This window comes from Burkholderia sp. AU30198 (assembly GCF_020419825.1).
Lineage (GTDB): Bacteria > Pseudomonadota > Gammaproteobacteria > Burkholderiales > Burkholderiaceae > Burkholderia.
Genome location: NZ_JAIZSA010000030.1, coordinates 1 through 56428, shown reverse-complemented (window position 1 = coordinate 56428; position 56428 = coordinate 1). Strand labels below are relative to the sequence as shown.

Here is a 56428-nt window from a genome sequence, read left to right as displayed (position 1 = left end):
GCACCGACGCGTCGGTCGGCGCGACGTTCGCGATCAGCTTGCGCACCTGCTCGATCGCGGGGCTGCGGCCGATGATGCGCGGCGCGACGACGTTCTGCCCGGCCAGCTCGCGCCGCAGCGCGTGGTTCTCGAGCACCAGCTCGCGGCGCTCGAGCGCGCGGCGCACCGTCTCGATCAGGCGCTCGGCCGCGAACGGTTTTTCGATGAAGTCGTAGGCGCCGTCGCGCATCGCCTGCACGGCCATCGAAATGTCGCCGTGCCCCGTGACGAGGATCACGGGCACGTCGGGCACGCGCTCGCGGCACTGCGCGAGCACGTCGAGCCCGCTCGCGCCGGGCAGCCGGATGTCGCTGACGATCGCGCCGGCGGTATCCGCGACGATCGCCTTCTCGGCCGCTTCGGCCGACTCGAAGCCGGCGACGTCGAACCCCGCCAGCTGAAGGCTCTGCACGCTTGCCCGGCGAACGAGCGCATCGTCTTCGATATAGATCACTTGCAGCCGGTTGGCCATCGTACTCACTTGCTCCTGACGGGCCGCGCGGCGGCAGCGCGCGCGGCGTCGTTGATACCGATCGTGCGCCGATCGGGCGGGCGGCGTGGCGCGCCTAGCGCGGCGAGCCCGCCGGCTCGGACACGGAGTCCGGATGATGCGTGCGCGCGCGCCGCAGCGTCAAGACGAACAGCGCGCCGCCCGACGGCGCGTTGCGCGCGGTCAGCGCCCCGCCTGCGTCGCTCGCGATCGACGACGAGATCGCCAGGCCGAGCCCGAGCCCGCGCCCCATTTCCTTGGTCGTGAAGAACGGCTCGAACAGGCGCGGCAGCAGGTCCGGCGCAATGCCGCAGCCGTTGTCGCGCACCTCGACCGCGAGCGTGGCCGACGACACCGCGATCGTCACCTCGATCGCGGGCGCCGCCACGCCGGCAACTGCATCGAGCGCGTTGCCGAGCAGGTTGATCAGCACCTGTTCGAGACGCAGATCCTCGCAACGGGCGACGAGCTCGGGATAGTCGCGCGCCAGGTCGAGCGGCGCATCGTGCGCGGGCGACACGGTCGCGTCCTGCAGCGTCAACGTGAGCGTGACGCCGCGCAGCCGCTCGTCGAGCAGCGACAGCACGCTGCGCAGCGCGCGCACGACGAGCGCCCGCTCGTTGCGCGGCTTCGCGCGGCCGACGAACAGCTTCAGCTGGTTCGTGATCTTGCCCATCCGCTCGGTGAGCGCGGCGATCGCCTCGAGGTTCTCGCGCGCGGCGCCCTGCTCGCCGCGATCGAGCAGCACGCGCGTGTTGTCCGAGAAGCTGCGCAGCGCCGCGAGCGGCTGGTTCAGTTCGTGCGTGATGCCGGCCGCCATCTGGCCGAGCGCGGCGAGCTTGCTCGCCTGGATCAGTTCGTCGTGCGCGGCGCGCAGCTCCTGCTCCGCGCGGATCCGGTCGCCGACTTCCTTCTGCAATTGCTCGTTCGCTTCCGACAGATCGGCCGTGCGCTCCTCGACGCGCCGGTTCAGCTCCGCATACGCCTGCTGCAGCAGCGCGCGGCCGCGGATCATTTCGCGCACGCGCGCGCGGCGCATCCGCCAGTAGAACGCGAGCAGCGCGACCGACACGAAGCCGAAGCCCGTGACGATCGTCGCGTTGCGCGCATCGGCGTCGACGGGCGCGACCGGCGCCAGCGTGACGAGCAGCCAGTCGGGCTCGCCGATCCGCCGCTTGCTCGCGAGGAAGCGCGGCGCACGCAGGCCGGCCCCAAGGCGCACGATCTCCGCATCGGGGCCGAGCACCTGCTCGATGCGCAGCGGCAGCGGCGTGACGGGCTGCTGCGCGTACTGGCGCGTCTCGTAGATCGACGCGGCGACGGGGCCCGTGAGCGGCCGCAGCGTGTGGTACTTCCACGCGGGCACCGACGACAGGAACACGACGCCGTGATCGTCCGCGACGACGAGCGGCTCGGACGCATCGGCGCCCTGGAACCATTCGAGATTGAGCTTCACGACCACGACGCCCGCGATCCTGCCGTCGCGCCACACGGGCTGCGAGATGTAGTAGCCGGGATCGCGCGAGATCGTGCCGATCCCGAAGAAGCGGCCGACCTGGCCGTTCATCGCGTCGAGGAAATACGGGCGGAAGCGGTATTCGATCCCGACGAAGCTTTCGGGTGCGCGCCAGTTGCTGGCGGCGACGCACAAGCCGTCCGCGCCGATCACGTAGGTGACGGTCGCGTGCGCGTGTTCGTTCAGGTCTTCGAGATAGCGGTTGACGCGCGCGGTGTAGTCGGCGCGCTTCGGCTCGGCGAGCAGGTCCTGCACGTACGGATGGCTGCCGAGCAGATAGGGCAGCGTTTCGTAGCGGTCGAGCGTGCTCTTGAGCGCGTTGGTGGTGCGGTCGACGCGCACCGCGGCGTTGCGCTGCAGCTCGGCGACGCCGCGCCGCCAGGTGATCGTCCACGTCAGCGTGCATGCCGCGGCGAGCGCGGCGGCAAGCACGACGAGAATGAGCAGACGGCGCGTCACGGTCGAGGCTTCCTGGCGATGCGGATCGCCTATTGTGTCATAGGCCTCCGCCTCCCCGCCTCGGCCGCCGCGGGCCGTGCGGCCGGCGGGCGGTGCCGCCGCCTGCTCCTTCATGACGTCAGACGCCGGCCGTCTCGGTCGTCGTGACCTCGCCGCCGCCCGTCAACGCCTGGCGCAGCTTGTTGCGGTCGAGCTCCTTCTCCCAGGCCGACACGACGACCGTCGCGACGCCGTTGCCGACGATGTTGGTCAGCGCGCGGCATTCGCTCATGAAGCGGTCGATACCGAGGATCAGCACCATGCCCGACAGCGGGATCGTCGGCACGACGGCCAGCGTCGCGGCGAGCGTGATGAAGCCTGCGCCCGTGACGCCGCTCGCGCCCTTCGACGTCAGCATCGCGACGGCCAGCAGCGTGAGCTGCTGCATCCACGTCAGTTCGATGTTGGTCGCCTGCGCGATGAACAGCACGGCCATCGTCATGTAGATGTTGGTGCCGTCGAGGTTGAACGAATAGCCGGTCGGCACGACGAGGCCGACGACCGAACGCGAGCAGCCGGCCTTCTCGAGCTTTTCCATCAGCTGCGGCAGCGCGGCTTCCGACGAGCTCGTGCCGAGCACGATCAGCAGCTCTTCCTTGATGTACGACACGAAGCGGATGATCGAGAAGCCGGTGAAGCGCGCGATCGTGCCGAGCACGACGAGCACGAACACGACCGACGTCAGGTAGAACGTGCCGATCAGCTTGAGCAGCGGCACCAGCGAGCCGACGCCGTACTTGCCGATCGTGAACGCCATCGCGCCGAACGCGCCGATCGGTGCCAGCTTCGTGACGATGTGCACGATGCCGAACAGCACGCGCGTGAGCCCGTCGATGAAGTCCGTCACGACCTTGCCGCGCTCGCCGAGGTGCGCGAGCACGCTGCCGAACAGCAGCGCGATCAGCAGGATCTGCAGGATCTCGCCCTGCGCGAACGCATCGACCATCGTGTTCGGGATGATGTGCATCAGGAAGTCGACCGTCGACTGCCCGTGTGCCTTCGCCGCGTACGACGCGACGGCCTTGCCGTCGAGCGTCGCCGGATCGATGTTGAAGCCGACGCCCGGACGCAGGATGTGCGTCGCCGCGAGGCCGAGCAGCAGCGCGAAGGTCGACACGATCTCGAAGTACAGCAGCGCCTTGCCGCCGACGCGGCCCACCTTCTTCATGTCCTCCATGCCGGCGATGCCGGTGACGACCGTACAGAAGATGATCGGGCCGATCACCATCTTGATCAGCTTGATGAACCCGTCGCCGAGCGGCTTCATGTCGGTGGCGAGCGCCGGGTAGTAGTGGCCGAGGATCACGCCGACGATGATGGCGAAGATCACCTGCACATAGAGCACTTTGTAGAAGGGTTTCTTCTTCACGATGGTTCCTGCTGAAGTAGATGAGCCGATGGAAACGGCGTCACGCGCGCGGACGAATGTCAGGGGAAGAACCATTCGCCCGCGCGGCTGCCGTGCCGCAACAAGCGATGCCTCAGGACGTCCGGAGGGGAAGGAAGGCAGTGGTCATCGATTGTCTCCTTGCTTGCTGTAGTAGTTCGGCCGGGGGGATGGCCGTGCGCTTTACATTGCAAGGTCGATGCCAGGTTCCCGGAACCCGTCAAACCGTTGTTTTTATTGTATTTCTCATAATGCGGCAGGCAAGGAAATCCGGGATTCCGGATTTCCGGAAAATATCCGTCCGGCGATCCGGACGGATATCCTCATTCATCAGATAAATCAGTGCTGTACGGCGCGGCCGGCGAGCACGCCCGTCTGCGCGTAGAACTCCTGCTGTGCGAACGCGGCACGCTCGCGCCGCGCACGCTCGCCGCGATCCGCGAGCGAGCCGACGACGATCCCGATGAACGCGAGCGGCACCGACACGAGCGCCGGGTTGTCGAGGAACACCGGTGCGTGCGCGTGGTGCAGCACGTCGACCCACACCGACTTCGACAGCACCGTGAGCGCCACCGCCGACACGAGGCCGAGGCCGCCGCCGAGCACCGCGCCGCGCGTCGTCATCCCGCGCCAGAAGATCGACATCGCGAGCACCGGGAAATTCGCGCTCGCGGCCACCGCCGCAACGAGCCCGACCATGAACGCGACGTTCACGTGCTCGAACAGGATCGACAGCCCGATCGCGACCGCCGACAGCACGATCGTCGCCGCGCGCGAGATGCGCATCTCGACGCGCTCGTCGGGTTTGCCGCGCGCCCACATCTGCGCATACAGGTCGTGCGAGATCGTCGTCGCGCCGGCCAGCGTCAGGCCCGCGACCACCGCGAGGATCGTCGCGAACGTGACGGCCGCGATGAAGCCGTAGAACCAGTTCCCGCCGACCGCCTGCGCAAGCTTCACCGCGACCATGTTCGAGCCGCCGAGCAGGTCGTGTGTGAGATTGAACGTGCCGTTCGCGCCGAGCTTGAAGAACTCCGGATGCTGCGCGAGCAGCACGATCGCCGAGAAGCCGATCACGAAGGTCAGCAAATAAAAATAGCCGATGAAGCCGGTCGCATAGAGCACCGACTTGCGTGCCTCCTTCGCGTTCGGCACCGTGAAGAAGCGCATCAGGATGTGCGGAAAGCCGGCCGTGCCGAACATCAGCGCGATGCCGAGCGACAGCGCGTTGGCCGGATCGCGGATCAGCTTGCCGGGGCCCATGATCGACAACGCGCCCGGATGCACGGCCACCGCGCGGCGGAACATCTCGTCGACGCTGAAGCCGAACTCGCCGAGCGCGAGCACGACCAGCACTGTCGCGCCGCACAACAGCAGCACGGCCTTGATCACCTGCACCCAGGTGGTCGCGGTCATCCCGCCGAAGAACACGTACACGACCATCAGGACGCCGACGATCAGCTCGGCCGTGCCGTACGACAGCCCGAACAACAGCTGGATCAGCTTGCCCGCGCCGACCATCTGCACGACGAGGTACAGCACGACGATGGTCAGCGAATTCGCGGACGTCAGCAGCCGGATCGGCCGCTGCGCGAAGCGGTACGCGACGACGTCGACGAACGTGAACTTGCCGAGGTTGCGCAGCGGTTCGGCGATCAGGAACATCACGAACGGCCAGCCGACCAGAAAGCCGATCGAGTAGATCAGCCCGTCGAAGCCGAACATGAACACCATGCCGGACAGCCCGAGGAACGACGCGGCCGACATGTAGTCGCCGGCGATCGCGAGCCCGTTCTGCAGCCCGGTGATGCCGCCGCCGGCCGTGTAGAAGTCGCGCGTCGAGCGCGTGCGGCGCGCGGCCCAGCGCGTGAGCGCGAGCGTCGCGAACACGAACGCGAAGAACATCCCGATCGCGACCGGGTTCAGTTCGACCTTGTCGGGCATCGGGCCCGCGACCGATACCGCGTGTGCGGTGGAGGAAAAGAGAACAAAGGGAATGGCAAGCGCGCCGGGGACGATCGAGGTCAGTCGCATGTCGGCCTCCGTCACGAACGCTGCAGGATCGCGTCGACGCGGCGGTCGAACGCACGGTTCGCGCGCAGCACGTAGCACGCGGTCAGGCTGATCGCGACCAGAATGATCGCAACGCCCGCGGCGATGCCGACCGTCATCGTCGCACCGCGGTACAGCGGCGCGGCGAGCACATGCGGCGCGAGCGCGACGAGCAGGATGAAGCCGTAGTAGGTGGCGATCATCAGCGCCGTCAGCGTGAAGCTGAAGCGGCGCCGCGCACGCACGAGCTGCTGGTAGTCACGGCGCGCCGTGACCGATTCGATGACGGAAAGCTCCATGTTGTCTCCTGTCGACCAGAGTTAGCGCTTTAGCGCTTACTCTGGTCCCATGCTTCGCGGTCGAATGGAGCTAGCGCTTCAGCGCTTGCTCCAGTCCCCGCAGGGCGAACTCCTCGTCGTCGCGAGGTGTGTCTTATGGATGGCCGGCGCGTCGACTGCTCCGCCCGCGCCGCGGCGGCAAAACTCGCGTTACACGATTCGTTCCGCACGCAGCCGCGCGACCTCATCGGCAGACATCCCGAGCCAGCCGCCGAGCACCGCGTCCGTATCCGCGCCGAGCACCGGCGGCGCACCGCGCACCGGCAGCCGCGCGCCGTCGAACCGATACGGCGGCGCAAGCACGTCGACGCCGCCCGCGACCGGGTGCGGCTGCCGCGTGACGAGCCCCGCGCGCGTCGCGCGTTCCGACTTCAGCGCTTCGTGCAGCCCGAGCACTTCGCCGCACGGAATGCCTGCATCGGCGAGCGCCGTGAGCAACGTCGCGCGCGACCGGCTCGCGAGTTCGCGACGAATCTCCGGCAGCAGATCCGCACGGTTCTCCGAACGGCCGAGGTTGGTCTTGTATCTCGCGTCGGCCGCGAGATCGGGCCGCTCGATCGCATCGCAGAAACGCGCGAACTGCGTGTTGTTGCCGACCGTGATCACGAGCGGGCCGTCGGCCGCATCGAACACGCCATACGGCACGATCGACGGATGCGCGTTGCCGTAGCGCGGCGGGTCCTCGCCCATCAGCAGCGCGTCGAGCCCGTAGTACGCGGTGATCATCAGCCCGCAATCGAACAGCGCCATCTCGATGCGCCGCCCGCGCCCCGTCGCATGACGTTCATACAGCGCGGCGAGGATCGCCTGCGCCGAATACATGCCGGTGAACAGGTCGACCGCCGCGACGCCGAACTTCAGCGGCGGCTGGCCGGCTTCACCATTCAGCGCCATCAGCCCGGCCTCGCCCTGCACGACGAGGTCGTAGCCGGGCCGCGCGGCCTCGGCGCCCGAACGGTCGTAGCCGGAGATCGCGCAGTGCACGAGGCGCGGATTCAGCTCGGCCAGCGCGTCGTAGCCGAGCCCCAGCTTTTCCGCGCCCCCGAACTTGAAGTTGTGCAGCACGACGTCGGCCTGCGCGGCCAGCTCGCGCGCGAGCCGCTGCCCTTCGTCGGTCTGCAGGTCGAGACAGATCGAGCGCTTGCTGCGGTTCACGCTGTTGAAGTAGGTCGTCTCGGTGTCACCGATCCTCAGGCCCCAGTCGCGCGTGTCGTCGCCGCGCGCCGGATGTTCGACCTTGATCACTTCCGCGCCGAAATCGGCGAGCACCATCGCGCACCACGGGCCCGCGAGCACACGCGAGAAATCGAGCACCTTCACGCCGGCCAGCGGCAATGCGCGCGATTCGTTCGTCATCCTTGTCTCCTCCATTCGCGTCGTGCGTTTTTACTGTTTCGACAGCGCGATATAGCGCGCGAGATGGTGATCCTCGTCGCCGAGCTGGTGATCGATCATCACGAGGCGCTTCGCGTAGTGCGACAGCGGCAGCTCCCACGTCATCCCGATCCCGCCGTGCAACTGGATGCTCTCCTCGGCGACGAGCGTGCCGATCCGGCCGATCGTGTACTTCGCTGCCGCGAGCGCGCGTTCGCGCACCGCGCGCGGTGCATCGAGCTGCGCGGCTGCGTTGATCACCGCCGAGCGCGCCTGCTCGACTTCGAGCAGCAGGTCGGCCATCCGGTGCTGCAGCGCCTGGAAGCTGCCGATCGGCAAACCGAACTGCTTGCGCGTGCGCAGGTAGTCGAGCGTGTACTCCTTCGCGACGTCCATCGCGCCGAGCGCTTCCGCCGACAGCGCGAGCAGCCCGTAGCCGAGCACGCGTTCGAGCAGCTCGGCGCCCGCTTCACCGTCATGCGCGCCGAGCGCCGCATCGGCCGGCAGCGCGACGCGTTCGAAGCGCACTTCGGCCGCGCGGCCGCCGTCGATCTTCCTGTAGTCGCGCAGCGATACGCCCGGCGCGTCGGCCGGCACGACGAACAGGCCGATGCCGGCCGCATCGTCGTCGTGACCCGACACGCGCGCGCTGACGACGAAGAACGCCGCCTGCGCGGCCTGGTCGACGACACCCTTCGCACCCGTCAGCACCCAGCCATCGCCCGAGCGCTCGGCGCGCGTGCGCACGGTCGTCAGTTCGTAGTGCGAGCCCGGCTCGTCATGCGCGAACGCGGCGCTCGCGCTGCCGTCGATCAGCGCGGCCAGCCGGTCGCGATGCGCGGCGCCGCCAGCGAGCGACAGCGCACGGCCCGCGAGCAGCGCACCGAGGAACGGCTCGACGACGAGCCCGCGCCCGAGGCATTCGAACACCACGGCGATGTCGAAGCCCGCGCCGCCGAACCCGCCATCGGCTTCGGGAAACAGCGCGCCGACCGTACCGAGTTCGGCAAAGCGCTGCCACATCGCGCGATCGAAACCGTCGGCCGACTGCGCGATGCGATCGCGCACCGGGAACGCGTACTGTTCGGCGATGAAGCGGTTCAACGTATCCGCCAGCATCCGGCGGTCTTCTGTGTGCTGGAAATCCATCGTCGCGTCCCTCGTTACAGCCCGAGCATCATCTTCGCGATGATGTTCTTCTGGATCTCGTTCGAGCCGCCGAAGATCGACAGCTTGCGGTTGTTGAAATACTGCTGCGCGGCGCTCGCGGCTTCGTCCGGGCCGACCGGCTCGCCGTCGTAATCGGCATCGAGCGCTTCCTCGACGAACGGCTGCGCATACGGCCCCATCGCGCGGCGCATCAGCGCGGTGATCTCCTGCCGGATCTGCGTGCCGCGGATCTTCAGCATCGAGCTTTCTGCGCCCGGCGCGCCACCGCCCGCGACCGCGGCCAGCACGCGCAGGTTGGTCGTGCGCATGTTCTCGAGTTCGATCTCGACCCGCGCGACGCGCGCCGCGAAGAACGGATCGTCCGCGAGCGGCCGGCCGTTCTTCGTGACCTTCGCTGCAACCGCGCGCAGCCGGTCGAGCGCGGCCGTCGAGAAGCCGATCCCGGCGATGTTGGTGCGCTCGTACGTGAGCAGGTACTTTGCGTAGGTCCAGCCGCGGTTCTCTTCGCCGACGAGGTTTGCCGCCGGCACGCGCACGTCGGTGAAGAACACCTCGTTCACTTCGTGCTCGCCGTCGAGCGTGATGATCGGACGAACCTCGACGCCCGGCGTGTTCATGTCGATCAGCAGGAAGCTGATGCCTTCCTGCTTGCGCACGTCGGTCGCGGTGCGCACGAGGCAGAAGATCATGTTCGCGTAGTGGCCGAGCGTGGTCCACGTCTTCTGGCCGTTCACGAGGTAGTGCTCGCCCTGCGCGTCGATGCCGCGCACCGCGCTCGTCTTCACCGCCGCGAGATCGGATCCGGCGCCCGGCTCCGAGTAGCCCTGGCACCACCAGTCGGTGCCGTCGAGGATGCGCGGCAGCCAGTGGCGCTGCTGTGCCTCGTTGCCGTACTTGATCAGCACGGGCCCGAGCATGTTCACGCCGAACGGCACGATGCGCGGCGCACCCGCGAGCGCGCATTCGTTGTCGAACAGGAACTTCTGCGCAACGCTCCAGCCGGGGCCGCCGTATTCGCGCGGCCAGTGGCTCGCGAGCCAGCCGCGCGCGTTCAGGATCGCGTGCCATTCGCGCATGTCGTCGCGCGTGAGATGCAGGCCGCCCTTCACCTTGCGCGCGATGCGCTCGGGAAGTTCGGCTTGCAGGAAGCGCTGCACTTCCGTGCGGAAGGCTTCCTCTTCGGGAGTGAAATTGAGGTCCATCTTCGGTCCGTGGCGAATGCGGTGGGCGTTCAGTCGATGCGGTTCAGGCTCGCGAAATCCGCGCCGCGCGCGACGAGATCGACGAGCAGCGGCGACGGCTTCCAGAACAGCGGATCTTCCTTCGCGAACGCGCGGATATCGGCGAGCACGTTCGCGAGACCGACCGTGTCCGCGTAATGCATCGGGCCGCCGCGATAACGCGGGAAGCCGTAGCCGTACAGGAACACCGCATCGACATCGAGCGGGCGCAGCGCGATCTTCTCGTGCACGACGTTCGCGCCTTCGTTGATCATCGCGGCCAGGTAACGACGCATGATTTCGTCGTCGGTGAACGTGCGCGGCGTGATGCCCTTCTTCGCGCGCTCTTCCGCGACGATCGCGTCGACTTCCGGGTCCGGCGTGCCGACCCGCGCGCCGTCCGGATACAGGTAGTAGCCGCGCGCCGTCTTCTGGCCGAACCAGCCGCGCTCGCACAGCCGGTCGGAAATCTCGACGTAACGCGCCCGCGGGTCGCGCGTCGCCGCGCGGCGCTTGCGGGTTGCCCAGCCGATGTCGCCGCCCGCGAGGTCGACGACCTGGAACGGCCCCATCGGGAAGCCGAATTCGCGCACCGCGCGATCGATCTGGTACGGCGACGCGCCGTCTTCCATCAGGTAGTCGGCCGCCGTGCGATAGACCGCGAGAATCCGGTTGCCGATGAAGCCGTCGCACACACCGGCGCGCACCGGCGTCTTCTTCAGCTGCTTCGCGAGCGCGAACGCGGTCGCGACGACGTCCGCGCTCACGCGTGCCGGCACGACGATCTCGAGCAGCTTCATCACGTTGGCCGGCGAGAAGAAATGCAGGCCGATCACGTCGGCCGGCCGGTCGATGCTCGCGGCCAGTGCGTCGATGTCGAGATACGACGTGTTGGTCGCGAGCACCGCGCCCGGCTTGCACACGCGCGCGAGTTCTGCGAACACGGCCTGCTTCACGGCCATGTCCTCGAACACGGCCTCGATCACGACGTCGGCCTGCGCGAGCGCGTCGTACGTTGTGCTGCCCTTGAAGCGCGCGAGCCGCGCCGCGTGCGCGGCCGGCGTCATCCGCCCTTTCGCGACGAGGCCGTCGTACACCTTCTCGACGTGCGCACGGCCACGCGCGAGCGATGCTTCGTCGCGTTCGATCATCGTCACCGGCAGCCCGGCGTCGAGCGCCGCGACCGCGATGCCCGCACCCATCGTGCCGCCGCCGACCACGCCGATCCGCTCGACCGGCCGCGCGTTCGCGCGCCGTGCCTCGGGCGCCTTCGCCGCTTCGCGCTCCGCGAAGAACGCGTGCACGAGGCCCGCGCGCTGCGGGCTGTCGATGCACTGCAGGAACAGGCTGCGCTCGAGCTTCATCCCCGCATCGAACGACTGCGTGAGCGCAGCCTCGACCGCGTCGACGATCTTCGCGGGCGAGAACAGGCCGCGCGACTTCTTCGGCAGCTCCGCGCGCGCCGCATCGATCGCGGCCTGCGCGGCCGCGCGGTCGGTGAGCCCCTGCGCATCGCGCGTGCGGCGCACCGGCGCGCCGAGCGATACGAGTTCCTGCGCGTACGCGAGGCCTTCGGCGAGCGTGTCGTCGCTGTGCGCGACGCGGTCGACGAGGCCGAGCGCGAGCGCTTCGTCCGCGCTCACGTGACGGCCCGTCAGCATCAGGTCGAGCGCGGCCTTCGCACCGGTCAGGCGCGGCGCGCGCTGCGTGCCGCCCGCGCCGGGCAGCAGGCCGAGCGTGACTTCGGGCAGCCCGAGCTTCGTGCCGGGCACCGCGAGCCGGTAATGCGCGGCGAGCGCGACTTCGAGACCGCCGCCGAGCGTCGCGCCGTGCAGCGCGACCACGACCGGCTTCGTGCCCGATTCGATCCGCTCGCACACGTCGGGCAACGACGGCGGCACCGGCGGCTTGCCGAATTCGCGGATGTCGGCACCCGCGATGAAGTTGCGGCCGGCGCCGACGATCAGCACCGCGCGGATCGCGTCGTCGGCCTGCGCGGCGTCGAGCGCGTCGGCGAGGCCGCGCCGCACGTCGGCGGACAGCGCGTTGACGGGCGGATGGTCGATCGTGACGACGAGCACCTTGTCGCGCCGCTCGCGCGTGACGGTGCCGGCCGGGCTGGTGGGGGAAGCGGGTGAGTTCATCGTGTCTCCTTGACGCGGCGGCAGGTGCGTCGACGCCGGTTCATGGCTCGCGGCATCGCGAGCGGCGCCGGGGCACCTGCCCCGGTCCCGCACGAAGCGGGACAAGATCCGGCCGTACGCCGGGCATGACCCGATTCTCGATTGATCGAGATTCATTGACAATTCCCTCTCGCTTTTACAAGCTGTCAAGTCTGACTTGACACTGAATGCTTCCAACCGTTAAGCGGGATGGAACAGGAGACGCGACGCATGGACCTGAACGCGCTGACGCTGCTCGTCGAGATCCTCGACGCCGGCAATCTCAGCAAGGCCGCGCAGCGGCTCAAGATGAGCCGCGCGAACGTCAGCTACCGGCTGAACCAGCTCGAGCGCTCGATCGGCCAGCAGCTCGTGCGGCGCACGACACGGCGCATCGAGCCGACCGAAATCGGGCTGAAGCTGTACGAGCACGGCCGGCGCATCCGCAACGAACTGCTGGCCGCGCAGGAATCGGTGACGACGCTCGGCCAGGACCTGCAGGGCCGCGTGCGGCTGTCGGTGCCGAGCGGCTACGGGCAGATGGTGATGTCCGACTGGCTGCTCGCGTTCAAGCGGCTACATCCGGGCATCGTGCTCGACGTCGTGTTCGAGAACCGCGTGGAAGACCTGATGCGCGACGAGATCGACATCGCGGTGCGCGTGATGCCGGAGCCGCCGCAGAACCTCGTCGCACGCGACATGGGCGCGGTGCGCTACGTCGCGTGTGCATCGGCCGCATTCGCGGCCGAGCACGGAATGCCCGCGAGCCTCGGCGCGTTGTCGGCCTCCCCCGTCGTCACCGCGACGGTGATGGGCCGGCAGCTCAGGATCGCCGCATATCTCGGCGACGAGCGCCACGAGGTGCTGCTCGAGCCCACGCTGATTTCGGAGAACTTCCTGTTCCTGCGGCAGGCGATCCTCGGCGGGATCGGCGTCGGCATCGTGCCCGACTACGTGGTGCACGACGACATCCGGCGCGGCACGGTCGTCACGTCGCTCGACGCGTACCGGCTCAGCATCTTCGGCACGCACATGTACATGCTCTACATGCCGAACCGGCACCACACGCGCGCGACGTCGACGTTCATAGAGTTCATCCTCGAACAGGCCGGAAAGACCGGCCGGGGCGGGCCCGGCGCGATGGGTCAGGGTTTCCTGTCGGGTGACAAGCCGCCGGCCGCGCGGCGACAATAGCGCGCCCGGGGCGGGCAGCCACGCTGCGCCGGCACCGTCGCCTCCTTCGAATTCACTGCTGCCGAGGGTTCAATGTTCGACCGGATTCGTCCGCATTCGCGCTCCTGGACGCTGCTCGCCGCCGTCGCGCTCGTCGCGTTCAACGCCGGCTGCACGTCCCCGTCCACGCCGCCGTCGGGCGCGGTGGTGCCCGTCGCCGCCGCATCGGGCGCCGCCGTGCCGCTGCCCGGCCTCCACGCGCCCGAGCTGTCGTCCGGCTGGACCGACAAGCCGGGCTGGACCTCGCAGCACGTGATGATCGCGGCCGCGAACCCGCTCGCGACGCAGGCCGGCTACGACATGCTGAAGGCGGGCGGCACCGCGATCGACGCGGCGATCGCCACGCAGATGGTGCTCGCGCTCGTCGAGCCGCAATCGTCGGGGATCGGCGGCGGCGCGTTCATGCTGTATTTCGACGGCAAGGCAACTCAGGCGTACGACGGACGCGAAACCGCGCCGGCCGCCGCGACCGACCGCCTGTTCTACGGGCCGACCGGCCAGCCGATGAGCTTCTACGAAGGTGTCGTCGGCGGGCGCTCGGTCGGCACGCCGGGCGTGCTGCGCATGCTCGACGCCGCGCACCGCGCGCACGGCAAGCTGCCGTGGCGCCGGCTGTTCCAGCCGGCGATCCGGCTCGCCGAGCACGGCTTCACGATCAGCCCACGGCTCGCGATGCTGATCGCGAACGACAAGTACCTGAAGAACGACCCGGCCGCGCGCGCGTACTTCTACAACCAGGACGGCACGCCGAAGGCGGCCGGCACGGTGCTGAAGAACCCGGCGCTCGCGACCGTGCTGCGCCAGGTCGCCGACCGCGGCGCGAACGCGTTCTACAGCGGCGCGATCGCGCGCGACATCGTCACGAAGGTGCGCAAGCACCCGACCAACCCGGGCCTGCTGTCGCTGCAGGATCTCGCGCGCTACAAGGCGAAGGTGCGCGCGCCGCTGTGCGCCGATTACCGGCGCTCGGTCGTGTGCGGGATGCCGCCGCCGTCGTCGGGCGGCCTCGCGATCGCGCAGATGCTCGGTATCCTCGAAGCGATGCCCGACTGGCAGCAGATCGGCGCGCAGAAGCCGGTGCGCAACGACGTCGGCTACGAGCCGACACCGTTCGCCGCGCATCTGTTCAGCGAAGCCGGGCGCCTCGCGTATGCGGACCGCGCACGCTATGTCGCCGATCCCGATTTCGTGCCGCTGCCGGGCGGCAACTGGGCGAGCCTCACCGACAAGACCTATCTTGCGCAGCGCGCGCACCTGATCGGCGACAGCAGCATGGGCGTCGCGCAGGCCGGCACGCCGCAAGGCGCGACGCTCGCGATGGCCGACGACCGCAGCCCCGAGCTGCCGTCGACGTCCGACATCGCGATCGTCGACCGCTACGGCCAGGCGCTGTCGATGACGACCAGCATCGAGGACGCATTCGGCTCGCGGCTGATGGTGCGCGGCTTCATGCTGAACAACCAGCTCACCGATTTCTCGTTCGTGTCGAACGACAATGGCCGGCCGGTCGCGAACCGCGTGCAGCCGGGCAAGCGGCCGCGCTCGGCGATGTCGCCGGAACTCGTGTTCGACAAGAAGACGAAGCAGGTGACGATGATCGTCGGCTCGGCCGGCGGCCCCGCGATCATCAATCACGTCGCGAAGACGCTGGTCGGCGTGCTCGACTGGGGGATGACGATGCAGCAGGCGATCGCGCTGCCGAACTTCGGGTCGATGAACGGGCCGACGCAGCTCGAACGCGGCCGCGTGTCGGAAGCACTCGCCGACGGGCTGAAGGGCCGCGGGCACGACGTGCAGGTCGTCGAGATGAACTCGGGGCTGCAGGGGATCCAGCGGCTGAACGTGCAGGGGCAGACGGTGTGGTTCGGCGGCGCGGATCCGCGGCGGGAAGGGATCGCGATGGGGGATTGACGGCGATGAGCGGCGCCCCCCGCGCGCCGCTCGACTCGCGGGTGCGATCCGGCAGCGCGATCCGCCTGGCGAACGGGCGCGGAGTGAACCCATGCCGCGCATCCGGCCAGGTTTAAACTGACGGCTTCCGCTACCCGTTCAGAAGCCGCGACATGAACTCGACGACACTCCTGCTGTACGTCATCACGGTATCCGCCGTGACGGTCACGCCAGGCCCCACGATGCTGCTGGCACTGAACAACGGCGCCACGCGCGGCCTGCGCATCGCGGCTTACGGAATCGCCGGCGCCGCGCTGTCGGACCTGATCCTGATCGGTGCGGTCGGATGCGGCCTCGGCGCGATCATGCAAGCGTCGGAGCACCTGTTCGTGATGCTGAAGTGGGCGGGCGCCGTGTATCTGCTGTACCTCGCATGGGCACTCTGGCACGCCCCCGCGACGCTGCCGTCGGCCGATGTCGTGCCAGCCGACGGTGCTCGGAACGGCCGGTCGGCATTCAAGCGTTCGCTGCTGGTCGCGTTGTCCAATCCGAAAGGGCTGCTGTTTTTCTCGGCCTTCCTGCCTCAGTTCATCCAGCCCGAAGCGAACGTCGCAGCCCAGTACGCTACGCTGGCCATCCTCACTGCGACGATCGACGTCCTGTTGATGGCGATCTACGCAGCGAGCGGCTATCACGTGATGAAAGCGATGTCCGGACGCGCGCTGAAATGGCTCAATCGCGGCTGCGCCGGCATGCTGGCCGGACTGGCGGTGGCACTGAGCCTCTATCGTCGCGGCACGACGGCATGACGGCTTGACCCGGTCGCGCCCGTGACGGCCCCGCTGCGCGCCGCACCGCAATGACCGTGCGCAACGGGTCGAACCGGATTCCCTCCCCGGTCGCCCGTCCTGTCCATCGCCACGACGCCCGGGCAATACCCGCGCTTATCCCCGCCCCTTCCACGGCACGATCCGCCGCTCGACCCAGCGCATCGCGAGATCGAACAGCCACGCGATCGCGCCGATGATCAGGATGCCCATCACGACGATATCGGTGCGCAGGAAGCTCGATGCGTTGAGCACCATCTGCCCGAGCCCGGCCGTCGCGGCGACCATCTCGGCCGCGACGAGCGTCGTCCAGCCGAAGCCGATCGCGATCCGCAGCCCGGTGAGGATTTCCGGCAACGCGGCCGGCAGCACGACGTGGCGCACGATCTGCGCGAAACTGCCGCCGAGCGAATACGCGGCGTTGATCTGCTCGACCGTCGCGGCGCGCACGCCGGCGCGCGCGGCCATCGCGATCGGCGCGAAGCACGCGAGGAAGATCACGACGAGCTTCGCCGTTTCATCGATGCCGAACCAGATCACGACGAGCGGCAGGTACGCGAGCGGCGGCAGCGGCCGATAGAACTCCAGCAGCGGATCGAGCACGCCGCGCGCGACGCGGCTCACGCCCATCAGGATGCCAGCCGGCACGCCGATCGCGGTCGCGAGCAGGAATGCGCCGAATACGCGCGCCGCGCTCCACAGCAAGTGCTCGGACAACGGCAGGCCGCCCTGGATGCGGCCATGCCATGCGTCGACGAAGGCCGCCCACACGGCTTCCGGCGCGGGCAGGAACAGCGGCGGCAGCCACTGGCGATGCGTGGCGACCCACCACAGCACGGCCAGCGCGGCGACCGTCGCCGTGCTCAAGGTCGCCGTCTTCCCCTCCCCCGGCAACCGGTAGCGGCGCGACGACGGCGCACGACGCTCGGCCGCCCGAGTGCGCGTGCGATCGCCCTGCTCGACTCCTGCGGCCGTCCCGCCGGCCGTCCACGAATCCTGCGTGCTCATGCTGTCCTGCCTGTGCAAAGTGCTGATCCGACCGCGTCCGACCGACGCGCCCTGTCGCGCGAGTTCGTGCATCACGCGGCCACCTCGGCTGCCTCGGCTGCCTCGTCGCGATGCAGATACGCGATCAGCCGCTCGCGCCACGCGATGAAATCCGGTGACGACTTCACGGCACGCGCATCGCGCGATTCGACGTAGCGGCGCGCGAACGGCAGGTCGAAGGTTTCCGCGATCCGGCCGGGGCCGGGCGTCATCACGACGAGACGCGTCGCGAGGAACAATGCCTCCTCGACATCGTGCGTGATGAAGAACACCGTCTTGCCGGTGCGCGCCCACACGTCGAGCACGAGCGCCTGCATCGTGCCGCGCGTCATCGCATCGAGCGCGCCCATCGGCTCGTCCATCAGCAGCACGCGCGGGTCGCTCGCGAGCGCACGCGCAATGCCGACACGCTGCTGCATCCCGCCCGACAGCTCGTACACGCGTGCATGCGCATGACCGTCGAGCCCGACGAGTGCGAGCATCTCCCGCGCCCGCGCTTCGCGTTCGGCCTTCGACACGCGTGCGAAGCGCAGCCCGAGCGCGACGTTGTCGAGCACGTCGAGCCACGGCAGCAGCGCGTACTTCTGGAACACGACGCCCCGATCGGCGCCGGGGCCCGTGACCGGTACGCCATCGACGCGCACGTCGCCGGTCGTCGGCGCGACGAAGCCGGCCATGCAGTTCAAGAGCGTCGTCTTTCCGCACCCGGACGCGCCGAGCGCGACGACGAATTCACCGGCATCGATGCGCAGGTCGACGCGCGCGAGCGCCTGCGTCGTCGGCCTGCCGCGCTCGCCCGGATAGGCAACCGATACCTGACGGACTTCCAGCGTGCTCATGCTCAGGACTCCGCGATGATCGCCGCGCTCAGCGCGCGGCCTTCTGCACGAACTGCGGATCGACGCCGGCCGAATAATCGGCGAGCACCGTCTGGATCGTGCCTTGCGATTTGAGGAACGTGGCCGTCGCCGCGAGCGACTTCGCGGCACCCGATTGCGCACCGCCGCCGAGCCACGTCGGCGACGCCTGCTCGGCCGGCGTCGGGAATGCGTAGAGCTCGAGGCTGGCCGGCACATCCTGCGCGTTCGCGCCCGATACCTTCGCCACCGCCGCGACCTGCGGCGAGCCGACCTTCCACGCAGCGGCATGCGCGCGGTAGTCGGCGTCCGCAGCCGCGAGCACCTTCACGAAGCGCGTGACGAACTCGGGGTTCTCGCGCGCGAACTTGCGGCTCACGACGAAGCCGTCGAAAGTCGCCTTGCCACTTTCTTTCGCAACCTGGCCCGACGTCGTCAGCACGGTGCCCGACTGCTTGACCTTCGCGAGCACCGGATCCCAGATGTAGGTCGCGTCGATGTCGCCGCGCGCCCACGCGGCCGCGACTTCGGGCGGACGCAGGTTGACGATCTTCACGTCGTTCGGATTGACGCCCGCGGCCTGCAGCGCGACGAGCGTGTGGAAATGCGACGTCGACACGAACGGCACGCCGATCTTCTTGCCCTTCAGCGATGCGACGTTCGTGACGCCCGAGCCGTTGCGCGCGACGAGCGCCTCGGCGTCGTTGATGTTGTCGAGCACCCAGAACAGCGAGATGTCGAGCCCCTGCGACAGCCCGGCCGCGATCGGGCTGGAGCCGGCTTCGCCGAGCTGCACGGAGCCCGACGCGAGCGCGCGGATCACGTCGGCGCCGCTGTCGAGCTTGCGGAACGTGACCTTGTAGCCGGTCGCCTTTTCGACTTCACCGCTCGCCTGCGCATAGCGCCACGGCACCACCATGTCCTGGTACGCGATCACGACTTCGCGCGATTCGGCGTGCGCCGCGCCGAGCGCGGCAAAGGCGGTCAGCGCGACGACGGCGCGGCGGATGAAGCTGAAACGGGACATGCGGCTCTCCTTCGAAATGCGGGCATTGCTGCGGGAGAGCCGACTATAGGAGCTTTGCGCGCGGCGGGAGCGAACTTATCCTGCGAAGCTATCGATGCCGTTTCAGCTTTGCTTTCCACGCTCGACCGGATTGCGTGTCCGGTCCGGTGGCGATTGCCGTGCGAACGCAGGCATGGCGTCCGCGCCAACAAAAAAGCCCGCATCGCTGCGGGCTTTTTCGGGTTCGCCGGAGGACGGCGAAGCAACGGCGCTCAGACCACCCCGGCCCCGTGCGCCTGCAGATCGGCGTGATAGCTCGAACGCACCATCGCGCCGACGGCCGCGTGCGTGAAGCCCATCTTGTACGCCTCTTCCTCGTACATCTTGAACGTATCCGGATGCACGTATGCGCGCACCGGCAGGTGGTGCTCGGACGGCTGCAGGTACTGGCCGATCGTCAGCATGTCGACGTCGTGCGCGCGCAGGTCGCGCATCACCTGCAGGATTTCCTCTTCGGTTTCGCCGAGGCCGACCATCAGGCCCGACTTCGTCGCGACGTCCGGATGCAGCGCCTTGAAGTCCTTCAGGAGCTTCAGCGAGTGCGCATAGTCCGAACCCGGGCGCGCTTCCTTGTACAGGCGCGGCACCGTTTCGAGGTTGTGGTTCATCACGTCCGGCGGCGCGGCGTTCAGGATCGAGATCGCGCGGTCGAGACGGCCGCGGAAGTCCGGCGTCAGGATCTCGATGCGCGTTTCCGGCGACTGCTCGCGCACTTCGCGGATGCACTCGACGAAGTGGCCGGCACCGCCGTCGCGCAGGTCGTCGCGGTCGACGCTCGTGATCACCACGTACTTCAGCTTCAGCGCGCCGATCGTGCGCGCGAGGTTCTTCGGTTCGTCCGGATCCAGCGGATCGGGGCGGCCATGGCCGACGTCGCAGAACGGGCAGCGGCGCGTGCACTTGTCGCCCATGATCATGAACGTCGCGGTGCCCTTGCCGAAGCATTCGCCGATGTTCGGGCAGCTCGCTTCCTCGCACACCGTATGCAGGTTGTGCTCGCGCAGGATCGTCTTGATCTCGTTGAAGCGCGAGCTGCCGGTGGCCGCCTTCACGCGGATCCACTCGGGCTTCTTCAGCTTCTCGATCGGAATGACCTTGATCGGGATGCGCGCCGTCTTCGCCTGTGCCTTCTGCTTGGCGGTCGGATCGTAGGCAGGGGTCGCGGCCGAATCGGCCGGTGCGGGAGAAGCGGTAACGTCAGTCATTCGATTGTTCCAGTGCCTGCGGCTTGTCGGCGGCCGCGGATGCGCCGTCGAGGTTGGCGATCAGACGGCGCACCAGCGTGTGGGCGACGTCGTTCCAGTCGGCGGCAACCTCGAGGCTCGCCATGTCGACAGTTTCCAGTCCGGCATAGCCGCACGGGTTGATCGCAAGAAACGGGCGCAGATCCATTTTCACGTTCAGGCTCAGCCCGTGATAGCTGCAGCCGTTGCGGATCTTCAGGCCGAGGGCCGCGATTTTCGCGCCCTCGTGCACGCCGGATGCCACGTAGATCCCGGGCGCGCCCGCCTTGCGGACCGAAGCGAGATTATACGCCGCAAGGGTTTCGATCACGGCCTCCTCGATCTTCGTCACGAGCGTGCGCACCATCAGCTTGCGCCGGCGCAGGTCCAGCAGCAGGTACGCGACGATCTGGCCGGGGCCGTGGTAAGTGATTTGCCCGCCGCGGTCGACCTTCACGAGCGGCACGCCGCTGTCGGCCACCAGCAGGTGGGCCGGGTCGCCGGCCTGGCCGAGCGTGTAGACGGGCGGGTGCTCGACCAGCCAGATCTCGTCGCCGGTGTCGGTCGTGCGCGTGTCGGTGAACGCGCGCATCGCGTCGAAGCTCGTTTCGTAGGTCTCGACGCCCCGCCAGCGCACGGTGACCGGCGGAGCCGGCTGATCCGGGGACCCGGCGGACGATGCGGAAACGGCAACAGGCGTGGACACGATGGAAACCGGCGAAACGGACATGGGCGGTAGTTTACCGAAAACCCGTGGGTCTCGCCGGCCTTGGAGGGGGACGGATCGCCGGTATCCGTCGGAGGAAATGATGGTCAGACGGTGCGCCACCCGTCGTGGAGCAGCGCGGTCACGCGTTCGCGCAGCCGTGCCAGCCCGCCGAGCGCGACTTCCCGGGGCGGACGCGACACCGAGAACGCCACGCGCGTGCCCTCCCGGCCTTCCGCGCTGAGCCACAGCCGCTCACCGCGGCGCAGCTTCAGCGTTTCGCCGTCGACCAGGAAGTAGTCGTTGACGTCGTTGCTGCGCGTCGCCCACACCGGCCCGCACTGGACCACCAGCCGCGTGCTGCGTTGTACCTTCATCGGCACGGTTTCGCCCGCGGGGATTTCGAACGTGATGCTTGAAGAAATTTCTTGCATGATCGACTCCGCCAATAAGTGCTTCGATGGCTACAATCGTAGTCACTTCAAGGCGTCTGACAAAACGACCAATTTTCACGTCGATGTGAGGAAAATTAGCAAATGGACCTCCGCCAGCTACCTGCGCTGAACGCGATTCGTGCGTTCGAAGCCGCCGCCCGTCACGAGAATTTCTCGCGCGCCGCCGACGAGCTGTACGTCACGCACGGCGCGGTCAGTCACCAGGTACGCGCGCTCGAGGAGGAGCTCGGCGTGCAGCTGTTCACGCGCAACGGCAAGCGGCTGTGCCTGACCGACGTCGGCATGCGCTACGCGCAGCAGATCCGCACCGCGCTGATGGTGATCGCCAACGCGACCCGCGACGTGCGCGCGAACGACCGCGACCGGCGGCTCGTGGTGTCGATGCTGTCGTCGTTCGCCGCGCGCTTCATCACGCCGCGTATCGGCACGTTCATCGAGCGGCATCCGGAAATCGACGTCGAACTGCAGTCGACCAACTCGCTCACCGATTTCGCGCGCGACGACGTCGATCTCGCGATCCGCTTCGGCCACGGCAACTACCCGGGGCTGCATGTCGAGCCGCTGTTCGACGAGGTGTTCTTTCCGGCGTGCGCGCCGACGCTGAATGGCGGCAAGCTGCCGCAAACGCCGGCCGATCTCGTCCACTACAACCTGCTGCGCTCGGATGACGAACTGTGGCGGCCGTGGTTCGACGCGGCCGGGCTCAAGACGCTGACCGAGCCGAAACGGGGGATTCTGTACCAGGATTCGTCGAACCTGCTGCTGGCCGCGATCGACGGCCAGGGCATCGCGCTGGTGCGCCGCTCGCTCGCGGTGCACGACCTGCTCGACGGGCGCATCGTGCGCTTGTTCGACATCGACGGGCCGAGCCCGTGGCACTATTTTTTCGTGTGTCCGCCGCCGCTCCTGAACACGCCGCGCGTGCAGGCGTTCAGGACCTGGCTGCTTCAGGAAGTCGCCGAATACCAGCGGCTGTGCGACGAGCTGGACGCGCGGCGCGCGGCGGGGAAGACCCCCGCCGAGTGCGCGCAGGAAGGAGGATGGCGGGCGCTTAGAGCACAACCTTGACCATCGGATGGCCGGTCAGTGCACGGTAGATGTCGTCGAGCTGCGCCTGGCTGGTCGCCCGCACGGTGATCGTGAGACCCGTGTAGTTGCCGCCGCTCGACGCGCGCTCCTCGATCTTCTCGACGTCGATTTCATTGTCGTGGACGCTGACGACCTTGAAGATCGTGTCCTTGAACTCCGGGTGCGCCTTGCCCATGATCTTGATCGGGAAATCGCACGGGAACTCCAGCAGCGACTCCTTCCGGGTATCGATCGCGCCGGTCACCTCGATGGTTTTGGTCGGTTCGCTCATCACTTTCTCCGGGTTAGGTCAAACTGTTCAAACTCGCGCGCCTTCGCGCGCTGGTACGCGTCATACAACGCCGCGAACACGGGGCCCGGCTTGCCGCCCTGTACGGGCAGATCGTCGAGCGACGTGACGGGCAGCACTTCCTTCGTGGCCGACGTGATCATGATTTCGTCGGCTGCGCGCAACTCCACTTCGCTGATCTCGCGCGCGACGAACGGGATCTTGCATTCGTCCGCCAGCTCCTCGATCAGCGCGTAGCGGATCCCCTCGAGGATCTTGTTGCTGCGCGGCGGCGCGAGCAGTTCGCCGTTCTTCACGATCCACACGTTCGACGACGAGCCTTCCGTCAGGTTGCCGTCGCGCAGCTGCAACGTCTCGAACGCATCGCGTTCGGCCGCGTGCTGCGCCATCAGCACATTGCCGAGCAGCGAGATCGACTTGATGTCGCAATGCAGCCAGCGGCGATCCTCTGCCGTCACGCAGCGCACGCCCTGCTCGCGTTCTTCGGCGGACGGCAGGCGCAGCGGGCTCGTCATCACGAACACCGTCGGCACCGCATTCGCCGGGAACGCGTGGCCGCGCTTCGCGACGCCGCGCGTCACCTGCAGGTAGACGAGCGCGTTGCCGTCGCCGAGCCCTTCGGCATTCGCCGCGACGACGCGCTCGATCAGCGCACGCCAGCCCGCGTTGTCATGCGGGCTGACGATACCGATCTTCTTCAGGCTGCGCTCGAGCCGCGCCAGATGCTGTTCGATCCGGAACGGCACGTGCGCGCCGTCGTGCGCATAAACGGGGACGACTTCATACACGCCGTCGCCGAAGATGAACCCGCGGTCGAGCACCGGTACACGGGCTTCCGACAGCGGCACCATTTCCTCCTGCGACGACACGCTGAGGTAGACGATCGGTTCAAATTCGGCTTGGCTCATAGCTATGACAGATGGGGATGAAGTCGTGAAAACAAAGGCCCGTCGTGCTTACTTCTTCTTGCTGAACATCAGCAGGATCGAGTCCCAGATACGCCCGAAGATACCCGCTTCCGGCACGGCCTGCAGTGCGACGACCGGGAATTCGGACAGCGTCTTGCCGTCGGCGACGATCTTCACGGTACCGACCTGCTGGCCTTCCGCGAGCGGCGCGATCAGCGGCGCGTTCACGTCGACTTCCGTCTTGATCTTGTCGCCGAGGCCGCGCGGCACGGTCGCCCACTGGTCGCCCTTCACGCCGACCTGCACGGTGTTTTCCTTGCCCTTGTAGATGCGCGGCGTCGACATCGCCTGGCCGCCCTTGAACAGGCGCACCGAATCGAACGCGCTGTAGCCGTAGTTCAGCATCTTCATGCTGTCCTGCGTGCGCTCGCCTTCCTTCTGCTCGCCCATCATCACCGACACCAGGCGGCGCTGGCCGTCCACACCCGGGATCGCGCGCTTCGCCGACGCGATCAGGCAGTAGCCGGCCGCTTGCGTATGGCCCGTCTTCAGGCCGTCGACCGTCGGATCCAGCCACAGCAGACGGTTGCGGTTGCCCTGGCGGATGTTGTTGTACTTGAATTCCTTCTCCGAGAAGATGCTGTAGTACTGCGGAAAATCGCGGATCAGGTGGGCGGACAGCTTCGCGAGGTCGCCGGCCGTCGTGTAGTGGTTCGGGTCGGGCATGCCGTTCACGTCGGCGAAGTGCGTGCCCTTCATGCCGAGGCGCTGCGCCTCGTCGTTCATCAGCGTGACGAACTGCCCTTCGCTGCCGCCGACGAGTTCGGCCAGCGCGATCGCGGCGTCGTTGCCCGACTGGATGATCATCCCGTACACGAGGTCGTGCACGGACACCGGCTTGTTCGCTTCGATGAACATGCGCGACTCGTCACGGCCGACGCGGCGCACGGCTTCGCTCGGCGTGACGATCTGCTCCATCGAGATCTTCTTCTTGTCGAGCGCCTCGAACACGAGGTACGCCGTCATCAGCTTGGTGAGCGAGGCCGGCTCGACGCGTTCATCGGCATTGCCCGACGCGAGCACCGTGTTGCTGGTCGCATCGACGAGCACCCACGAGTGCGCATTCACGCCCGGCGGCGGCACCGCGCCCGGCATGTAGGTCGCGGGCGCGCCGGTGAACTGTTCGGTGGCGGCCGGTGCCGCATGCGCGGCCTTGGCCTTGGCGGCCGGCTTCGCCTCGGCGACGACGATCGTCGACGCGAGCGCGACGGGCAGCATCACGCCGAGCGCAACGTTGCGCGCGGCGGTGCCGAAGGCGATGGAGGAAGCGAGGGACTTGAGGCCTTGGGGAGACAGACGCATGATCGATTCAGGCTGATGGCAGAAAGTGCGGTGCGAAACGCGCAGGGTTGAACGGCAAGGCGGCGGGCGTTTCGGGCACTCGCCCGAAAATCGTCGGGCGACGCGAAACGCGCCGGTTGGACTCGTGCGGACGCGTTCGGTTCGCGGCCGTCGCGAGCGGGCGGACAGGCGGCGAAACGAGCGCCGCATGGGCCCAGCCGGGCCGCGGGCGACGCGGAATCCGGCCATTATACGTGGCCGCGCAGGGCGTTTTCGCGAACCTGGCGCCGGACAGTTGCACATCCGCATCGGGCGCAGGGGGCCGGCAAGCCGCACGTCATCGCACGCGAAGGTGTGCGAAAGGCATGCGCAGGCGGGATGGAAGTCGGGTTGCGCCGCACGCTGCGGCGCGATGTCACGCGGAGGGGGGCGCGCATCCGGCGCGTGCCGGATGTCGCGTGTGCGACGCGACGCGGGCCGCCGGCGTCATGCCGGCACCCGCGCAGTGGCTAGCGCCACGCGTCGACGATGATGCGCTTCAGCACGTGCAGCTTGCGGTGCAGGAAGTGCTCGGCGCCAGGGATCACGACGACCGGCAGTTCCTGCGGCCGCGCCCAGTCGTACACCGAAGCGATCGGCACCGTGTCGTCGGTTTCGCCGTGGATCACGAGCGTGTTCTCCGGCACGTCGGCCACCTGCCAGCGGCTCGCGGCCGTGCCGACGAACACCATCCGTTCGATCGTCTCGCCCGCGTCGCGCAGCCGCTTCGCGACGTGCGACAGCACGAAGGTGCCGAACGAGAAGCCCGCGAGCACGAGCGGCAGGTCCGCATACGCGGGCTGCGCCCGCATGTGCGCGAGCACCGCGAGCAGGTCGTCGGCCTCGCCGGTGCCATTGTCGTGCACGCCTTCGGTCGCGCCGACGCCGCGGAAATTCGACCGGAACACGACGTAGTTCAGCTGCACGAGCGTGCGCGCCAGCGTCTGCGCGACCTTGTTGTCCATCGTGCCGCCGAACAGCGGATGCGGATGTGCGACGAGCGCGATGCCGCGCGGCGCGGCGCCGCTTTCGCGCACGGCGTCGGGGAGGTCGACGGCGATTTCGATCTGCCCGACCGGGCCCGCGATCAGCGACTTCTGCGTATGAACGTTCATTCGGCCGGCCCGCTCAGATCTTCAGGCGGTCGACGACCTTGCCGTCGCGCAGGTGCGATTCGACGATCTCGTCGATGTCGGCCTGGTCGACATACGTGTACCACGTGCCTTCCGGATACACGACCATCACGGGCCCTTCCTCGCAGCGGTCGAGGCAGCCGGCCTTGTTGATGCGAACCTTGCCGGGCCCCGCGAGGCCGAGCTCCTTCACGCGCTTTTTCGCGTATTCCTGCATGGTCTGCGCGTCGCATTGCGCGCAGCTCGGGCGTTCGGCGCCCGGTTCGCGCTGGTTCAGGCAGAAGAAGACGTGGTGCTGGTAGTAGGAATCCATGATGGTGACGAGCAGCCCGGCGCGAGGCCGTGCGGAAAGAGGAGCGGTTGCCGCTGCGCGGGGCAGCAGAGGATGCGGACGATTATAGCGAGCGGCGCAGGCCGCTGCCCGCGATACCGCCACCGCGCCGCCAGAGCCCCCGCGTCAGCGGCGCAGCGCGGCCGGCAGCCACGCGTGCTCGACGCGCTGGCCGAGCCAGATCAGCGCCGCGTAGGGCCAGATCCACGCGAGCCAGCGCGCGAGGCTGTTGAAGTGCACGTAGCGGCCCTGCCGCCAGCCCGACAGCGTGAAGTCGAAGAACGGATTGACGGGCAGCAGGTTCACGAGCGCCACGCCGGCCAGCAGCGCGAGCGCCGCGAACGCCGCGCGCCAGGTCGCCGGCACGTACAGCGCGACGAGCGCGGCCGCGAACCCGAGCTCGATCCCGAGCCTTGCGCCGGGCGTCGCCCATACGACGACGAGGCCGGTGGCCGACTGCATGAAGGTCGCGGCCGCCTTCAGCACGAGCGTCGCGGCGACGAGCACGATCAGGAGCCGGATGCGCGGCGCGCGCGGCCGCATCGCAAGCGACGCGATCGTCAGCGCGGCAAACAGCATCAACCCGCCGAGCGCGGCCTCCCACCCGGAGTCGGACAGCCAGCCGTCGACGCGCTCCGGCCATTCGCCCACGCGCCACGCGGCCGGCAGCCACGCGAGCAGCGCGTCCTGCATCGACGCGTCGGCACGCTCCCACAGCGCGGCCGGCCAGTCGCCGATGCCGAACAGGAACGGCGACGGGAACAGGATCGCGAACGGCCACAGCCCGGCGAGCAGCAGCGGCGTCGCGCCGTCGTCCTCGAACCATGCGAAGCGCAGCCGGCGCAGCGCGCCGCGATCGAGCAACGCACCGGTGGCCGGCGCGACGAGCGCCGCGCCCAGCAGCGCGCCGAGGGCATTGGCCGCGAGATCGAGATTCGACGCGACACGCGTCGGCAGGTAGGTTTGCAGCGCTTCCATCGAGCCCGACAGCAGCACGCCGAGCCCGGCCGCGATCAGCGTCGCGGCCACGCCGCGCCAGCGCGGGTGCAGCGCGAGCACGGCAAGCGCACCGAACGGCAGATAGCCAAGCACGTTCGTGACCACGTCGAATGCGGTCACGTAGCGCTGCATCGGCGCGAACAGGTAGTCGAATGGCCCGATGCCGAGCGACACCCAGCCTTCGAACGGATACAGCGATGCGTAGACGATGAGTGCCGCGTAAGCGGCAAAGGCCTGCCGCGCGAGCGGCGATGCGCGAGGGATGCCGGTCGCGCTCATCGCGGCTGCGCGGCACGCGTCACGGCGTGCCCGCGTATGCCTGCATGCCGACCCACGCGGCGATCTGCGACACGAGCTGGTCGCTCGCCGTCGCGAGCGCGCGGGCACCGCCCGCCGCGTCCGGCGTGCTCGACGGCGCACGGGCGACGAACGTGCGCTGGCCGAGCACCTTGCCGTCCAGCGTCAGCGTCGCGCGCGCGGTGACGGCGCCATGGCTCTGCGACTGGCCGTCGAACACCTGCTCGAATTCGTTCAGGTCGACCTTGAGGGTCGGCGCGCGCACGCCATCGGATCCTTCGAGCACCGTGCCGCGCGACGACAGCGCGCCGCGCAGCCGCTGCGTGAGCAGTTGCGCGGGCGGCGCGGTCCAGCGGCTGTCGCGATAGACGGCCACATGCTGCGCGTCCAGATACGCAAGGCGGTATGCGAATTTGTCGGAGTCGAGCGCGTCGGGCGCGGCGACGTCGAGCACCTTCAGCGCGGGGCCGGGGCCCGCGGTCACGGCCGACGTGGCCGGCCCGAGGTCATAGCGGACATTCGACAGCACCGCGCTGTTGCCGGCGCAGCCGGCCGCGAGCGACAGTGTCAGCACGGCAAGCGCGGCCGCGGCGGGACGCAGCGCGCGGTCAAGGATTCGTGGCATGGCGTGTTCCTGCATGATGTTTCCGGTTTCGATGGGTGTCACTGCCCGGCCGTCGCACCCGGCCAGACGAAGCCCGGTTCGCCGGGCCCCGGCGCCGCGCCGGGCGAACCGAACAACAGACTGCGCGGGTTGCGACCAAGTTCACCGGCCACGTCCTTCAATTGCCGCGACGCGTCGCCGACACTGCCGGCCAGCGCGTTGAAACGCGGCAGCGTGTCGTACTGCACGCGCGCGTTGAGATCGTTCAGCGCGACACCGATCCGATCCGCGGCCGTACCGGCCTTGTTCAGGTTCGACACGAGCGGCCCGTTCGGCTGCAGCAGCGTGTTCGCCGACGCCATCGCGCGGTTCACCTCGTGCATCGTTTCCGGCAGTGCGGTGACCGCCGGGCCGAGCTGCTTCGTCAGCGTGGTGGCGCCGTCGGCCGCGTGCTGCAGGCTTTCGGCGGTCGCGCGCAACTGCTCGCGCATCTCGGGCGACATCAGCGCATTCGCGCTCTTCGCGGCCAGTTCGAGCTGTCGCAGCAGCACGTCGCCGCGCTCCTGGATCTGGTCGAACAGGCTCGGCCGCATCGGGATCTGCGCGATCGCCTTCGTCGACGACGGCAGCGGCGCCAGGTCGCGGCCCGTGTCCTCGAGCTGCACGAACGCGATGCCCGTCACGCCCTGGAAGCCGAGGCTGCCGTAGGTCGACTGCGTGATCGGCGCGTCGTGGTCGACGAGGATGCGGATCCGGATCTGGCCCGGGTGCGCGCGATCGAAGCCGATCGACTGCACCTTGCCGACGTCGAGGCCGCGAAAGCGCACGGCCGCGTCCGGGAACAGCCCCGTCACGTTGGTGCGCGCGAGCAGGTCGTACGGCACGCGCACGGTGCGGTCGACGTTGAACCAGAACACGGTGCCCGCGATCGCGAGCGTCAGCGCGATCGTGAACAGGCCGGCCCAGAACGCATGTGATTTGTTTTCCATTCGCGGATTCCTTCGTGCCTACAGCTCGACGCTCGACAGCGCCGGTTCGAGGGCCGCCTTCGGCAGCTTCGCGCGCCGCTCGGGCGGCAGCGCCTGCAATGCGCGGCGCCCGCGCAGCCCCAGGAAATATTCGTGGATGAACGGATGGTCGACGTTCGCGGCCTCCTCGACCGGCGCGGCCACCAGCACCTTGCGGTCGGCCAGCACCGCGACGCGCGTGGACAGCGCGACCATCGTGTCGAGATCGTGCGTCACCATCACGACGGTCAGCCCGAGCGTGCGGTGCAGCGTCGCGATCAGCTCGACGAATTCGTCCGACGCCTGCGGGTCGAGGCCGGCCGTCGGCTCGTCGAGAAACAGCAGCTCGGGCTCGAGCGCGATCGCGCGCGCGATGCCCACCCGCTTGACCATCCCGCCCGACAGCGCGGCCGGCATTTTCGACGCGTGCTTGCACGGCAGCCCGACCATCTCGAGCTTCAGCATCACGATATCGTGCAGCAGGTCCGGCGGCACGCGGCCGAGCTCGCGCAGCGGCTGCGCGACGTTGTCGAACACCGTCATCGACGAGAACAGCGCACCCTGCTGGAACAGCATCCCGGAGCGCGTGCGCATCATCCGCGCGCTCGCGTCGTCGATCGTCGCCGTATCCTCGCCGAACACCTTGATCGTGCCCGACGTCGGCCGTTCGAGGCCGAGGATCTGCCGCACGAGCGTGGTCTTGCCGGAGCCCGAGCCGCCGACGATCGACACGATCTCGCCACGCTTCACGTCGAAGTCGAGCTTCTGGTGAATGATGTTGCGCCCGTAGCGCTTGGTCAGGTTGCGCACCTCGATCACGAGATCGCCGGTATCGGCCGCCGCGGCTGGCCCGGTGCCGACCGACCCGGTACCGACTGCCGCAGCGTGCGCGGTCGTTTCGTTCGATGCGTTCATCCGAGCCCCACGTTCTGGAACAGGATCGCGAACACCGCGTCGGCGAGGATCACGACCGTGATCGACGACACGACCGACGTGGTCGTGCCTTCGCCGAGACTCTGCGAGTTCGCCTTGATCCGGAAGCCGAAATGGCAGGCGACCAGCGCGATCAGCATGCCGAACACGATGCCCTTGCCGACCCCGATGTACAGGTTCGCGATCGGCACGACGCCCGGCAGCGAGCGCACGAAATAGTTGACGTCGATCCCGAGCACGAGCTTCGCGGCAAGCGCGCCGCCCGTCAGCGCGATGATGTTGGTCCACATCACGAGCAGCGGCATCGCGATGCCGAGCGCGAGCACGCGCGGCAGGATCAGCCGCAGCCCGTGCGGGATGCCCATCACGCGCATCGCGTCGAGCTCCTCGGTCACGCGCATCACGCCGATCTGCGCGGTGATCGCCGAGCCCGAGCGGCCCGCGACGAGAATCGCCGACAGCACCGGGCCGAGCTCGCGGATCACCGACAGCCCGAGGATGTTCACGATGTAGCGGTTCGCGCCGAACATCTGCAGCTGCTGCGCGGACAGGTAGCTGAGCACGATGCCGATCAGGAACGCGACGAGCGCGGTGATCGGCAGCGCCTGCGCGCCGGCGCTGTAGATGTTCGCCGACGTCTCCTTCCACGGCATCGTCTTCGGACGGCGCAGCACCGACAGCGCATCGAGGATCACGAGGCCGAACATCGCGATGCCGCCCTGCAGGTGTTCGCCGAACCCGAAGATCGCCTGGCCGAGCCGCGTGACGGGATCGTAGCGCACGACGCGCTCGGGCGCCTCGCGCTCGCTGTCGAGCCGCTCGATGCGCTCGAAGATCGTGCGCTGCGTGGCGCTCAACGCGACACCGGCCGGCAGCTTGCGGCCCCACACGCGCCACAGCGCCTGGCCGCCGACGTGGTCGAGCCGCTCGATGCCGGACAGATCCCATTCGCTCACGCGCCCGGACGCGATGCTCGCGACACGGCGCGCCACCGCGCCGCGATTGCGTGCAAGCGCGAGCGCGGTCCACTGGCCGTACAGGCGCACCGTCTGGCCCTGGCCGCCGGCGTCGACCGACAGGCCGGGAGGAGTCTCGAAGTCCAAGGGCAGGTTGTTTGCAAAAAGGTGACAGCGGCCATTGTAGCGAACCGCCCGACGACGCGACGTGAGGATTTCCGTGGGGGGGCGCCTGGCTGGGGACGCCTGGCTGGGGCGTCTGGCCGGGGCGTCTGGCCGGGGCGTCTGGCTTGGGGTGTCTGGCTTGGGGTGTCTGGCTTGGAGCGTCCGGCTTGGGACGTCTGGCTTGGAGCGTCTGGCTTGGAGCGTCTGGCTTGGGACGTCTGGCTTGGAGCGTCTGGCTTGGGACGTCTGGCTTGGAGCGTCTGGCTTGGGGCGTCCGGCTTGGGGCGTCTGGCTTGGGGCGTCTGGCTTGGGGCGTCTGGCTTGGAGCGTTTGGCTTGGGGCGTTTGGCTTGGGGCGTCTGGCTTGGGGCGTCTGGCTTGGGGCGTCTGGCTTGGGGCGTCTGGCTTGGGGCGTCTGGCTTGGGGCGCCTGGCTTGGGACGTCTGGCTTAGAGCGTCTGGCCAAGTCCCCCGCACCGGGATGCGTGTGGAAGCCGCCGCCCCTGCCGTTGCCGGCGTCATCACCTTTCATCGGCTTCACCACCTTTCATTCTTCCGTCACGTTTCCTTTCGATACTCTCACGCGCCGCACATCAGGCCGTCGGCGCCCCGCGCCGCCATTCGTTGCGTACTCGCATTTCATAAAACAGAACACCGAACAGGACAACCGATGCGTCTCCCCCTGCTTTCCCGCCGTCGCGTGCCGGCCATCGCCGCGCTCGCCAGCCTTGCGTTCATCCTCGCCGCCTGCGGCGGCGACGACGTCACCTCGCCGCCGGTGACGCCGCCGGCGGCCCAGGCGCCCGTCGGCACGACGGCCACGCTCGCCCTGCTCGAGACGACCGACCTGCACACCAACGTGCTGTCGTATGACTATTTCAAGCTCGCCGCCGACAATTCGCTCGGCTTCGAACGCGTGTCGACGCTGATCGCGCAGGCGCGCGCGCAGTATCCGAACACGCTGCTGCTCGACAACGGCGACACGATCCAGGGCACCGCGCTGTCGGACTACCAGGCGCTCGTGAAGCCGATCGGCTGCGACCAGACGCTCGCGATCTACAAGGTGATGAACGCCGCGAAATTCGACGGTGGCGGGATCGGCAACCACGAATTCAACTACGGGCTGCCGTACCTGTCGCAGGTGACCGGCAACACGTTCGAGGTCGACGGCCTGCCGACGCCGGCCCAGCAGAAGAAGTGCGCGGGCCCGAACTTCCCGCAGGTGCTCGCGAACGTGATCAGCGCGAAGACCAACGCGCCGCTGTTCACGCCGTACACGATCCTGACCCGCACCGTGACCGCGACGACGCCGGACGGCAAGACGGTCAGCGCGCCCGTGAAGATCGGCATCATCGGCTTCACGCCGCCCGCGATCATGAACTGGGACAAGCGCTGGCTCGACGGCAAGGTCTACACGACCGGCCTGAAGGAAGCCGCGGAGAAGTACATCCCCGAGATGCGCGCGAAGGGCGCCGATCTCATCGTCGCGATCTCGCACGGCGGCCTCGACAATTCCGCGTATTCGCCGACGATGGAGAACGGCAGCTGGTGGCTGTCGAAGGTGCCGGGCATCGACGCGATGCTGATCGGCCACTCGCACCAGGTGTTCCCGGACGCGAACAGCACCGTGTCGCAGTTCAACCTGCCGGGTGTCGACAAGGTCAAGGGCACCGTCAACGGCGTGCCGACCGTGATGGCCAACTACTGGGGCAAGCACCTCGGCGTGATCAAGCTCGGCCTGAAGTTCGACGGCAAGGCGTGGGGCGTCGACAAGTCGCTGACGACCGTCGAGGCGCGGGCAATCCAGAACGCCGACAAGAGCTACGTCGCGGCCGATCCGTCCGTGTCCGCCGCGATCGCCGCCGAACACCAGGCGACGATCGACTACGTGAAAACGCCGATCGGCTCGACCGACTACCGGATGAACTCGTACTTCGCCGATGTCGGCGATCCGGGCGCGATCCAGATCGTCAACGAGGCGCAGGCCGACTACGTGAAGACCTACGTGCAGGCGAACCTGCCGCAATACGCGTCGCTGCCGGTGCTGTCGGTCAGCGCACCGTTCAAGAGCGGCTTCGGCGGCGGCACCGACTACACCGACGTCGCGCCGGGCGCGCTCGCGATCAACAACGCGGCCGACCTGTACCTGTACCCGAACACCGTGTACGCGGTGAAGGTGAGCGGCGCCGACGTGAAGAACTGGCTCGAAACCGCCGCGAAGCGCTTCAACCGCATCGACCCGACCAAGGCGACCGTGCAGCCGCTCGTCAGCACCTTCCCCGGCTACAACTTCGACATGTTCACGTCGGCCGATCTCGCGTATGAAATCGACGTCACGCAGGCGGTCGGCAGCCGGATCAAGAACCTGACGTACAAGGGCGCGCCGATCGACCCGAACGCGCAGTTCATCGTCGCGACCAACAACTACCGCGCGAGCGGCGGCGGCAACTTCCCGGGCCTCGACGGCAGCAAGACGATCTTCGCGTCGCCCGATGCGAACCGTGACGTGCTGATCGCGTTCGTGAAGCAGCGCGGCAAGATCACCCGCGCGGCCGACGGCGCGCAGCGCAGCTGGCGCTTCACGAAGCTCGCGAGCTCGGTCGCGCACGTGCAGTTCGCGTCCGCGCCGAACCGCCTCGGCGACGCGGCGGCGGCCGGCCTGACCGGCATCACGCAGGTCGTGGCCGACGACGGCTCGGGCAAGAACCTCGCCACCTACGAAATCGACCTCACCCAATGAGACCCGCGATGCAACCGATCCGGACGATACGGCCGGCCGAAACCGGCCTCGCCGCTGCCGCGCGGCGCGTGCTGCGCGCGAAGCTCCCGCCGGCCGCGCTGCTCGCGGCGGCGGCCGTGACCGTCGCGGCCGTCGTCGCAGCAGCGGGCCTGCGCGGTGCCGGCCCTGCGCCGAGCGCCGCGCAGCTCGACGAGTGGCAGGCGATGGTTACGCAGGCCACCGAGCCGCACGCGCTCGCGCAGTTGCGCACGCTGGCACGGCGCGGCTCGGGCGACGCGCAGGCGGCGCTCGGCATCGCGCTCGCCGACGCGCGCGAACCGGGGCTACGCGACGAGGGGCGCGGCTGGCTGGAAACGGCCGCGACGGCAGACAGCAAGGCCGACGCGCCGGCCGCCCGGCGTGCGCAGCTCGCGCTCGGCAAGGCGTTGCTGCTCGGCAGCAGCGACATGCCGAAGGACTACGCACGCGCACGCACGCTGCTCGGCGAAGCGGCCGCGCAGGGCGACCCGGCCGCCGCGTATTACCTCGGGCTGATCTATCGCAGCGGCTACGGCATCGCCGCCGATCCGGTGCAGGCCGCGCACTGGTTCGAGATCGCGTCGCGCGCGGACATCCCGGCTGCGGACTTCATGCTCGCGAACGCGTACCGCGAAGGCAGCGGCGTGCCGCGCGACGAGGCGCGCGCGCTGGCGCTGTATCGCCGCGCCGCCGAGCACGAGCTGCCGGAAGCCGTGCAGACGCTTGCGATGGCCTATCGCAACGGCGAACTCGGGCTCAAGCCCGACGCGGACGAATTCCACGCGCAGTGGATCGAAACCGCGCATGCGCTGAAGCACCCGGTGGTCGCGCCGTAACGGTTCGTCCGCACACACGCGCACGCACCGGCATCACACCGGCTGCATGACGTGCGTGCCCCGACGCCCCGCGCATCGATCACCCGGCAACGGAATCGATCGCGGGGCGCGGACGTGCGCGCCTGTTGCATTGCCACGATCCGGCCGCTCCGCGTCGATCGTTCGACACGCGGCAATGCATTACCATGCAGCCTCACAATAAAACCTGAGAGAACTGCATCCATGTCCCATCGCCTTTCCAGGCTTGGTGCCGCTGCCGTCGGCGCCGTCGCCCTTGTCATTGCCGGCGCGCCGCTCACCGCACTCGCCGCGCCGCCCGCCCAGCCCGACATCTTCAACGCCGCGCTGTGCAAGCCACCGTTCACGTCGGACCTGATGGACTCGATCTACAACACCGCCAAGGCGGCCGATCCGAAACCGGACGAGTCGATGCTGGGTGCCGCGGTCTATCGCCTGCCGGAGCCGATCCACCGCGACGGCTTCACGACGCAGCAGGTCGTGTTCGTCAGTACCGGGATCGGCGTGCTCGTGGACGGCGAAGTCGCCGACCAGCTCGCGAAACGCTACCAGCTCACCCTCGAGAAGGGCCACCTGCTGGGCGCGTCGTCAGTCGGCTATTCGCGCCGGCTGACGGTCCGCGGCCCGGGCGGTGCGCTGATCCTCGTGTCGGCCCGCCAGGGCCCGGCGCTGAAGGGCAAGACGCTGCTCGCCTGCGAAATGACGTCCGAGGAAGACATCAAGGCGCTGGAGCGGATGGAAAGGCATTGAGCGGTGCGGCGCTGCGGCGCCGTTCGCATGCGGGCGGCCGCGCGCCGCCCTGCCAGTCGCGCGTGTCGCCCGACGCGCGCCATCGCCCCCTGTCGCTACAATAGGCGCCATGAACGCCCCCACCTCCTCCGACACGCCCGATTCCGGCGACGCACACATCGCGCGCAACCGGCTCGAGGCGCACCTGGACGCCGCGCCGCGTGCGTGGCCGCTCGACATCGTCGCCGCCACCGGCTCGACCAACGCCGACGTCGCCACCCGGCTCAAGGCGCTGCCGCGCACCGCGAACGCGCTGCCCGCGCCGCTCGTGCGCGTCGCGTTCGAGCAGACGGCCGGCCGCGGCCGGCAGGGCCGCCCGTGGTTCGCGCAGCCCGGCAATGCGCTGCTGTGCTCGGTCGGCTGCATCGTGCCGCGCCCCGTCGACACACTCGGCGGCCTCAGCATCGCGATCGGCGTGGCGCTCGCCGAAGGGCTGGCCACGCTGCCGCTCGACGCCCATACGCGCGTCGCGCTCAAATGGCCGAACGACCTGCTGCTGACGGCCACCGACGACGGCATGCCGCGCATCGTCGGCAAGCTCGCCGGGATCCTGATCGAAACCGCGTGGACCAGCGCCGACGCCACCGCCGTCGTGATCGGCTTCGGCATCAACGTGCGCGGCGCGGAAGCCGTCGCCGCGCAGGTCGACGCGCTGCGCGCGCGCGAAGCGACGCTCGCGAGCGGGCTGCCGCCCGCTGCGCTGTCGATCGCGTGTGCATCGGCCAACCTCACCGATACGCTCGCCGCCTCGCTGAACGCGCTCACGCCCGCGCTCGCGCAGTTCGGCGCCGAAGGGCTCGCGCCGTTCCTGCCGCGCTGGCACGCGCTGCACGCGTACGCGGGGCGCGAAGTCGTGCTGCTCGAACAAGGCGTCGAACGCGTACGCGGCATCGCGACGGGCATCGACGCGACCGGCCAGCTGCTGCTCGACACGCCGGACGGTGTGCAAGCGATCGCCGCCGGCGACGTGTCGCTGCGCGAAGCGCAATGAACGAGCCGCACCTGCTGATCGACGCCGGCAACAGCCGGATCAAGTGGGCGCTCGCCGATGCGCAGCGCACGCTCGTCGAGACGGGCGCATTCGGCCACGCGCGCGAAGGCGGCGCCGATCCCGACTGGTCGACCCTGCCGCGTCCGCGCGGCGCGTGGATCTCGAACGTCGCGGGCGCCGACGTGGCCGCCCGGCTCGACGCGCTGCTCGACGCGCGCTGGCCGGGCCTGCCGCGCACGACGATACGCTCGCGCCAGACGCAATGCGGCGTGACGAACGGCTATACGACGCCCGACCAGCTCGGCAGCGACCGCTGGGCCGGCCTGATCGGCGCGCACGCGGCGTTTCCGGGCGAGCACCTGCTGATCGCGACGTTCGGCACCGCGACGACGCTCGAGGCGCTGCGCGCGGACGGCCGCTTCACGGGCGGGCTGATCGCGCCCGGCTGGGCACTGATGATGCGCGCGCTCGGCACGCATACCGCGCAGTTGCCGACGCTGACCACCGACATCGCGAGCGGATTGCTCGCGGGTGCGCAGGCCGAACCGTTCCAGGTCGATACGCCGCGTTCGCTGTCGGCCGGCTGCCTGTACGCGCAGGCCGGGCTGATCGAACGCGCGTGGCGCGATCTTGGCGATGCGTGGCAGGCGCCCGTGCGGCTCGTGCTGGCCGGCGGCGCGGCGGACGACGTCGCGCGTGCGCTGACGCTCCCGCATACGCGGCACGATGCACTGATCCTGTCCGGGCTCGCACTGATCGCCGCGGAAGCGGCAACCGCAACAGCAGCGCAGGAGTGACGGAAAGGCACCGGCATCGCGCCGGCGCACGGTGACACAAGCCCACGCGGGCCTGCGTCACGAAGACGGTGAAGAACGGGCGACGCCACGACGACAGCCCGCGCACACGGTCAACGGAACGAACGGGAAGGAACGAAAAAGCCGGCCATGCGGCCGGCCCGATTCAATGACGTGAACCACGTCAATGACGACGAGGAGTGTCGACGATGCTGCGCTGGCTGATCGCTGTTCTCTTTCTCGCCAACATGCTTGCGTTCGTGGTGGCACGCGGCGTGTTCGGGCCGCTGCCGGCGGCCGGCCCGCGCGAACCCGGCGTGCTGGCGCGGCAGGTACGGCCCGATGCGCTGCGCGTGACGCCGCTCGCACAGGCCACCGACCAGCCGGTCATCGGCGGGCCGATCGCGCCGCCGGCCGTCACGGCCGAGCCGCTCGCGGCGTCCGCGCCCTGACGGCGCCGGGCCGCGCTCAGGACTGCTGCGCGCGCACCTTCTTCAGCAATGCGGTGGTCGAGCGATCATGCTCGAACGGAATCGCCAGCGCACGGCCGCCCCAGCCGCGCACCAGCGCCGATTCCGGCAACGCATCCATGTCGTAGTCGCCGCCCTTCACGAGAATGTCCGGCCGGACGGCCTCGATCAGCGACACCGGCGTCTTTTCCTCGAACGTCACGACCCAGTCGACGCTTTCCAGCGCCGCGAGCAGCGCCGCGCGATCTTCCTCGCGATTGATCGGCCGGTCGTCGCCCTTGCCGAGCATGCGTACCGACGCGTCGCTGTTCACCCCGACGATCAGGCATGCGCCGAGCGCTTTCGCGTCGGCGAGATAGGTGACGTGGCCGCGATGCAGGATGTCGAACACGCCGTTGGTGAACACGACGGGCGACGGCAGCGTGGCGCGCAGGGCGACGAGGGCGTCGCGGGTGATCAGCTTGCGTTCGAAAGTGGCGGACATGATGAAGGTCGGATCGAATGAGCAGTGCGTAGAGCGACGTGGAGCGGTCGCGCCGGAAACGAAAAAGCCCGCCGGGCGCACCGAGCGGGCTTCATGGGGCAGCGGCGAAGCGGCGCGCGCGGCCGGCGTGAATCAGGCCGGCCCCGGCACGCCAGCCGGCCTCAGGCCGGTTGCGCGGCCGACGACGGGCCGCTTTCGGCCTGCAGGCGGCCGGTGACTTCCTTGCGGTAGCGGTTCAGTTCCTGCGCGGTCGCGAACGTGCGCTCGAACAGGATCGACAGGTTGTGCAGGATCCGCTCGACGACCTTCTTTTCCCATTCGCCGTCGAAACGGATCTGCTCGTCGAGCCAGCGCTCGAGCCATTCCGGATCGGGCAGGCGCGACTGCACGGTGTCGCGCGGGAACAGCGCCTGGTTCACGTGCAGGTTGGTCGGGTGCAGCGGCTTCTCGGTGCGGCGCGCCGACGCCATCAGCACGCCGATCTTCGCGAACGCGGCACGTGCGACGTCGCCGCAGTTGTTCAGCGCCTTCTTCATGTAGCGCAGGTACGCGCCGCCGTGGCGCGCTTCATCGCGCGAGATCGTTTCGTAGATCTGCTTGATGACCGGCTCGGTGTGCCAGTCGGCCGCGCAGCGGTACCAGTGGTTCAGGCGGATCTCGCCGCAGAAGTGCAGCATCAGCGTCTCGAGCGGCGGCGCCGGATCGAACTGGAAGCGCACCGCGTGCAGTTCCTCTTCGGTCGGCACCATTTCCGGCTTGAAGCGGCGCAGGTATTCCATCAGCACGAGCGAATGCTTCTGCTCTTCAAAGAACCACACGCTCATGAACGCGGAAAAGTCGCTGTCGTGCTGGTTGTCGCGCAGGAACATTTCCGTCGCGGGCAGCGCCGACCATTCGGTGATCGCGTTCATCTTGATCGTCTTCGCCTGCTCGTCGGTGAGCAGCGAAGCGTCGAACTTGTCCCACGGAATGTCCTTCTCCATGTCCCAGCGGACGGCTTCGAGCGATCGGTAAAGTTCCGGATAAAGCATCGTGTTCATGATGGTCCCACCCCTGTTCTGCGCAATGCGACTTCTCTAAACGTGACTGTTGCCGCGCAAGCACGCCCGAGCGCGCTTTTTGCAGCCAAGACTCTAATTTTACGCGGGAAACCGGCCCGCCGGACGGTGATTCCTCGTCCGGCAGCCGGGCGGCCGCGTCGCCGCCGTTGGCATGCCGCAGCCCGCTCCGTTCGGACGGAGCCGGCCGCGCTTGCCTGAGTGGGGGCCGGCGCTGGCCGGCTCGTTGGCGCGCCCGTCCCCTGCCCCAGGCGGGTTCCCCGAAAGGTCCCGTGCGGATGCCGGATCGGTGGGCTGCTCGATATGGTGTATACGGCGGCGGCCATGATATCACGCGTGCATGACGGTTCCGAGACGCCTGCCCGGTCGTGCGCCGCCAATCGCGGTGCGACGATCGGTCGCGGCCGACCGTCGCGAAAACGCAACCTTACATTGCCCTGTACGCATCAGACCCGTATTTTTCCGGTCGCGAGGCCGTCTTCCGGCGGCATGCCGGCGGCCGGCGCGCTGCCGCCATCCGCCACCGCAATCCAGCCGGCCAGCGTGTCGCGCTGCGCGCGCCCGTCGCGGTAGCCGAGCTCGATCAGTTCGCGCGTGAACGCCTCCTCGAACAGCAGGTAGCTCGCGAACGACGCGCCGGCCGGCTGGCTGCCGCCGATCGCGCCGAGCAGCCCGCGCATCGTCGCCGGCATCTGCTTCAGGTGCTTCGCGGCGATCAGCTCGATCCGCTCGGACGGCGCGATCGCGAGCACGTCGACGTGCCGCCAGCCGCTGTCCACCTCGACCTGGTGCGGCAGGTGCTCGATCATCCGGTTGATGTGCTCGATGCGCTCAATGTCCGAGCCGATCGAGTCGAGGAACACGCTCGCGAGCACCTGCTGGCCGATCTGCGCGAGCGTCGGGTAGCCGCGTACCCGCCCGTTGCCGTTCGCGGCCGGAATCTCGGGTCGCGGGTCAGCCGCGCCGACCACGACGATCCGGTCGGCGCCGAAGTGGATCGCCGGCGACAGCGGTGCGATCTGCCGGATCGAGCCGTCGCCGAAGTATTCGATCTGCCCGTCGAGCACGAGCGGCACGGCCGGGAACACGAACGGAATCGCCGACGACGCGAGCAGGTGTGACGCCGACAGGTCGACGAGCCGCGCGGTGCGCTGCGCGCGCCGCCACGCCTGGATCGGCTGCGCCGCCTGGTAGAACGTCAGGTGCCGGCCGCTCGAATAGCTCAGCGCGGTGATCGCAAGCGCGTGCAGCAGGCGCGCCTCGAGCATCTGCTCGATCCGGTGGAAACTCAGCTCGCGCTGCAGCAGGTGCGCGAGCGGCGTGTTGTCGAGCAACCCGCGCGGCGAGCGGCGCGCCGCCCAGCCGAAGGTCATCGTCGCGAGCCAGCGCGCGCCGGCGGCCGCGATGCCGAGCCAGTCGGTGCGATACACGTAGTCGGCGCGCAACGGCTCCCAGAATTCGAGCAGCCGCCGCACACCGTGGGAAAAGTCGTCTGCGTGGCTCGCGATCGACGTCGCGTTGATCGCGCCGGCCGACGAGCCGCACACGATCGCGAACGGCAGCGTGTGCCGCTGCGGATCGGCCTCGCGCGCGATCTCGGCCAGCGCGTTCAGCACGCCGACCTGATAGGCGGCACGTGCGCCGCCTCCCATCAGAACGAGCGCGAGCCGCATGATCGACCTGCTACCTGCGCCGCGTCACGTCGAACGCTTCGGCGGACGGGTTTCGGGCGACGAAGCGGCTGCCGCGCGCGCCGCGGCCGAACCGGCCGCGCCGGCCGGCTTCGCGCGCTTCGCGGCGGGCTTGCGCGGCGCGGCAGCGGCCGGCGCCGGCTTCGCGGCCTGCGTCGGCGGAGCAGCATGTTCCGGCGGCGCGGCCGTGTCCGGCGGCGCATCGCCCGGCGCGGCGGGCTGCATGCCGGGCTGCGCCATCGCAAGGCTCGCGAGCTGGTTGAACTGCGACTGCAGCAAGTTCCACCAGCCGGAGGGATCGAAAGCCTGCTGCGCGGCGTCGCCTGCCGATGCATCGGCGGCGGACGCCGCAGCGTCGGCATCCGGCGCCGGCGACGCGTGTTTGGCCGCATGCGCGGCCGCGACGGCCGCTTCCTCGGCCGCCGACATCGAGCTCTGCGCGAACGCGCCGAACGCACGCAGCGTCGCGAGCGTCGCGCGCTGCACCTCGAGCGCCTGGATCGCGGACTGCAGCATCCCGAGATTGAGCTTCAGCCACTGCTCGACGGCGCGCAGATCGGTGATCCGCTTGTCGAGCTCCTCGACGCTCGTGAGCGGCGCCATCATGTCGGACATGCTCGACAGCGACGGCGGCAGCCCTTGCGTGGCACCTGGAAACGACGTCATCCCGCCGAACGGCGACATCCGCATCATGTCCCACATGCGGTCCATCATGTCGGCGGGCTTGAAGCCGGCAAAGCCGGCGAAAGGGTTGGAGCCGGAGGCATCGGTTGTCATACGGGCATCCTGGTTGACTGGGTGAGAGCGAGGCGGCCGCCATGCGTCGCGCGAGCCGCGCCTGGATCGATCATAGCGCCAGCGCGTGTCAGAACGGCGCGTCGCCGGGGAACGCGGGCGGGCGCCGCTCGCGCAGCGAGCGGATCCCTTCCTGCACGTCGGGCCCGGAAAAACCCATGAATTCGAGCGCAAGCGACGTATCGAAGGTCGGCCCGGCCGTGCGCAGCCAGTTGTTCAATGCGTACTTGGTCCAGCGGATCGCCGACTGCGAACCGTGCGCGAGCCGCTCGGCCACTTCGTAGGCCTTCGGCAGCAGGTCGGCCGGCTCGACCGCGAGCGAGACCAGCCCGATCCGCTCGGCCTCCTCGCCACTCACGGGCTCGCACAGCAGCAGGTAGTACTTCGCCTTCGCCATCCCGCACAGCAGCGGCCACACGATCGCCGCGTGGTCGCCGGCCGCGACGCCGAGCCGCGTGTGGCCGTCGATTATTCGCGCATCCTTCGCGGCGATCGAGATGTCGGCGAGCAGCCCGGCGACGAGCCCCGCGCCGACGGCCGGGCCATGCATCGCCGACACGATCGGCTTGCTGCAGTTGATCACGTTGTAGACGAGGTCGCGCGCCTCGCGCCACACGCGGGCGCGCACGTCGAAGTCGTTCGCCATGTCCTCGACGAGCGCGAGATCGCCGCCCGCGGAGAAGCCCTTGCCTTCGCCGCGGATCACAGCGACGCGCGTGTCGGGATCGCGGTCGACGTCGCGCCAGATGTCGGCGAGCTCGCGATGCATGCGCGCATTCGCGGTCGCGAGGCCGCTGCGGTTCGCGCCCTCGCCGCTCATCACGATGTCGAGCACGCCGTGGTCGCGGCGCGTCACCTTCAGTGCTTCGTAACCGCCGTACGCGGCGAGATTGGCCATGCGCTGCTCCTTGCTCGAGGTTCTCGAACCCCTGAATCGAGTGTAGCCAAGCCCGCGCGGGCAAACATCAGGCGAAACCCGGCGCGCGGGCCGGGCCCGGGTTTCGCAAAAGCGGAGCGCCGCGTGGCTTACGCCGCGCCGTCGGGCGGGGCGACCGACTGCTCGATCGCGCCGAAGATCGACTTGCCGGCCGCGTCGAACATCTCGATACGCACGGTATCGCCGTAGCGCATGAATTCGGTCTGCGGCGCGCCGTGCTCGATCGTCTCGAGGCAGCGTTTCTCGGCGATGCAGCAGTAGCCGCGCTTCGCGTCCTTGTTCGACACCGTGCCGGAGCCGACGATCGAGCCGGCGCGCAGGTTGCGCGTCTTCGCCGCGTGCGCGACCAGTTGGCCGAAGTGGAACACCATGTCGGTGCCCGCATCGGGCTGGCCGACCTTCTTGCCGTTCCAGTGAACGATCATCGGCCGGTGCACGCGGCCTTCGCGCCATTCGTCGCCGAGCTCGTCGGGCGTCACGGCGACCGGCGCGAACGCGGTGGCCGGCTTGCTCTGGAAGAAGCCGAAGCCCTTCGCGAGTTCGGCCGGAATCAGGTTGCGCAGCGACACGTCGTTCACGAGCGTGACGAGCCGCACGGCCTTCAGCGCTTCGTCGGGCGACGCGCTCATCCGCACGTCGCCGGTGATCACCGCGACTTCCGCCTCGAAATCGATGCCCCACTCCTCGGACGGGCACACGACGTCGTCGCGGGCCCCAAGAAAATCGTCGCTGCCGCCCTGGTACATCAGCGGGTCGGTCCAGAATTCGGGCGGCATCTCCGCGCCGCGCGCGCGGCGCACGAGCTCGACGTGGTTCACGTACGCGGAGCCGTCGGCCCACTGGAACGCGCGCGGCAGCGGCGCCATGCAGTTGGCCGGATCGAACGCGAACGAATTGCGCGCGCGGCCGTGGTTCAGCGCGTCGTACAGGTCGCGCAGCTGCGGCGCGTAGAACGCCCAGTCGTCGAGGACGCGCTGCAGCGTCGGCGCGATCGCGTCGGCGATTGCCGCGGTATGCAGGTCGCGCGACACGACGATCAGCTGGCCGTCGCGCGTGCCGTCCTTCAGCGAAGCAAGTTTCATAGGGGGACTCTGGCGTTGTAGTGACGATGGAGGGAATCTATTTTACGATGGTGAATCCCTGCGGCGCGCCGCGATTGTGCGCGCCGTTTTCGGCCCGGTTTATCAGCCCGGTTTTCAACCCGCTTCCTGCCGCCTTTTCGCACACCTGCCGCCCATGCCTGCCAGCCCGCTTCCCGACGACGATCTCGCCGACTCCGACACCGATGACGCCGCTTCCGGCGAGCACGGCGAGAAGGTCCGTTCCGGCATCCAGTCGATCGAGGTCGGCTTCCGCCTGCTCGACGTGCTGACGAGCGAGCCGCGCGCGATGATGCTGCGCGACCTCGCGCAACGCGCGGGCATGAGTCCTGCGAAGGCGCACCGCTACCTGGTCAGCTTCTCGCGGCTCGGCGTAGTGTCGCAGGATCCCGTCTCGGGCCGCTACGAACTCGGCGGCTTCGCGCTGCAGATGGGGCTTGCGCGGCTCGCGCGCGTCGACGGCGTGAAGCTCGCGCGGATCGCGCTGACCGAATTCCGCGACCGCCTCGACCAGACGGTCGGCATCGCCGTATGGGGCAACCAGGGGCCGACGATCGTGCACTGGATGGAATCGAGCCACCCGGCGAAGGCGTCGCTGAAGCTCGGCGACGTGATGCCGCTGCTCGGCTCCGCGACGGGGCTGCTGTTCGCCGCGTACCTGCCGCGCAGCAAGACCGCCGCGATGCTCGAGCGCGAACTTGCCGATACGCGCCGCTCGCCGCACCACGGCGGCCCGCGCACGCTCGACGAGGTCGACACGGTGCTCGCCGACGTGCGCCAGCACGAGGCCGCACGCGTCGAGGGGATGCTGCTGCCGACGATCCACGCGTTCTGCATGCCCGTGTTCGATGCGGTCGGCGAACTCGCGCTCGCGATCGTCGCGCTCGGCCAGGAAGGCTCGTTCGACATTGCATGGGGCGGCGAAATCGACACGGCGCTGCGCGCCTGCGCGCAGAAACTGTCTTACGAACTCGGCTATAGTCCCGACGCGCGCGACGCCTGACGCACCGGCACCGGCCCCGACCCGTCACGCAGCGCGAACGCGCGGCGCATTCGACAGTCCGATTCCTGTGGCGCGCGCTGCGCGCCCGACGTCACGCGAGCGCCCCGATCCTGTTCCGATGCCCATGCAGCCTGCCGATCTCCGTCCGAGTCATGCCTTGCCCCGCCACTGGCTGCGCGTGGGCATAGCGCTCGTCGTCGTGCTGGTGCTGCACGTGCTCGCCGCGTTCTGGCTGATGCGCAACCGCGACGCGTTCACGCCGCCCGAGCCCGCCGACGTCCCTGTGCAGATCGAGCTGCTGAAACCGCGACCGATCGAGCGCCAGCCCGCACCGCCTGCGCCGAAGCCGGTCGAGCAGCCGGCCGCGCCCGCACCGGCCGCCCCGAAAGCCGCCGCACCGAAACCCGCACCGGCGCCTGAGCCGGTCCTCACGTCGACGCAAACGGCCGAGCACGGCGAGCCGCCGGCCGCGGCGTCCGCAGCGAGTGGCGTGCCGGGCGCATCGGGCGCGCAAGCCGCGTCGGCTGCCGGCGCCGCCAGCGCCGCGACGCCGGGCCCCGCGACGAACGGCGTGAAGTTCGCCGCGCCGCCGTCCGGCGACCTGCAGTACGACACGTTCTACAACGGCATGCAGAACATGATCGGCACGATCCGCTGGCGCACCGACGGGCGTACCTACGACCTGTCGGTATCGATGCCCGTGCCGTTCGTCGGCCCGTTCACCTATCGCAGCGAAGGCCGCATCGACGCGTTCGGCGTCGCGCCCGACCGCTATGTCGAGAAGCGCGGCAAGCGGCCGGAAGACATCGCGATCTTCAACCGCGAGATCCGGCAGGTCGTGTTCACGCGCACGCCGAACAACGCGCCGCTGCCCGATGGCGTGCAGGACCGCTTCAGCATGCTGATGCAGTTGTCGGGGCTCGTGCGCGGCAATCCCGCCGCATACAAGCCGGGCGTCACGCAGCAGTTCTTCGTGATCGACAACAACAGCGGCGAGACCTGGCCGATCACCGTGATCGGCGACGAGCAGGTGCAGACGCAGACCGGCATCATCGGCGCGCGGCACTTCATGCGCCTGCCGCGGCGCGACGGCGACACACGCCGCATCGACATGTGGCTCGCGCCGTCGCTCGGCTGGCTGCCCGCGCGGCTCGTGCAGTCCGAACCGAACGGCGCGCAGATCGAGCTGTTGTGGCATGGCCGGCTCGCGGCGCCGGACGCACCGTCCGACGCGGAACCGGCAGGCGGCGCCACGCCTGCGCCCGCCGGTGCACCGACGCCCGACGCATCGGCCGCGCCCGCCACGGAATCGGCACAACCCGAACCAGCGGCCACCGTGCAACCGCCGGCACAACCGGCTGCACCGCCCGCACCATCGCCTGTCACACCGCCTGTCACACAGTGAACTCACGCGCGAACGCGCGCGATTCGGCAATTTCGACCGATTACAGATTTCCTTGAAATCGCCGATGACACTCTTTAACAACTATTTCAGTCCACCGGCAGACAATAGGAAACGTTTCATAGACATCGGCTTCTAACCGATACACCCCACGCAAACGGGAACGGGGTGTGCAGCGCAAGCCCCTTGAAACCGGCAAGGCTTGCCCCACCTAGGGGACAACAAGGCCAGATGCCACTGCGAAGAGGAGTGCCGCCATGCAAATGATCTACAACAGCCCCAACTACTGCGTCGTCGAATTCGCGCCGCAGGCCGGCCACCACCTGATGAATGCCGGCGGATACGAAATCGTCGACAAGAACGCGCAGCGCGAAATCTTCATCGACGGCGAACTTGCCGAACGATTCCGCGCGCACGTGAAGCAGCTGATCGAGGATGAACCGTCGCTCGACGAAGTCGACGAATTCCTCGGACAATTCGACAGCCTGATGATGATGCCCGTCGTGCTGCACTGACGACCCGCGGCCCGGCGCCTCGCGCGGCCGGGCCATTCGCCGCGCACCGACGCGGCGCCGCGAGCACTCCGACCATGCCCCCGCCCGGTTCGCCGGCGGGGGTTTTCATTTGGCGGCCGGCCGGCGCGGCGCAAGGCCGGGCGGGCCCCATGCGCACCGGCTACAATGACGGTTTTCCCGTCTTCGCCGGTCCTTCGCCCATGTCTGCGACTCCTCTCGCCGCTTCCGTCCCGCTCGACGCGCCCTACACGCGCGGCGCCGCTCTGCCTGCGCTGCTGAAATCGCGCATCCTGATCCTCGACGGCGCGATGGGCACGATGATCCAGCGCTACAAGCTCGACGAAGCCGCGTATCGCGGCGAGCGCTTCAAGGATTTCGCGCGCGACATCAAGGGCAACAACGAGCTGCTGTCGATCACGCAGCCGCAGATCATCCGCGAGATCCACGACCAGTACTTCGCGGCCGGCGCCGACATCGTCGAGACCAACACGTTCGGCGCGACGACCGTCGCGCAGTCCGACTACGAGATGGAAGATCTCGTCGTCGAGATGAACATCGAATCGGCGAAGCTCGCACGCGAAGCGGCCGAAAAATACGCGACGCCCGACAAACCGCGCTTCGTCGCGGGCGCGATCGGGCCGACGCCGAAGACGGCCAGCATCTCGCCGGACGTCAACGATCCGGGCGCACGCAACGTCACGTTCGACGAGCTGCGCACGTCGTACTACCAGCAGGCGAAGGCGCTGCTCGACGGCGGCGTCGACCTGTTCCTCGTCGAGACTATCTTCGACACGCTGAACGCGAAGGCTGCGCTGTTCGCGCTCGACGAGCTGTTCGAGGACACCGGCGAGCGCCTGCCGATCATGATCTCGGGCACCGTCACCGATGCGTCCGGCCGGATCCTGTCGGGCCAGACGGTCGAGGCGTTCTGGAATTCGCTGCGCCACGCGAAGCCGCTTACGTTCGGCCTGAACTGCGCGCTCGGCGCGGCGCTGATGCGCCCGTACATCGCCGAGCTCGCGAAGCTGTGCGACACCTACGTGTCGTGCTACCCGAACGCGGGCCTGCCGAACCCGATGGCCGAGACGGGCTTCGACGAGACGCCGGACGTCACGTCGGGTCTCCTGAAGGAATTCGCGCAAGCCGGGCTCGTGAACCTCGCGGGCGGCTGCTGCGGCACGACGCCCGAACACATCGCCGAGATCGCGAAGGCGCTCGCCGACGTGAAGCCGCGCCGCTGGCCGAACCAGTACAGCGACAACGCCTGACCCGACCGCCCCCGCCCTTCATCACCAGAATTCGCACCGCCATGACCGATCACATGATGCGCCTCGCCGGCCTCGAGCCGTTCAACGTCACGCCCGGAACGCTCTTCATCAACGTCGGTGAGCGCACCAACGTCACCGGCTCGAAAGCGTTCGCGCGCATGATCCTCAACGGCCAGTTCGACGAGGCGCTCGCGGTCGCGCGCCAGCAGGTCGAGAACGGCGCGCAGGTGATCGACATCAACATGGACGAGGCGATGCTCGATTCGAAGGCGGCGATGGTGCGCTTCCTGAATCTCATCGCATCGGAGCCGGACATCGCGCGCGTGCCGATCATGATCGACTCGTCGAAGTGGGAAGTGATCGAGGCGGGCCTGAAGTGCGTGCAGGGCAAGGCGATCGTGAACTCGATCTCGCTGAAGGAAGGCGAGGATGCATTCCGCCACCACGCGAACCTGATCCGCCGCTACGGCGCGGCGGCCGTCGTGATGGCGTTCGACGAAACCGGCCAGGCAGACACCTACGCGCGCAAGACCGAGATCTGCAAGCGCTCGTACGACTTCCTCGTGAACGAAGTCGGCTTCCCGCCGGAAGACATCATCTTCGACCCGAACATCTTCGCGGTCGCGACCGGCATCGAGGAACACAACAACTACGCGGTCGACTTCATCGAGGCGACCCGCTGGATCAAGCAGAACCTGCCGTACGCGAAGGTGAGCGGCGGCGTGTCGAACGTGTCGTTCTCGTTCCGCGGCAACGACCCGGTGCGCGAGGCGATCCACACCGTGTTCCTGTACCACGCGATCCAGGCGGGGATGGACATGGGCATCGTCAACGCGGGCCAGCTCGGCGTGTACGCCGATCTCGACGCGGAGCTGCGCGAGCGTGTCGAGGACGTGATCCTGAACCGCCGCGACGATTCGACCGACCGCCTGCTCGAGATCGCCGACAAGTTCAAGGCTGGGGGCGCGAAGAAGGAAGAGAACCTCGAGTGGCGCAACCAGCCGGTCGAGAAGCGGCTCTCGCATGCGCTCGTGCACGGCATCACGAACTTCATCGTCGAGGATACCGAGGAAGTGCGCGCGAAGATCGCCGCGGCCGGTGGCCGCCCGATCAACGTGATCGAAGGGCCGCTGATGGACGGGATGAACATCGTCGGCGACCTGTTCGGCCAGGGCAAGATGTTCCTGCCGCAGGTGGTGAAATCGGCGCGCGTGATGAAGCAGGCGGTCGCGCACCTGATCCCGTTCATCGAGGAAGAAAAGCGCCTGCTCGCGGAAGCGGGCGGCGACGTGCGCGCGAAGGGCAAGATCGTCATCGCGACCGTGAAGGGCGACGTGCACGACATCGGCAAGAACATCGTGTCGGTCGTGCTCCAGTGCAACAACTTCGAAGTCGTCAACATGGGCGTGATGGTCCCGTGCAACGAGATCCTCGCGAAGGCGAAGGTCGAGGGCGCGGACATCATCGGGCTGTCGGGCCTCATCACGCCGAGCCTCGAGGAAATGGCCTACGTTGCATCCGAAATGCAGCGCGACGACTACTTCCGCGTGAAGAAGATCCCGCTGCTGATCGGCGGCGCAACGACGTCGCGCGTACACACGGCCGTGAAGATCGCGCCGCACTACGAAGGCCCGGTGGTCTACGTGCCGGACGCGTCGCGCTCGGTGTCGGTCGCCTCCAGCCTGCTGTCCGACGAAGGCGCGACGAAGTACCTCGACGAGCTGAAGTCCGACTACGAACGGATCCGCGACCAGCACGCGAACCGCAAGGCGCAGCCGATGGTCACGCTCGCCGAGGCGCGCGCGAACAAGACCAAGGTCGACTGGGCCGGCTACCAGCCGGTGAAGCCGAAGTTCATCGGCCGCCGCGTGTTCAAGAACTACGACCTGAACGAGCTCGCGCAGTACATCGACTGGGGCCCGTTCTTCCAGACCTGGGATCTCGCGGGCCCGTACCCGGCGATCCTGAACGACGAGATCGTCGGCGAATCGGCGCGGCGCGTGTTCTCCGACGCGAAATCGATGCTCGCGCGCCTGATCCAGGGCCGCTGGCTGACCGCGAGCGGCGTGCTCTCGCTGCTGCCGGCGAATACCGTCAACGACGACGACATCGAGATCTACAGCGACGAGTCGCGCTCGGAAGTGCTGCTCACGTGGCGCAACCTGCGCCAGCAGAGCGTACGCCCGGTGGTCGACGGCGTGATGCGGCCGAACCGCTCGCTCGCCGATTTCATCGCGCCGAAGGAATCGGGCGTCGCCGACTACATCGGGATGTTCGCGGTGACGGCCGGCCTCGGCGTCGACGTGAAGGAAAAGCAGTTCGAAGCCGACCACGACGACTACAGCGCGATCATGCTGAAGGCGCTCGCCGACCGCTGCGCGGAAGCCTTCGCGGAAGCGATGCACGCCCGCGTGCGGCGCGAGCTGTGGGGCTACGCAAGCGGTGAAACGCTCGACAACGAAGCGCTGATCGCGGAAAAGTACGCGGGCATCCGCCCGGCGCCCGGCTACCCGGCCTGCCCCGACCACCTCGTGAAGCGCGACATGTTCGACGTGCTGCGCGCGGACGAGATCGGCATGAGCGTGACCGACTCGCTGGCGATGCTGCCGGCCGCGAGCGTGTCGGGCTTCTATCTCGCGCATCCGGACAGCACGTATTTCTCGGTCGGCAAAATCGGGCAGGATCAGCTCGAGGACTACGCGCAGCGCATGGCGCTGTCGCTCGACGACGCGCGCCGCGCGCTCGCGCCGCAGCTCTGATAGCCCAGTTTTTATCAGACAAAATAAAAAGCCCGCTCGAAAGCGGGCTTTTTCTTGTCTTACTAACCTTTCATGCTGCCGGGCAAGGAAGCTCAGAAACCCCAGTGCACGTCGGCTTCGCCGGCTTTCGCTTCGCGCAGCATCGTGAGGAACGGCGCGACGCGCTGTGCCAGGCTCGGCGGCACTTCGTGGTGCGCGTGGTCGGCTTCGTCCTCGTGGAAATGGCCGGCGTGCTCGGCGCGTTCCTGCTTCGCCTGCGCGACCGCGCCTTCCAGCTTGGCGATCGCGTGGTCCAGCTCGTCGTGCGTAATCACACCGCGCTCGCCCAGCTGCTTGCCGACGAGACCCAGCACATACACGGCGAAATCCTTCAGCACGTCGAGATCCTGTGCCGCCTTGCTCTTGAACGTAATCATGACAATTCCCTTTTCATCTTGTTGTGCCTGCGCAGCGCGGTTGGGGAACGCCGGCAGACCGGCGTCCGGCCTCGCGGACACGGGCCGCCTGAGCGGCATATTAGCACCTGTTAAAATTCTGCGATCCCTGAAACGCGCGCTTAAAAAGCGCGCCGGCGGCCCGGCGTTTCCGGCCACCACCAACGAAGCCTTCTACCAGCATGCTGCCAGCACACAAACAGACCCTCGAAGCCCTGCTCGCGGATAGCGTCAAGCAGGTCGCACACGCGCTGAAAGGCGCCGACGCGGCGTTCGTCGCCCCCGCCATCACGCTGGAGCGCCCGAAGGTCGCCGCGCACGGCGACGTCGCGTGCAACGTCGCGATGCAGCTCGCAAAGCCGCTCGGCACGAACCCGCGCCAGCTCGCCGAGCAGATCGTCGCCGCTCTCACCGCCCAGCCGGGCGCGCAGGGCCTCGTCGAAGCCGCCGAGATCGCCGGCCCCGGCTTCATCAACCTGCGCCTGTCGGCCGCCGCGAAGCAGGCGGTGATCGCCGCCGTGTTCGACCAGGGCCGCGCGTTCGGCACGTCGGATCGCGAGAAAGGCAAGCAAGTGTTGCTCGAATTCGTGTCGGCCAACCCGACCGGCCCGCTGCACGTCGGCCACGGCCGCCAGGCCGCGCTCGGCGACGTGCTCGCGAACGTGATCGCGAGCCAGGGCTACGCGGTGCACCGCGAGTTTTACTACAACGACGCGGGCGTGCAGATCGGCAACCTCGCGATCTCGACGCAGGCGCGCGCACGCGGCCTGAAGCCGGGCGACGCGGGCTGGCCGGAAGCCGCGTACAACGGCGAATACATCGCCGACATCGCGCGCGACTTCCTGAACGGCGAAACGGTCGCCGCGTCGGACGGCGAGCCGGTCAAGGGCACGGGCGACGTCGAGGATCTCGACGCGATCCGCAAGTTCGCGGTCACGTACCTGCGTCGCGAGCAGGACATGGACCTGCAGGCGTTCGGCGTGAAGTTCGACCAGTACTACCTCGAGTCGTCGCTGTACAGCGAAGGCCGCGTCGAGAAGACGGTCGACGCGCTGATCAAGGCCGGCATGACCTACGAGCAGGACGGCGCGCTGTGGCTGCGCACGACCGACGAAGGCGACGACAAGGATCGCGTGATGCGCAAGTCGGACGGCACGTACACGTACTTCGTGCCGGACGTCGCGTACCACGTGACGAAGTGGGAGCGCGGCTTCACGAAGGTGATCAACATCCAGGGCTCGGACCACCACGGCACGATCGCGCGCGTGCGCGCCGGCCTGCAGGGGCTGCACATCGGAATCCCGAAGGGCTACCCCGACTACGTGCTGCACAAGATGGTCACCGTGATGCGCGACGGCCAGGAAGTGAAGATCTCGAAGCGCGCGGGCAGCTACGTGACGGTGCGCGACCTGATCGAATGGTCGGGTGGCGCGGCGGCGGGCCAGGAAGCGGCGCCCGACCTGATCGACGAAGCGACCATCACGCGCGGCCGTGACGCGGTGCGCTTCTTCCTGATCTCGCGCAAGGCCGATACCGAGTTCGTGTTCGACATCGACCTCGCGCTGAAACAGAACGACGAAAACCCGGTCTATTACGTCCAGTACGCGCATGCGCGGATCTGCTCGGTGCTCAACGAGCTGAAATCGCGCTACAACGTCGACGTCGCGCAGCTGCCGGGCGCGGACCTGTCGCAGCTGACGAGCGCGCAAGCGGCGTCGCTGATGCAGAAGCTGGCCGAGTACCCGGACATGCTCACGCACGCGGCCAACGAGCTGGCGCCGCACGCAGTCGCGTTCTACCTGCGCGACCTCGCTGGCGAATTCCACTCGTTCTACAATGCGGAGCGCGTGCTGGTCGACGATGAAGCACCGCGCAATGCGCGCGCCGCGCTCCTCGCCGCGACCCGGCAGGTGCTCGAGAATGGCCTGGCGGTGCTCGGCGTGTCCGCGCCCGCCAAGATGTAACGCAGCAAGCGGCCCGAACCGGGCAGCGAATGGCTGCGGCAGGCGCGCCCGTCGTCGGGTGCCCGCCGCGGCCTTTTCACGATTCTTTTTGCAGGTGACTCAAGCAATGGCACAACCACGCCGAACTTCGAAGCAATCGAAACAAGCCGGAGGGACATTTCTTGGAATCGTGCTGGGCCTGATCGTCGGCCTCGCGATCGCCGTGGTGGTGGCGCTCTACATCACGCGTTCGCCGTCGCCGTTCGTGTCGAAGGTCGCGCCGCCGCCGGCCGACAACGGCGCGAGCCAGCCGCAGCAGTTCGATCCGAACCGCGCGCTGCAGGGCAAGACGCCCGGCCAGCCGGTACCGCAGGCCGCGCAGCCCGCGCCGCCGAACACCGCGCCCGGCCAGGCCGCGAACCAGACCCAGGGCGGCCTGCTGCCCGAACCGCAGATCGTCGAAGTGCCACCGTCGGCCAACGGGTCGAGCGGCTCGAACAATACCGGCAGCTCGAACGGCACGACCGCGTCGAACAACCCGTCGTCGAACAACAACAATCCGTCGTCGGGCAACGGCGTCGCCGTCGCGCCGAAGCCGGCCGACACCACGCCGCCGCCGAAGAAGACGCAGCAAGCGCAGCAACAGCACCCGCCGCAGCAGCAGCAGCCCGGCGGCGAGGACGACCTCGCGCGCTTCGCCGCGCAGAAGCAAGCCCAGCAAGCCGCCGCGCAAAAGCAGCAACAGCAGCAACTGGCCGCGAACACGCCGAAGCCGACCTCGTCGGCCACGACCGCCGCGGCAGCGAAGCCGCCGACCGCGAACGACGCGAATACCGGCTACTTCCTGCAGGTGGGCGCGTACAAGACGGAAGGCGACGCCGAGCAGCAGCGCGCGCGCCTCGGCTTCCAGGGCTTCGAGTCGAAGGTGTCGAAGCGCGATGTCAGCGGCGTGACCTATTTCCGCGTACGCGTCGGCCCGTTCTCGAAATTCGAGGAGATGAACTCGGCCCGCCAGCGCCTGTCCGATGCAGGTGTCGACACGGCGGTGATTCGTTTCACGAAGCAGTAAGCAACCGGCCGAGCCCACTCAGAACCCGTTACGTTCCGTAACCCGAGCAACTGATTCGACGTTCACAACATGAAAAAACTGCTTAGCACGCTCCTTCTGTCCCTGGGCCTGGCCGCCGGTCTCGCGCAGGCTTCGCCCGCCGCGCCGGTCGCCGGCAAGGACTTCGAGGTGATGAAGTCGCCGCAGCCGGTGTCCGCGCCGGCCGGCAAGGTCGAGGTGATCGAGTTCTTCTGGTACGGCTGCCCGCACTGCTACGAATTCGAGCCGACGATCGAGGCCTGGGTGAAGAAGCAGGGCAACAACATCGACTTCAAGCGCGTCCCGGTCGCATTCCGTGACGATTTCGTCCCGCACTCGAAGCTGTTCTACGCGGTGTCCGCGCTCGGCATCTCCGAGAAGGTCACGCCGGCGATCTTCAACGCGATCCACAAGCAGAAGAACTACCTGCTGACGCCGCAGGCGCAGGCCGACTTCCTGGCCACGCAGGGCGTCGACAAGAAGCAGTTCATGGACGCGTACAACTCGTTCAGCGTGCAGGGCGAAGTGAACCAGTCGGCCAAGCTGCTGAAGGACTACGCGATCGACGGCGTGCCGACGGTCGTCGTCCAGGGCAAGTACAAGACGGGCCCCGCTTACGCGAACAGCATCCCGGGCACCGCCCAGGTGCTGGACTTCCTCGTGAAGCAGGTTCAGGACAAGAAGCTCTGATCCCCGCCCGCGCGCCGGCATGACTAATCCGCTGAAGGTCTTCATCACCGGCGCATCGAGCGGCCTCGGCCTCGCGATGGCCGAGGAATACGCCCGCCAGGGCGCCACGCTCGCACTCGTCGCGCGACGCACCGATGCCCTCGATGCGTTCGCGCGACGCTTCCCGAAGCTGTCCATCTCCGTCTATTCCGCCGACGTGCGCGACGCCGACGCGCTCGCGACGGCCGCCGCGTCGTTCATCGCGGCGCACGGCTGTCCCGACGTCGTGATCGCAAACGCGGGCATCAGCCAGGGCGCCGTCACGGGCCAGGGCGATCTCGCGACGTTCCGCAACGTGATGGACATCAACTACTACGGGATGGTCGCGACGTTCGAGCCGTTCGTCGGCCCGATGACGGCCACGCGCCATGGCACGCTGGTCGGTGTCGCGAGCGTCGCCGGCGTGCGCGGCCTACCCGGCTCCGGCGCGTACAGCGCGTCGAAATCGGCCGCGATCAAGTACCTCGAAGCGCTGCGCGTCGAGCTGCGGCCGGCCGGCGTCGGCGTCGTGACGATCGCGCCCGGCTACATCCGCACGCCGATGACCGCACACAACCCGTACCGGATGCCGTTCCTGATGGACGCCGACCGCTTCGCCGCGCGTGCGGCCCAGGCGATCGCGCGGCAGCACGCGTTCCGCGTGATTCCGTGGCAGATGGGCGTCGTCGCGAAGGTGCTGCACGTGCTGCCGCGCTGGCTGTACGACCGCCTGTTCGAGAAGGCGCCGCGCAAGCCGAAGGCCGGGGCGCACTGACGCTCCGGCGAGCCGCCGGCCCGCGCGAAGCTTCGCGGGCCGTCTCTCCGTCTCTCCGTCTCTCCGTCTCTCCGTCTCTCCGTCTCTCCGTCTCTCCGTCTCTCCGTCTCTCCGTCTCTCCGTCTCTCCGTCTCTCCGTCTCTCCGTCTCTCCGTCTCTCCGTCTCTCCGTCTC

At 68.4% G+C, this 56428-nt stretch carries 51 protein-coding genes (1 of these 51 cut by a window edge); 19 read left to right on the top strand and 32 right to left on the bottom strand.

The features are described 5' to 3' along the window. The 9 genes from LGN19_RS37700 to LGN19_RS37660 form a co-directional block, all read right to left on the bottom strand. Positions 1 to 511 carry the start of a sigma-54-dependent transcriptional regulator gene (locus LGN19_RS37700; RefSeq protein ID WP_122946346.1) on the bottom strand. Its footprint begins 845 nt before the window's first position, so only the first 511 of its 1356 coding nucleotides appear in the window; it begins with the start codon at positions 509 to 511; its stop codon lies beyond the left edge, outside the window. A 94-nt stretch (positions 512 to 605) separates the two neighbouring features. Beyond that, complete coding sequence (locus LGN19_RS37695; protein WP_226220038.1) at positions 606 to 2618, bottom strand: sensor histidine kinase; 2013 nt, start codon at positions 2616 to 2618, stop codon at positions 606 to 608. Positions 2619 to 2622: 4 nt separating this feature from the next. Then, a complete protein-coding gene (locus LGN19_RS37690) occupies positions 2623 to 3912 on the bottom strand; it encodes a dicarboxylate/amino acid:cation symporter (protein WP_011353316.1) in 1290 nt (429 codons plus the stop codon). 357 nt (positions 3913 to 4269) lie between these two features. Beyond that, on the bottom strand, positions 4270 to 5964 hold the full coding sequence (locus LGN19_RS37685; RefSeq protein WP_226220037.1) for a cation acetate symporter: 1695 nt from the start codon (positions 5962 to 5964) through the stop codon (positions 4270 to 4272). Positions 5965 to 5975: 11 nt separating this feature from the next. After that, a complete protein-coding gene (locus LGN19_RS37680) occupies positions 5976 to 6281 on the bottom strand; it encodes a DUF485 domain-containing protein (RefSeq protein ID WP_039346261.1) in 306 nt (101 codons plus the stop codon). A 189-nt stretch (positions 6282 to 6470) separates the two neighbouring features. Beyond that, a complete protein-coding gene (locus LGN19_RS37675; RefSeq protein ID WP_174962764.1) occupies positions 6471 to 7676 on the bottom strand; it encodes a CaiB/BaiF CoA transferase family protein in 1206 nt (401 codons plus the stop codon). A gap of 30 nt (positions 7677 to 7706) precedes the next feature. Next, positions 7707 to 8843, bottom strand: coding sequence for an acyl-CoA dehydrogenase family protein (locus LGN19_RS37670; protein WP_226220036.1), 1137 nt, complete (start codon positions 8841 to 8843; stop codon positions 7707 to 7709). Positions 8844 to 8857: 14 nt separating this feature from the next. Continuing rightward, on the bottom strand, positions 8858 to 10066 hold the full coding sequence (locus tag LGN19_RS37665) for an acyl-CoA dehydrogenase family protein (protein WP_175223286.1): 1209 nt from the start codon (positions 10064 to 10066) through the stop codon (positions 8858 to 8860). Positions 10067 to 10095: 29 nt separating this feature from the next. Continuing rightward, positions 10096 to 12228, bottom strand: a complete 2133-nt coding sequence (locus LGN19_RS37660) for a 3-hydroxyacyl-CoA dehydrogenase NAD-binding domain-containing protein (protein WP_226220035.1) — start codon at positions 12226 to 12228, stop codon at positions 10096 to 10098. A gap of 249 nt (positions 12229 to 12477) precedes the next feature. Here LGN19_RS37660 and LGN19_RS37655 point away from each other — a divergent pair, with 249 nt between their 5' ends. The 3 genes from LGN19_RS37655 to LGN19_RS37645 all read left to right on the top strand — a co-directional run bounded on the left by LGN19_RS37655 (position 12478) and on the right by LGN19_RS37645 (position 16178). Continuing rightward, a complete protein-coding gene (locus tag LGN19_RS37655) occupies positions 12478 to 13440 on the top strand; it encodes a LysR family transcriptional regulator (protein WP_175223284.1) in 963 nt (320 codons plus the stop codon). A 72-nt stretch (positions 13441 to 13512) separates the two neighbouring features. Then, positions 13513 to 15390 (top strand): gamma-glutamyltransferase, encoded by a 1878-nt coding sequence (gene ggt / locus LGN19_RS37650; RefSeq protein WP_226220034.1) that lies wholly within the window; start codon positions 13513 to 13515, stop codon positions 15388 to 15390. A gap of 152 nt (positions 15391 to 15542) precedes the next feature. Then, positions 15543 to 16178 (top strand): LysE family translocator, encoded by a 636-nt coding sequence (locus LGN19_RS37645; RefSeq protein ID WP_175223282.1) that lies wholly within the window; start codon positions 15543 to 15545, stop codon positions 16176 to 16178. Between the two features lie 135 nt (positions 16179 to 16313). On the opposite strand, the gene LGN19_RS37640 is transcribed toward LGN19_RS37645, so the two are convergent. The 6 genes from LGN19_RS37640 to LGN19_RS37615 form a co-directional block, all read right to left on the bottom strand. Further along, positions 16314 to 17276 (bottom strand): ABC transporter permease subunit, encoded by a 963-nt coding sequence (locus LGN19_RS37640; protein ID WP_226220041.1) that lies wholly within the window; start codon positions 17274 to 17276, stop codon positions 16314 to 16316. Continuing rightward, the gene (locus LGN19_RS37635; RefSeq protein WP_226220033.1) at positions 17276 to 18082 is read right to left on the bottom strand and encodes a taurine ABC transporter ATP-binding protein; all 807 of its coding nucleotides are present in this window, start codon (positions 18080 to 18082) and stop codon (positions 17276 to 17278) included. Before LGN19_RS37635 ends, LGN19_RS37640 begins: the two co-directional genes overlap by 1 nt. Before the next feature lie 28 nt (positions 18083 to 18110). Then, the gene (tauA, locus tag LGN19_RS37630; protein ID WP_226220032.1) at positions 18111 to 19127 is read right to left on the bottom strand and encodes a taurine ABC transporter substrate-binding protein; all 1017 of its coding nucleotides are present in this window, start codon (positions 19125 to 19127) and stop codon (positions 18111 to 18113) included. Between the two features lie 251 nt (positions 19128 to 19378). Beyond that, entirely contained in the window at positions 19379 to 20371 is a 993-nt protein-coding gene (lipA, locus tag LGN19_RS37625; RefSeq protein WP_039346279.1) for a lipoyl synthase, read from the bottom strand. Further along, complete coding sequence (gene lipB / locus LGN19_RS37620) at positions 20364 to 21119, bottom strand: lipoyl(octanoyl) transferase LipB (RefSeq protein ID WP_226220040.1); 756 nt, start codon at positions 21117 to 21119, stop codon at positions 20364 to 20366. Before lipB ends, lipA begins: the two co-directional genes overlap by 8 nt. Positions 21120 to 21202: 83 nt before the next feature. After that, entirely contained in the window at positions 21203 to 21529 is a 327-nt protein-coding gene (locus LGN19_RS37615; protein ID WP_122946777.1) for a DUF2917 domain-containing protein, read from the bottom strand. A 102-nt stretch (positions 21530 to 21631) separates the two neighbouring features. Here LGN19_RS37615 and LGN19_RS37610 point away from each other — a divergent pair, with 102 nt between their 5' ends. Beyond that, positions 21632 to 22618 carry a transcriptional regulator GcvA gene (locus LGN19_RS37610; protein WP_226220031.1) on the top strand — a complete coding sequence of 329 codons (987 nt, stop codon included), beginning with the start codon at positions 21632 to 21634 and terminating at the stop codon, positions 22616 to 22618. On the opposite strand, the gene LGN19_RS37605 is transcribed toward LGN19_RS37610, so the two are convergent. The 10 genes from LGN19_RS37605 to LGN19_RS37560 form a co-directional block, all read right to left on the bottom strand. Beyond that, the gene (locus LGN19_RS37605; RefSeq protein ID WP_122946359.1) at positions 22602 to 22910 is read right to left on the bottom strand and encodes a YbeD family protein; all 309 of its coding nucleotides are present in this window, start codon (positions 22908 to 22910) and stop codon (positions 22602 to 22604) included. The genes LGN19_RS37610 and LGN19_RS37605 overlap by 17 nt on opposite strands. Then, positions 22910 to 23836 carry a D-amino acid aminotransferase gene (locus LGN19_RS37600; RefSeq protein ID WP_122946360.1) on the bottom strand — a complete coding sequence of 309 codons (927 nt, stop codon included), beginning with the start codon at positions 23834 to 23836 and terminating at the stop codon, positions 22910 to 22912. The genes LGN19_RS37605 and LGN19_RS37600 overlap by 1 nt, the downstream gene beginning before the upstream one ends. Before the next feature lie 48 nt (positions 23837 to 23884). Further along, on the bottom strand, positions 23885 to 25198 hold the full coding sequence (locus tag LGN19_RS37595) for a D-alanyl-D-alanine carboxypeptidase family protein (protein WP_122946361.1): 1314 nt from the start codon (positions 25196 to 25198) through the stop codon (positions 23885 to 23887). 488 nt (positions 25199 to 25686) lie between these two features. Continuing rightward, positions 25687 to 26331 (bottom strand): alpha/beta hydrolase, encoded by a 645-nt coding sequence (locus LGN19_RS37590; protein WP_034198940.1) that lies wholly within the window; start codon positions 26329 to 26331, stop codon positions 25687 to 25689. Between the two features lie 13 nt (positions 26332 to 26344). Next, positions 26345 to 26662, bottom strand: a complete 318-nt coding sequence (locus LGN19_RS37585; RefSeq protein WP_011694422.1) for a (2Fe-2S) ferredoxin domain-containing protein — start codon at positions 26660 to 26662, stop codon at positions 26345 to 26347. A 144-nt stretch (positions 26663 to 26806) separates the two neighbouring features. Beyond that, positions 26807 to 27958, bottom strand: coding sequence for a VanZ family protein (locus LGN19_RS37580; protein ID WP_226220030.1), 1152 nt, complete (start codon positions 27956 to 27958; stop codon positions 26807 to 26809). A gap of 19 nt (positions 27959 to 27977) precedes the next feature. Beyond that, positions 27978 to 28616 carry an ABC-type transport auxiliary lipoprotein family protein gene (locus LGN19_RS37575; protein WP_413227270.1) on the bottom strand — a complete coding sequence of 213 codons (639 nt, stop codon included), beginning with the start codon at positions 28614 to 28616 and terminating at the stop codon, positions 27978 to 27980. Positions 28617 to 28639: 23 nt separating this feature from the next. Beyond that, positions 28640 to 29569, bottom strand: a complete 930-nt coding sequence (locus LGN19_RS37570; protein ID WP_122946364.1) for an MlaD family protein — start codon at positions 29567 to 29569, stop codon at positions 28640 to 28642. Positions 29570 to 29587: 18 nt separating this feature from the next. Next, on the bottom strand, positions 29588 to 30502 hold the full coding sequence (locus LGN19_RS37565; RefSeq protein WP_226220029.1) for an ABC transporter ATP-binding protein: 915 nt from the start codon (positions 30500 to 30502) through the stop codon (positions 29588 to 29590). After that, positions 30499 to 31623 carry an MlaE family ABC transporter permease gene (locus tag LGN19_RS37560; RefSeq protein ID WP_122946366.1) on the bottom strand — a complete coding sequence of 375 codons (1125 nt, stop codon included), beginning with the start codon at positions 31621 to 31623 and terminating at the stop codon, positions 30499 to 30501. Before LGN19_RS37560 ends, LGN19_RS37565 begins: the two co-directional genes overlap by 4 nt. A gap of 686 nt (positions 31624 to 32309) precedes the next feature. Between LGN19_RS37560 and LGN19_RS37555 the strand changes: the two genes are divergently transcribed. From LGN19_RS37555 to LGN19_RS37530, 6 genes are all read left to right on the top strand, one after another. Next, the gene (locus LGN19_RS37555; RefSeq protein WP_122946367.1) at positions 32310 to 34379 is read left to right on the top strand and encodes a bifunctional 2',3'-cyclic-nucleotide 2'-phosphodiesterase/3'-nucleotidase; all 2070 of its coding nucleotides are present in this window, start codon (positions 32310 to 32312) and stop codon (positions 34377 to 34379) included. An 8-nt stretch (positions 34380 to 34387) separates the two neighbouring features. Next, a complete protein-coding gene (locus LGN19_RS37550; RefSeq protein WP_226220028.1) occupies positions 34388 to 35233 on the top strand; it encodes a tetratricopeptide repeat protein in 846 nt (281 codons plus the stop codon). Between the two features lie 222 nt (positions 35234 to 35455). Beyond that, a complete protein-coding gene (locus LGN19_RS37545) occupies positions 35456 to 36001 on the top strand; it encodes a hypothetical protein (protein ID WP_226220027.1) in 546 nt (181 codons plus the stop codon). A 109-nt stretch (positions 36002 to 36110) separates the two neighbouring features. Beyond that, positions 36111 to 37031 carry a biotin--[acetyl-CoA-carboxylase] ligase gene (locus LGN19_RS37540; RefSeq protein ID WP_226220026.1) on the top strand — a complete coding sequence of 307 codons (921 nt, stop codon included), beginning with the start codon at positions 36111 to 36113 and terminating at the stop codon, positions 37029 to 37031. Further along, positions 37028 to 37828 carry a type III pantothenate kinase gene (locus LGN19_RS37535; protein WP_226220025.1) on the top strand — a complete coding sequence of 267 codons (801 nt, stop codon included), beginning with the start codon at positions 37028 to 37030 and terminating at the stop codon, positions 37826 to 37828. The genes LGN19_RS37540 and LGN19_RS37535 overlap by 4 nt, the downstream gene beginning before the upstream one ends. 206 nt (positions 37829 to 38034) lie before the next feature. After that, complete coding sequence (locus LGN19_RS37530) at positions 38035 to 38277, top strand: hypothetical protein (RefSeq protein ID WP_043187421.1); 243 nt, start codon at positions 38035 to 38037, stop codon at positions 38275 to 38277. A gap of 16 nt (positions 38278 to 38293) precedes the next feature. Here LGN19_RS37530 and rfaE2 read toward each other — a convergent pair whose 3' ends face one another. The 6 genes from rfaE2 to LGN19_RS37500 form a co-directional block, all read right to left on the bottom strand. Next, positions 38294 to 38779: a D-glycero-beta-D-manno-heptose 1-phosphate adenylyltransferase gene (gene rfaE2 / locus LGN19_RS37525; protein ID WP_039346335.1), complete on the bottom strand. Its 486-nt coding sequence runs from the start codon at positions 38777 to 38779 to the stop codon at positions 38294 to 38296. Positions 38780 to 38940: 161 nt separating this feature from the next. Beyond that, the gene (locus LGN19_RS37520; protein WP_011353352.1) at positions 38941 to 39819 is read right to left on the bottom strand and encodes a diiron oxygenase; all 879 of its coding nucleotides are present in this window, start codon (positions 39817 to 39819) and stop codon (positions 38941 to 38943) included. A 464-nt stretch (positions 39820 to 40283) separates the two neighbouring features. Beyond that, positions 40284 to 41510: a patatin-like phospholipase family protein gene (locus LGN19_RS37515; RefSeq protein WP_226220024.1), complete on the bottom strand. Its 1227-nt coding sequence runs from the start codon at positions 41508 to 41510 to the stop codon at positions 40284 to 40286. Positions 41511 to 41534: 24 nt separating this feature from the next. Continuing rightward, positions 41535 to 42305: a PhaM family polyhydroxyalkanoate granule multifunctional regulatory protein gene (locus LGN19_RS37510; RefSeq protein WP_226220023.1), complete on the bottom strand. Its 771-nt coding sequence runs from the start codon at positions 42303 to 42305 to the stop codon at positions 41535 to 41537. Positions 42306 to 42393: 88 nt separating this feature from the next. Beyond that, a complete protein-coding gene (locus LGN19_RS37505) occupies positions 42394 to 43221 on the bottom strand; it encodes an enoyl-CoA hydratase/isomerase family protein (protein WP_122946374.1) in 828 nt (275 codons plus the stop codon). Positions 43222 to 43349: 128 nt separating this feature from the next. Next, a complete protein-coding gene (locus LGN19_RS37500; protein ID WP_122946375.1) occupies positions 43350 to 44342 on the bottom strand; it encodes a fumarylacetoacetate hydrolase family protein in 993 nt (330 codons plus the stop codon). Between the two features lie 154 nt (positions 44343 to 44496). Between LGN19_RS37500 and LGN19_RS37495 the strand changes: the two genes are divergently transcribed. The 5 genes from LGN19_RS37495 to metH all read left to right on the top strand — a co-directional run bounded on the left by LGN19_RS37495 (position 44497) and on the right by metH (position 51307). Then, positions 44497 to 45363 (top strand): IclR family transcriptional regulator, encoded by an 867-nt coding sequence (locus tag LGN19_RS37495; RefSeq protein WP_164462630.1) that lies wholly within the window; start codon positions 44497 to 44499, stop codon positions 45361 to 45363. 118 nt (positions 45364 to 45481) lie between these two features. After that, a complete protein-coding gene (locus LGN19_RS37490) occupies positions 45482 to 46768 on the top strand; it encodes a DUF3108 domain-containing protein (RefSeq protein WP_226220022.1) in 1287 nt (428 codons plus the stop codon). 254 nt (positions 46769 to 47022) lie between these two features. Next, positions 47023 to 47280: a DUF3567 domain-containing protein gene (locus LGN19_RS37485; protein WP_006477667.1), complete on the top strand. Its 258-nt coding sequence runs from the start codon at positions 47023 to 47025 to the stop codon at positions 47278 to 47280. 200 nt (positions 47281 to 47480) lie between these two features. Beyond that, complete coding sequence (locus LGN19_RS37480) at positions 47481 to 48548, top strand: homocysteine S-methyltransferase family protein (RefSeq protein ID WP_043187112.1); 1068 nt, start codon at positions 47481 to 47483, stop codon at positions 48546 to 48548. 41 nt (positions 48549 to 48589) lie between these two features. After that, positions 48590 to 51307 (top strand): methionine synthase, encoded by a 2718-nt coding sequence (gene metH / locus LGN19_RS37475; RefSeq protein ID WP_226220021.1) that lies wholly within the window; start codon positions 48590 to 48592, stop codon positions 51305 to 51307. 92 nt (positions 51308 to 51399) lie between these two features. On the opposite strand, the gene LGN19_RS37470 is transcribed toward metH, so the two are convergent. Then, complete coding sequence (locus LGN19_RS37470; protein ID WP_011353361.1) at positions 51400 to 51723, bottom strand: DUF1840 domain-containing protein; 324 nt, start codon at positions 51721 to 51723, stop codon at positions 51400 to 51402. Positions 51724 to 51923: 200 nt separating this feature from the next. Here LGN19_RS37470 and argS point away from each other — a divergent pair, with 200 nt between their 5' ends. The 4 genes from argS to LGN19_RS37450 all read left to right on the top strand — a co-directional run bounded on the left by argS (position 51924) and on the right by LGN19_RS37450 (position 56254). Continuing rightward, positions 51924 to 53705: an arginine--tRNA ligase gene (gene argS, locus LGN19_RS37465; protein WP_174961707.1), complete on the top strand. Its 1782-nt coding sequence runs from the start codon at positions 51924 to 51926 to the stop codon at positions 53703 to 53705. A 106-nt stretch (positions 53706 to 53811) separates the two neighbouring features. Beyond that, on the top strand, positions 53812 to 54753 hold the full coding sequence (locus LGN19_RS37460) for an SPOR domain-containing protein (RefSeq protein WP_226220020.1): 942 nt from the start codon (positions 53812 to 53814) through the stop codon (positions 54751 to 54753). A gap of 69 nt (positions 54754 to 54822) precedes the next feature. Continuing rightward, the gene (locus LGN19_RS37455) at positions 54823 to 55461 is read left to right on the top strand and encodes a thiol:disulfide interchange protein DsbA/DsbL (protein ID WP_011353364.1); all 639 of its coding nucleotides are present in this window, start codon (positions 54823 to 54825) and stop codon (positions 55459 to 55461) included. A 19-nt stretch (positions 55462 to 55480) separates the two neighbouring features. Next, positions 55481 to 56254, top strand: a complete 774-nt coding sequence (locus LGN19_RS37450; protein WP_174961712.1) for an SDR family oxidoreductase — start codon at positions 55481 to 55483, stop codon at positions 56252 to 56254. Positions 56255 to 56428 lie beyond the last annotated feature (174 nt).

What these genes read in the sequence shown, in the direction of transcription:
- LGN19_RS37695 (WP_226220038.1), bottom strand. Translation starts at nt 2,618, where the DNA reads ATGAAGGAGCAGGCGGCGGCACCGCCCGCCGGCCGCACGGCCCGCGGC.
- LGN19_RS37685 (WP_226220037.1), bottom strand. Translation starts at nt 5,964, where the DNA reads ATGCGACTGACCTCGATCGTCCCCGGCGCGCTTGCCATTCCCTTTGTT.
- LGN19_RS37680 (WP_039346261.1), bottom strand. Translation starts at nt 6,281, where the DNA reads ATGGAGCTTTCCGTCATCGAATCGGTCACGGCGCGCCGTGACTACCAG.
- LGN19_RS37675 (WP_174962764.1), bottom strand. Translation starts at nt 7,676, where the DNA reads ATGACGAACGAATCGCGCGCATTGCCGCTGGCCGGCGTGAAGGTGCTC.
- LGN19_RS37670 (WP_226220036.1), bottom strand. Translation starts at nt 8,843, where the DNA reads ATGGATTTCCAGCACACAGAAGACCGCCGGATGCTGGCGGATACGTTG.
- LGN19_RS37665 (WP_175223286.1), bottom strand. Translation starts at nt 10,066, where the DNA reads ATGGACCTCAATTTCACTCCCGAAGAGGAAGCCTTCCGCACGGAAGTG.
- LGN19_RS37660 (WP_226220035.1), bottom strand. Translation starts at nt 12,228, where the DNA reads ATGAACTCACCCGCTTCCCCCACCAGCCCGGCCGGCACCGTCACGCGC.
- LGN19_RS37655 (WP_175223284.1), top strand. Translation starts at nt 12,478, where the DNA reads ATGGACCTGAACGCGCTGACGCTGCTCGTCGAGATCCTCGACGCCGGC.
- ggt (WP_226220034.1), top strand. Translation starts at nt 13,513, where the DNA reads ATGTTCGACCGGATTCGTCCGCATTCGCGCTCCTGGACGCTGCTCGCC.
- LGN19_RS37645 (WP_175223282.1), top strand. Translation starts at nt 15,543, where the DNA reads ATGAACTCGACGACACTCCTGCTGTACGTCATCACGGTATCCGCCGTG.
- LGN19_RS37640 (WP_226220041.1), bottom strand. Translation starts at nt 17,276, where the DNA reads ATGCACGAACTCGCGCGACAGGGCGCGTCGGTCGGACGCGGTCGGATC.
- LGN19_RS37635 (WP_226220033.1), bottom strand. Translation starts at nt 18,082, where the DNA reads ATGAGCACGCTGGAAGTCCGTCAGGTATCGGTTGCCTATCCGGGCGAG.
- tauA (WP_226220032.1), bottom strand. Translation starts at nt 19,127, where the DNA reads ATGTCCCGTTTCAGCTTCATCCGCCGCGCCGTCGTCGCGCTGACCGCC.
- lipA (WP_039346279.1), bottom strand. Translation starts at nt 20,371, where the DNA reads ATGACTGACGTTACCGCTTCTCCCGCACCGGCCGATTCGGCCGCGACC.
- lipB (WP_226220040.1), bottom strand. Translation starts at nt 21,119, where the DNA reads ATGTCCGTTTCGCCGGTTTCCATCGTGTCCACGCCTGTTGCCGTTTCC.
- LGN19_RS37615 (WP_122946777.1), bottom strand. Translation starts at nt 21,529, where the DNA reads ATGCAAGAAATTTCTTCAAGCATCACGTTCGAAATCCCCGCGGGCGAA.
- LGN19_RS37610 (WP_226220031.1), top strand. Translation starts at nt 21,632, where the DNA reads ATGGACCTCCGCCAGCTACCTGCGCTGAACGCGATTCGTGCGTTCGAA.
- LGN19_RS37605 (WP_122946359.1), bottom strand. Translation starts at nt 22,910, where the DNA reads ATGAGCGAACCGACCAAAACCATCGAGGTGACCGGCGCGATCGATACC.
- LGN19_RS37600 (WP_122946360.1), bottom strand. Translation starts at nt 23,836, where the DNA reads ATGAGCCAAGCCGAATTTGAACCGATCGTCTACCTCAGCGTGTCGTCG.
- LGN19_RS37595 (WP_122946361.1), bottom strand. Translation starts at nt 25,198, where the DNA reads ATGCGTCTGTCTCCCCAAGGCCTCAAGTCCCTCGCTTCCTCCATCGCC.
- LGN19_RS37590 (WP_034198940.1), bottom strand. Translation starts at nt 26,331, where the DNA reads ATGAACGTTCATACGCAGAAGTCGCTGATCGCGGGCCCGGTCGGGCAG.
- LGN19_RS37585 (WP_011694422.1), bottom strand. Translation starts at nt 26,662, where the DNA reads ATGGATTCCTACTACCAGCACCACGTCTTCTTCTGCCTGAACCAGCGC.
- LGN19_RS37580 (WP_226220030.1), bottom strand. Translation starts at nt 27,958, where the DNA reads ATGAGCGCGACCGGCATCCCTCGCGCATCGCCGCTCGCGCGGCAGGCC.
- LGN19_RS37575 (WP_413227270.1), bottom strand. Translation starts at nt 28,616, where the DNA reads ATGCAGGAACACGCCATGCCACGAATCCTTGACCGCGCGCTGCGTCCC.
- LGN19_RS37570 (WP_122946364.1), bottom strand. Translation starts at nt 29,569, where the DNA reads ATGGAAAACAAATCACATGCGTTCTGGGCCGGCCTGTTCACGATCGCG.
- LGN19_RS37565 (WP_226220029.1), bottom strand. Translation starts at nt 30,502, where the DNA reads ATGAACGCATCGAACGAAACGACCGCGCACGCTGCGGCAGTCGGTACC.
- LGN19_RS37555 (WP_122946367.1), top strand. Translation starts at nt 32,310, where the DNA reads ATGCGTCTCCCCCTGCTTTCCCGCCGTCGCGTGCCGGCCATCGCCGCG.
- LGN19_RS37550 (WP_226220028.1), top strand. Translation starts at nt 34,388, where the DNA reads ATGCAACCGATCCGGACGATACGGCCGGCCGAAACCGGCCTCGCCGCT.
- LGN19_RS37545 (WP_226220027.1), top strand. Translation starts at nt 35,456, where the DNA reads ATGTCCCATCGCCTTTCCAGGCTTGGTGCCGCTGCCGTCGGCGCCGTC.
- LGN19_RS37540 (WP_226220026.1), top strand. Translation starts at nt 36,111, where the DNA reads ATGAACGCCCCCACCTCCTCCGACACGCCCGATTCCGGCGACGCACAC.
- LGN19_RS37535 (WP_226220025.1), top strand. Translation starts at nt 37,028, where the DNA reads ATGAACGAGCCGCACCTGCTGATCGACGCCGGCAACAGCCGGATCAAG.
- LGN19_RS37530 (WP_043187421.1), top strand. Translation starts at nt 38,035, where the DNA reads ATGCTGCGCTGGCTGATCGCTGTTCTCTTTCTCGCCAACATGCTTGCG.
- rfaE2 (WP_039346335.1), bottom strand. Translation starts at nt 38,779, where the DNA reads ATGTCCGCCACTTTCGAACGCAAGCTGATCACCCGCGACGCCCTCGTC.
- LGN19_RS37520 (WP_011353352.1), bottom strand. Translation starts at nt 39,819, where the DNA reads ATGAACACGATGCTTTATCCGGAACTTTACCGATCGCTCGAAGCCGTC.
- LGN19_RS37515 (WP_226220024.1), bottom strand. Translation starts at nt 41,510, where the DNA reads ATGCGGCTCGCGCTCGTTCTGATGGGAGGCGGCGCACGTGCCGCCTAT.
- LGN19_RS37510 (WP_226220023.1), bottom strand. Translation starts at nt 42,305, where the DNA reads ATGACAACCGATGCCTCCGGCTCCAACCCTTTCGCCGGCTTTGCCGGC.
- LGN19_RS37505 (WP_122946374.1), bottom strand. Translation starts at nt 43,221, where the DNA reads ATGGCCAATCTCGCCGCGTACGGCGGTTACGAAGCACTGAAGGTGACG.
- LGN19_RS37500 (WP_122946375.1), bottom strand. Translation starts at nt 44,342, where the DNA reads ATGAAACTTGCTTCGCTGAAGGACGGCACGCGCGACGGCCAGCTGATC.
- LGN19_RS37495 (WP_164462630.1), top strand. Translation starts at nt 44,497, where the DNA reads ATGCCTGCCAGCCCGCTTCCCGACGACGATCTCGCCGACTCCGACACC.
- LGN19_RS37490 (WP_226220022.1), top strand. Translation starts at nt 45,482, where the DNA reads ATGCCCATGCAGCCTGCCGATCTCCGTCCGAGTCATGCCTTGCCCCGC.
- LGN19_RS37485 (WP_006477667.1), top strand. Translation starts at nt 47,023, where the DNA reads ATGCAAATGATCTACAACAGCCCCAACTACTGCGTCGTCGAATTCGCG.
- LGN19_RS37480 (WP_043187112.1), top strand. Translation starts at nt 47,481, where the DNA reads ATGTCTGCGACTCCTCTCGCCGCTTCCGTCCCGCTCGACGCGCCCTAC.
- metH (WP_226220021.1), top strand. Translation starts at nt 48,590, where the DNA reads ATGACCGATCACATGATGCGCCTCGCCGGCCTCGAGCCGTTCAACGTC.
- LGN19_RS37470 (WP_011353361.1), bottom strand. Translation starts at nt 51,723, where the DNA reads ATGATTACGTTCAAGAGCAAGGCGGCACAGGATCTCGACGTGCTGAAG.
- argS (WP_174961707.1), top strand. Translation starts at nt 51,924, where the DNA reads ATGCTGCCAGCACACAAACAGACCCTCGAAGCCCTGCTCGCGGATAGC.
- LGN19_RS37460 (WP_226220020.1), top strand. Translation starts at nt 53,812, where the DNA reads ATGGCACAACCACGCCGAACTTCGAAGCAATCGAAACAAGCCGGAGGG.
- LGN19_RS37455 (WP_011353364.1), top strand. Translation starts at nt 54,823, where the DNA reads ATGAAAAAACTGCTTAGCACGCTCCTTCTGTCCCTGGGCCTGGCCGCC.
- LGN19_RS37450 (WP_174961712.1), top strand. Translation starts at nt 55,481, where the DNA reads ATGACTAATCCGCTGAAGGTCTTCATCACCGGCGCATCGAGCGGCCTC.